The organism is Plantibacter sp. (assembly GCF_059073635.1).
In genome coordinates this window covers 1-57,414 of the sequence record NZ_JCACOF010000012.1, presented here as the reverse complement: position 1 = coordinate 57,414, position 57,414 = coordinate 1, and the positions used below count along the sequence as shown (strand labels likewise).

Here is a 57,414-nt window from a genome sequence, read left to right as displayed (position 1 = left end):
GTCGTCGGCAGCCTCGGTGCGCTGCGCCGTCGTCGCCGCAGGCGACGAGGTGGCGGCGGACGGCGGGGTCGCCGCGGGACGACCGACAGGACGCTTGGGGGCTGCCGCCGGAGCGACGACCTCCTCCTGCGGAGGCGCCACCGACACGGACTCCGACGGTGCCGGCGTCGTCTGCGGAGCCGTGTCGTCCGCAGCCTGCTCGGCGGTGGATGAAGCGCTCGCCGGGGTCGCGGTCTGCGTGTCGTCGGGCCGAGGCTCGTCGACGGCGATCCGGTCGGCGACCTCGGGGGACGGCTGCTCGGACGGCGCCGACGTCGTCGCCCGGTCGACCGATCCCGGTGCGCTGACCTCGTCGAGGACGCCGGCGACCGCGGCTGCCGTCTGTTCGGTCTGCTTCGCGGCGCTGGTGCGCGCCGGTGTGCGCTTGGCCGGCGTCCGGGCCGTCGTGGACTTCGTCGTCGAGGTCCGGGCGGTGGTCGTCTTGGCGCCTGCGGCCTTGGTCGCCGGCTTCGCGGCTGCGGGGCGCGCCGTCGTCGACCTGGGCGCCTTCGGGGCGGTGGTCGTCTCGGCCGACTCAGTGCCCTCCGCACCACCGGCTGCAGCAGCCGACTTCGCGGGCGTGCGCTTCGCGGCGGTGGTGCGCGCCGTCGTCGACTTGGTGCCCGTGGTCTTCGCCGTCGAGGTCCGAGCGGTCGTCGAGCGTGCCGTGGTCGCCTTCGGTGCTGGTGTGGTCGCGTCCCCGGACTCGCCCGAGGTCTCGCTCGCCGACGTGGTGCGGGTGCGGGGCGTGCTCGGCCGCTTCGCCGGGGCCTTCGCCGTTCCGGAAGCCCGAGGCGTCGTCGAGCGGGGTGCGCGCTTCGGTGCCGTCGGCGTCGCAGCGCCCTGATCGTCGGAAGCGGTCGTCGGCGCAGGTGCACCAGCGGCGTCGGCGGGGTTCGGCGTGCCCGGACTCGTCGACGTGCCGTCGGCAGGCGCGGGCTGCTGAGCGGGATCTGGCGGAGTCGTGGAAGTCACCAAGCAAACCTACCAACAGCGGCGGCCGCAGCGGACAGCGGAGTCTCAGGATGAACGGTTGACACATCTCCCCCAAGCTGTGTAAACGCCGGGTGGTCGATCACAAAACGACAACGGACCCTGGGAACCCCTGACAGACGGAGTTCACCGCGGCTAGCCTGTATTTTGGCATAACGGAGTGTCTTTCAATGCACGTCTTGGTTAATCCTCGGTGAATCGTCCACAGCATCGTGGCACCGCGTGATTCCATACCCACACTGAGGAGAACAACGTGACCACCCAGGTAGTGATCCTTGCCGCAGGGATGGGCAGCCGTCTCGGCCGCTCGCTCCCCAAGCCCCTGACCGAGCTCAGCGACGGCCGCACCATCATGCAGCAGCAGTTCGACAACATCCACCACGCGTTCGGAGCGAGCGCCAAGGTGACGATCGTCGTCGGCTACAAGCTCGAGCACATCATCGAGGCCTTCCCCGACGCCTCCTTCGTCTACAACGAGCAGTACGACCAGACCAACACCTCGAAGAGCCTCATGCGCGCCCTCGCGGCGTCTCAGGCCGGCGGCGTGCTCTGGATGAACGGCGACGTCGTCTTCGACCCGGCCGTCCTCGACCGCGCTGCCGCGATGATCGCCAAGGACCGTTCGTTCGTGACCGTCAACACCTCCAAGGTGTCCGACGAAGAGGTCAAGTACACGACGAGCGCCGAGGGCTACATCAAGGAGCTCTCGAAGACCGTCGTCGGCGGGCTCGGAGAGGCCGTGGGCATCAACTACATCTCGTCGCAGGACAAGACGATGCTGCACCGCTACCTGACCAAGGTCGGCGACCAGGACTACTTCGAGCGCGGCATCGAGCTCGCCATCGAGCGCGAAGGCATGCTCGTCGAGCCGGTCGACATCTCCGACCTCTACGCGGTCGAGGTCGACTTCGCCGAGGACCTCGAGCGCGCGAACCTCTTCGTCTGAGGGCCCCGTCCACATCGCACACGAACGCCGTCCCGACGCTGAGCGTCGCGGGCGGCGTTCCTGCGTCGCCTCGATAAGGTTGGTCCCGTGAGTTCTTCTGCTGAAACGCGGCCAAGGATGTCGCGTTCGGCGAGGTATCGCCACGCGCTCTGGATCCTGACCGTCCGAGACCTGCGTGTGCGCTACTCGACGAGCGCGCTCGGCTACGTGTGGTCCATCCTCGACCCCCTCGTCATGAGCGGGATCTACTGGTTCGTCTTCACGCAGGTGTTCCGGCGCGATGTCGGCGAGGAACCGTACATCGTGTTCCTCCTCGCCGCCCTGCTGCCATGGATGTGGTTCACCGGATCGGTGTCCGACAGCACGCGCGCCTTCCTGCGCGAGGCGAAGCTCGTGCGTTCGACGACGATCCCCCGGACCATCTGGGTGAACCGGATCGTGCTGTCGAAGGGCATCGAGTTCCTCGCGGCGCTCCCGGTCCTCGCAGCCTTCGCGATCTTCAGCGGCGCGCAGGTGAACCTCGACATCGTGCTGTTCCCGCTCGCCATCGTCATCCAAGCCGTCCTGACCATCGGGCTCTGCCTGATCGTCGCTCCGCTCGTCGTGTTCTTCCGCGATCTCGAGCGAGCCGTCAAGCTCATCCTGCGGTTCATGTTCTACGCGACGCCGATCATCTACAGCACGACGGCGCTGCCCGACAAGATCGAGCCCTTCGCGGCGTTCAACCCGCTCAGCGGCATCTTCGCGCTGTACCGTTCCGCGTTCTTCCCACAGGAGCTCAACTGGCACCTCGTGGGCGTGTCCGCCGCCATGTCGGCGGTCATCCTCGCGGTCGGTCTCCTCGTCTTCAAGCGCTGCGAGCGCTCCGTGCTGAAGGAGATCTGATGCCCACAGGTAACGCAACCGCCGGTCGGCCGGCGATCTCGGTCGCCGACGCAGGCATCCGGTTCCGGCGCAACCGTGGCGGTCGGCGGAGTTTCAAGGACCTCTTCGCCGGTCGCGACCGTCGCTCGAAGCCGGGCGAGTTCTGGCCCCTGCGCCACGTCTCCTTCGATGTCGCCCCCGGCGAGGCGATCGGCGTCGTCGGTCGGAACGGTCAAGGCAAGTCGACGCTGCTCAAGCTCGTCGCGGGCGTCGTCCTGCCCGACGAGGGCACCGTCGGTGTGCGCGAGGGCGTCGCGCCGCTCATCGAGATCACCGGCGGCTTCGTCAACGACCTGACGGTCCGCGACAACGTGTACCTGACGGCCGGCCTCCACGGCATGTCGCGCCGCGAGATCGACGGACGGTTCGACGACATCATCGCGTTCGCCGAGATCGCCGACTTCATCGACACCCCGTACAAGCACCTCTCGAGCGGGATGAAGGTCCGCATCGCCTTCGCGGTGATCGCGCAGCTCGAAGAGCCGATCATCCTCGTCGACGAGGTCCTCGCCGTCGGCGACCGGGCGTTCCGCGAGAAGTGCTACCGGCGCATCGAGGAACTCCTCGAGGGCGGGCGGACCCTGTTCTTCGTCTCGCACAACGAGAAGGACCTCAGGCGGTTCTGCACGAGGGGGCTCTACCTCGACAAGGGGGCGCTCGTACTCGACGCCCCGATCGACGACGTGCTCGACCGCTACAACGCCGACTACAACAGCTGAAGCCCGCCAGCAAGCGTCAGTCGACCCGCAGCGGGTCGACGTAGACTGGCCGCCCCGCCCACGAGGAGGTCGTCATGACCGGACCGCAGCAGGGACCCGTTCCGGGTCCCGCCCAGTTCCCCACCGCCGCAGCACAGCAGCCCATGCTGCCCGAGCCGGGATGGGTGCGGGCGCTCGACCGACTGCTCTGGGTCCAGCGACCGGTGGTCGTGGCGCACATCCGGTCGATCCGGCGGATGTACCCGAACGCGACGGCCGACCAGCTCATCCGCGTCCTGGAGCGCCGGTACCTCACGACGGTGACGACGACGGGAGCCGCCGTCGGCGCGACCGCTGTGGTCCCGGCGATCGGGACGGCGACGACCCTTGCGCTCTCCGGTGTCGAGACGGCGGGGTTCCTCGAGGCGACCGCCCTGTTCGCCCAGTCGGTCACCGAGGTCCACGGCATCGCCCTGGCGGATCCGATGCGATCCCGCGCGCTCGTCATGACCATGATGCTCGGCAAGGCCGGAACCGACCTCCTGCGCAACTTCGGATCCCAGGCGGCCGGCAAGGGAGTCCCGCGGCAGGCGTTCTGGGGCCAGACGATCACCCAGGGTCTGCCGTCGATGATCGTGGGTCCCGTCGCCGACCAGCTGCGGGTGCGCTTCGTGAAGCACTTCGCGGCGAGCGGCAGCGCCGGTGTCATCGGCAAGGCGCTCCCCTTCGGCGTCGGAGCGGCCGTCGGCGGTATCGGCAACCACATGCTCGGCCGACAGGTCGTCCGTGCCGCGCGCCAGGCGTTCGGACCGGCGCCGTTCGTCGTCCCACTCGACCTCGAGCCGCGGATGCGGGCCGTCTCCGGCCGGTCGGGCCTCGGGAAGATCCGCGACCAGGTGTTCCGACGCCGGAAGCACCTGGCCATCGAGTCAGGCGGCGATGCGGCCGTCGGCGACGGGTCCGAGCAGCGCCCCTGACCACCCGAGGCGAGCTCCGGATCACTCCCGACCGGGCCGCCCGGGATGCGGCATCCCTCCAGGTCCATCGCGTACCGTCGGAGGGTGAGACTTCCCTTCCTGCGCCGCCCCCAGAAGCCGTTCCCGGAAGGTCGCCACTTCGCGGTGACCTGGGGCCTGTCGGACGACTTCGGCGGCATGACCGAGGCGATGCTCCAGCGCTCCCGCGCGTTCATCAGACTGGCCGACACCCCGGTCGACGTCCTCACCTTCGACCACCGACCGGACTACCCCGAGTTGGCGTCACGGCTGCGCACGCGCGGAGACCTGATCGACGGACTCCGGGTCGTCAACCTCTGGGACTGGCTGCGTGACAACCCTCTGCCGGGTGGGTCCCTCGACCTGGCGCGCCACGGGTTCACCCCGCTCCCCCTGGACGACGTCGGCACGGAACGACGCCGCGGTGACGCCGTCCTCAGCCGCGAGCGACACGACGACGCGGGTCAGATCCTGCAGGTGGACGTCTACCGACCGGACGGCACCCTGCTCCTGTCCGACCGCCGCGACACGCGTGAACGGGGCGTGAAGGGCGGCCGCTCGGTCGTCCTCTGCGACGAGCAGGGTCGTCCCGTCCGCTCCTGGGGACGCATCTGGTCCCTGTACCGCGCCTGGTTCGACGCGCTCACCGCGGGCGGGCCGGCCTGGATGATCGTCGACAGCAAGACCATCGCCCCGTTCGTCCTGAGCTACCGGAAGCGCAATGTCGTCACCGCGCACGTCGTGCACGCCTCGCACCTCCAGGGCACGGAACGGCCACACGGTCGGCTGCGGGAGTCGCGGCGAGCGGTGTTCGAGGCGCTCGACGACTTCGACCTCGTCGCGCTCCTCAGTGATCGGCAGCTCGCGGACGTGACGACCATGCTCGGCGAGCACGCCTCGCTCAGTGTCATCCCGAACTCGCGCGAACTCGTCGCCCCGGAGGTCGCACGCGCTCCTCGGCCTCGCAGCCGCGGGATGTTCCTCGGCTCGCTCACGGCCCGGAAGCGGCCGGCGCACGCGATCCGCGCCGTCCTCGCCGCCACGTCCACGGACGGGCCTCCCCCGACGCTCGACGTCTACGGCGGCGGCGAGCTGCTCGACGAACTGCAGTCGCTCCTCATCGCCGAAGACCCGGAGCACCGCGTCGTCCTCCACGGCTACGACCGCTCCGCCCGGCAGCAGCTCGGCTCGGGTTCGTTCCTCGTCATGACCTCGACCTCGGAGGGCTTCCCGCTCGTGCTCATCGAGGCGATGGCAGCCGGGTGTCTTCCCATCGTGGTCGACGTCCCCTACGGACCGGCCGACATCGTCCGCGACGGTTGGAACGGGTTCCTCGTGCCGTCCGCGGAACCGGCCGTCGTGTCGGCCGCCATCGAGCGCCTGCTCGCCCTTCCTGAAACCGAGGTCGACGCGATGCGTCGCAACGCCAGAACGACCGCGGAGCAGTACGACGACGAAGCCGTCACCCGTCGGTGGGCTCAGGAGTTGCACGCGGCCGCTCGTCGGAAGAAGCGGAACGCGCTCGTCCCTCGCGTCGGCTGAGCATCCGGGAGCGCACCGCCGCGACCCCCGTCTGCACCCCTCGGCCGACGCGGCGCGCCAGGCCGTGGGACGGACGCTCGACGAGCTGGAAGAACCCGGCGGCGATCAGCAGGCTGAGTGGCACGCCCACGATGCCGACCAGCCACCAGCGCTCATCGCCGAACATGAAGGCGAGCGTGGCCAGGATCGGGGCGTGCACGAGGTACAGGCTGAACGACACCTTGCCGAGCCAGAGGACGGGCGGGGTCTCGAGGAGCCGCCGGGCGAACGGGCTTCCGATGGCGACGACGATGAGACCGGCCGCTCCCACGCCCGACAGACCCCAGAGCGCCTGACCCAGCGTGGAGGAGGACTCGACGAACGGTCGGGAGAGCCAGCTCGCGACGAGCAGGAGTGCGGAGCCGCCCGTGAGCATCGCCCACTGCAGGGGGCTGGACCGATCCGCCGCCCAGGCGCGGAGGTCGTCGAGCCGGACGGCGATCAGCGTACCGATGAAGAACGCCGGCAGGTACACGGCGGCGTCCAGTCCCGCGACCCGTCCGAGCACCATGATCACGGACATCAACGCAGCGACCGGCCACGCCCAGCGGCGCAGCAACCGAGCGAGCAGGACGGCGATCGGAAGGAGGAGCGTGAAGATCAGCTCCCAGCGCAGCGACCACAGGGTGTTCACCAGGGTGTAGCTCGCCGGTGTCAGGGTGGCCTCCGTCAGGAGGTGCAGCGGGTCGACGCTCGTCGCGTTCGCGTTCGCGATCCACTCACCGGTGGTCACCGAGGCGGGATCCCTCGGGATGAGCAGGATGAGTGCGGCGGCGAACAGCAGCGATCCCCACACGGGGAGGTAGAGCCGCACGAACCGCGCGGCGAAGAACCCCGGCCAGCTCGCGCCGCCTCGCAACAGCGGGAGCGCGACGACGAGACCACTCAGGACGAAGAACACCTGCACCGCCTCGGTGCCGGCGAAGAGCAGCTTCAATGGTGTCTCGGTCGCGATGTCCCAGGCGGGCTCCGAGATCCGGCCCGTCGCGAAGGGTCGTGCGAGCAACGACACGTGGTAGAGCACCACGACGACGCTGGCGACACCACGGACTCCGTCGAGGGAGGCCAGTCGCCCGGAGGACGGATTCACCTGCCCGACCCTACGCGGTTCTCCTGGGCGCGGACTCAACGGCTCAGGGCGCCTCAGGCGCGTCCTTCGTCGTCGTCATCCTCGTCTTCGTCCTCATCGTCCTCATGCTCGTCGAGCTCCGGCCGGCCATCGGCGTGCGCGAGGGCGAACCGTTCCCATTCCGACATCAGATGCTCGATGGCGCTGTGGAACCTCGCCGTCGTCACCCCGGGCGTCGTGTCGCCGAAGTAGTACTCGACCCAGTGCTGCAGTCGCGCGACCGTCTCGGGATCACCGAGGAGTCGGTCGACTCCGTCGACGATGTCCGCTGCGTCCGAGGCATCGAGCCATTCACACGACGAGAGGTACCCTCCGGTGTCGATCTCCGCCTCCGGGTTCACGGGACGGGTGATCATGAGCGGCTTCCCGCTCGCGAGGCGGTCGTAGACCATCGCGGAGATGTCGACGATCGCCGCGTCCGCTGCCGCCAGCTGCCAACCGAGGTCGGCACCCGTGTCGACGACGTGTTGGGCCGAGGCGTCCGCTCGGTTCGCCTCCTGGAGCGCGGCCATGATCTCGCGGTTCGCGCTCGCGTACGCCGGATCGACGACACCGCTCCTCGGGTGCGGGCGGTACACGACGCGGTGCCGCCCGGTCGCGATGAGCGCTCGGACGAGGGCCACGCCGTGGCTCGCGATCGAGCCGTATGCCGCGGCCGCGCGGTCGCCCTCCCAGGTGGGCGCGTACAGGACCACGGTCCGCTCGTCGGGCGTGTACGGCAGTTCGCCCGAGTAGTGGTCCGCCTGCGGGCGGCCGATCATGATCGCGCGCTTGTCGAAGTCGTAGTCCCAGAGCACCCGCTCCAGCCGGTTCCTCGCCGCTTGGCCGGCGATGAGGCTGTAGTCGTAGGCCTTGAACTGGTTCGTGGTCATGTACATCTTGTCGCTCTCGCCATGGTTGACGAAGACGTGCCAGCGGGAGCCGTACCGGAACATCTGGAAGTTCTTGGCGTTCTGGTTGACGTACAGCACGACGCGGATGTCCTGTTCGGCCAGCGTGCGCTCGAGGGCGACGACCGTCCGGACGTAGGCCGTCGGGATCGGCGACTCCTCGAACAGCTTCGCCGCAGCCGTCGCACCGCGACTGAGGATGAGGACGGGCCACTGCTTCGACAGTTCGGCGAGCGGCCGGTACCACTGTCGGATCTGGTACATGTTGACGGCACCGTCCGCGAAGTACACGGCCACCTTGTAGCGCCCCGGCTCGATCACGGGAGCCGCCTGCATCTGCGCCGCGAGGACGGCTCTGGCCCGGCGGTTGGCGAGCAGGTCCTTGGCGAGCGTGATGGCACGACGACCGTCTCTGATCAGTCCCATGTCAGCTCCAGCATCCGTCAAGCGTAACGACGCCAGGTCACGGTGGGATCACGACGGGCCCCCGCCACTCAGATGACCGGAGGTCGCCCTGCGCGCGTCATCCGCCAGACCGTCCGCCAGCGCAGTGGACGACGTTCGCCGGGGTCCGTCCGCCACCCCTCGCGCCAGCCACCGAACCAGGGACGGAGGGCCTCCGGCTTCCGCCACCACCGGATCACCTGGATCGCGGTCCAGGAGCCCACGTACAGCGGGATGAGCGGCACCGGGAGGTTCCGCCGCGCGAGCCAGACCCGGTTCCGCGCGTTGAGCCGGTAGTAGGCGGTGTGCCTCGTCGGTTCGGTCACGGGGTGGTTCGCTTCGAGGGACGCCTCGTACCAGGCTCGCCTCCCCTGGTCCCAGACCCGCCAGGCGAGCTCGATGCCCTCATGCGCGTAGAAGAACGGATCTGCCCATCCACCGACGGCGTCGAACACCGACCGCGGCAACAGGACGGCCGCTTCGAGGCAGGAGAACACGGCGCTCGAATGCCCGGGGTCCTTGTCGCGGGTGCGCGGCACCCAGCGGGACGGCGTCGCTGCACCGTCCGCGTCGGCGAGCCGGGGCTGGATGAGGCCGATGGAGCGGTCCGCGTCGAGCATCGCGATGGCGTCGCGGAGGAACGTGGTGGACGGGATGGTCGCGTCGTCGTCGAGGAAGAAGACGAACTCCCCCTGCACGGCGTCGGCACCACGGTTGCGGCCGGCCGGGATCCCGAGGTTCTCCGACAGGGCCAGGCCTCGAGCGCCGTCCGGAAGTCCGGTCGGCTGCCAGCCGTTGCCGACCACGACCACGTCGAGCTCCACCGCTTGCTGGGCGAGCACGCTCTCCACGGCTGCGGTGAGTTCGACCGGGCGGGTCCCCTGCGTCAAGACCACGACGCCGACGGAGCGCGTGACCGGGATCGGGCCGGACATCACGCGTGGAGCCGCTTCGACGAGACGATCGCGATGAAATGCCCGACGAGCGTCAGGAACGCGAGCGGAACGAGGATCGCGAGCACCCAGCGCATCGCCTCGACGTCGCCGACGAACAGGCCGACCACGGAAGCGGCGAAGATCACCATGGTGAGCTCGACCGAGTGGAACAGCCGGTGGAACGGGAGGAACCGCGCCACCGTCCGCGCCGTAGCGAGCAGTCCCCCGCGCGGCGCCGACTCCTCGGTCGAGTAGGTGAGTTTCGGCGCCCCGAACCCGGCGCGGGCGACCCGCACCATGTCGTTCAGCGCCTTGTTGAGGACGACGAACAGCGCGAGTGCGAATCCGAGGGTGATCCAGACGAGGTCTTCGGGCGCATCGACCGGCCACGCGGCGGCACGGATGCCGAGGGCGATCGCGATGAGCGACTCGGTGGAGTAGTGGCCGACGGAGTCCAGGAACGCACCGGCCGGACTCGACGTCCGCCGCCAGCGCGCGACCTCACCGTCGCAGCAGTCGACGAGCATCTGCGTCTGGCCGAGCACGAGCGCGAGGGCCGCGCCCCCGAATCCGGGGATGAGGAGCGCGGCGGCCGTGGCCCAGCCGGTCAGGATCATCAGACCCGTCACGCCGTTCGCGCTGATGCTCGTGCGCAGCAGCAACCACGTGACGTACGGCGACAGGTCTCGCAGGTAGAGGTCGGCCGTCCAGTGCTCGGCGTTCTTCCGCGCGCGGACCTCCGGCGGTTGCGCCACGGCACGGAGCTCGGCGATCGTCCGCGGGGGCGTGAGCCTCGGACCGGTTCCGGCCGTGCTGGGATCCGACATCTAGACCGCCTTCGGTGGATTGCGCAGCGCGGAGATGCCCTTCGCGAGCGAGCCGTAGCCGAGCACGAACCCCGTGCCCCAGCAGAAGTGGATGCACGGCAGGACGGCGAGCATCCAGAGGCTCGTGCGTACCCCGTCCCGCCCGGTGACGACGATGCTCGCGAGCAGCACGATGGCCGCATAGGCGATGGGGGCCGCGAACCCGAGGAGCAGCCACGGCGTCGCCCCCGCACCCAGCTGGACCAGGCCTCCGAGCCCGAGCAGCGTGCCGAGCACGATACCGAGCACCAGGACCGGCGGCGCGAAGTAACGGAGCGTGCCGCGGGTGGGGAAGCTCCGGCTGAGCTCGCCGCGCCAGAGTCCGGTGGAGAAGAACTGCCGCGCCAGGGCGCGCATGCTCGCACGCGGGCGGTAGACGACGCGCAACGCGGGCGTGAACCAGACGAGGCCGCCGGCCTGCTTGATCCGGCGGTTGAGCTCCCAGTCCTGTCCGCGTTTGATGCGCTCGTCGAACATGCCCACCCGCATGAGCATCTCGCGGTCGAAGACCCCGAGGTAGACCGTGTCTGCCGGCCCCTCTCGACCGCCGACGTGGTGGGGCGTGCCACCGAGCCCGACGCGCGAGCCGTACGCCCGCGCCACCGCCGTCTCGAAGCTCGTGCGCCCCTGGGCGTCCATGATGCCGCCCACGTTCTGCGCCCCCGTGCGGAGCATGGTCTCGACCGCGAGTCGCGCGTAGTCGTCGGGCAGCTCCGAGTGGGCGTCGACCCGGATGACGATCGGATGCGTCGACGCGGCGATCGCCAGGTTGAGTCCGGCCGGGGTCGACCCGACGCGGTTCTCCAGCACGTGGATGCGCGGGTCGGCCGCCTGGAGCTCTCGGACGAGCTCGGTCGTGCCGTCGATGCTCGGCCCGACGGCGATCGTGATCTCCACGTCGCCGGCGTAGTCCTGCGCCAGGAGGCTGTCGACGGCTGCCCGGACGTGGCGGACGTCGTTCAACACCGGCATCACGTAGGAGACTCCGGGCGACGACGGTGCGTCGGCCTGGCCTGTGTCGTTCGACATGGGGGTTCACTCCGTGTTTCGTTCGATCGAGCCTAGCAGCCGGTCGTCGGGGTGGCCCGGACGCGGAGGACGCCCGCACGGTGGCCGTGCGGGCGTCCTCCGGGGCCTGACGCCCCGGGTGTCAGAGCGCGAGCTCGCCGAGCGTGACCTCGGCGGTCTGCGAGTCGTTGCCGCGGGTGAAGGTGAGCTTCGCCGTCGCCCCCGCCGCGAGCGCTCGCACCTGCGCGGTGAGGTCGTTCGCACCCGTGACCGGGACGCCGTTGAACTCGGTGACGATGTCCCCGGACTTCAGACCCGCGGCCTGCGCGGCGCCGTTGTCGGTGACCTTGTCGATGAGCGCGCCGGCGACCGTGCTCTTGGCGTCGCTCGAGGCGTCCTTCACGGTCGCGCCGAGCAGGCCGTGGGTCGCCTTGCCCGTCTTGATGATCTCGTCAGAGACGCGCTTGGCGATGTTCGCCGGGATGGCGAAGCCGACACCGATGCTGCCGCTCTGCGACGACGAGTCGGTGCTTCCGGCGCTCGCGATCGCGACGTTGACCCCGATGAGCTTGCCGGTGCCGTCGACGAGCGCGCCACCCGAGTTGCCGGGGTTGATCGCCGCGTCGGTCTGGATGACCGCGATGGAGATCGAGGAGGTCGGCGCGGTCGGGGTGGTCTGCCCCGGCACGTCGAAGTTCCACGGGCTCTGGTTGTCGCCGTTCGAGTCGCCGGACCCGCCGTCGTCGCTCGATCCGGAGTCCGGAACGGCGGAGGAGGCGACGGTGATGCTCCGGTTGAGGGCGCTGACGATGCCGTCGGTGACGGTCCCCGCCAGTCCGAGCGGCGCACCGATCGCGACGGCCGTCTCGCCGACGTTGAGCTTGTCGGAGTTCGCGAACTCCATCGGGCTGAGACCCGAGGCGTCCTCGAGCTTGATGACCGCGAGGTCGTAGATCGGGTCCGTGCCGACGATCTTGGCGTTGTACAGCTTGCCGTTCGCATCGGTGACCCGGATGGTCGGGTCGGCGACCTGGCCGTCCAGGGTGACCACGTGCGTGTTCGTCAGGACGTAACCGTCCTTGCTGAGGATGATCCCCGAACCGGTACCGGCGCTCTGCCCGCCCTGGACCGAGAGGGTCACGACGCTCGGCCCGGCCGTCGCGGCGATGGCCGTGGTCAGGCTCACGTCGGCGTCGTCGTTGATGGTGAACGCCTTCGAGCCAGCCTCGTTGCTCGAGACACTCGACTTCGTCGCGTTCGTGACCCAGAGCGTCGCCCCGGCGCCGGACGCTCCTCCGATGAGGGCGCCGACGGCGAGCATCGCGACCATGCCCGCGAGCGGGCGGTTGGTCTTCTTCGTCCGCGCTGCCGGTGGCGTCGGGACGCCGGGGTGCTGCCCGGTCGGCTGCTGGGCGTACGGGGACGCACCGTAGGGACCGTGCTGCTGACCGGGCTGCGGCTGGGCCGTGGGCTGCTGGCCGGTGGGCTGCTGGTACGCGGCGTACGGGTTCGGCTGCTGCTGACGGGAGAAGGCTGCGGACGGGTGCTGCGGCGCCTGCTGGTACGGCGAGCCCTGCTGGGCCGCGCCGTACGGCTGCTGCGTCGGCTGACCAGCGGGCGGTGCGGACCGGTGGCATCGCGGTCGGGGGCGGGAAGTACGCTCCTGAGGTCGACGGCCGTGCCTCGCCCGCGGGAGGCACTGTGCCGCCCGCCTGCTCAGCGGGTGCGGACTGCGGCGCGGTCTCACCGTTCGGGGTGGACTGGGGGTGTTCGGCGGGCTGCTGTCCGTCTGCGGTGTCGGTCATGGCGATTCTGCTCCTTCCAAGCGCAGTCAGCTTCCCGTGCTGAGCTGAGTGTTTCATTCGCGCCCGCTGTGCGCCGGCTAGGGCTTCGCCGCAAGGACCTGCGCACGGTGTCCTAGATTGGGAGCGGCCCGCGCCCGCGGCCACGGAGGGAGATCGACATGGTGGTTGACGGACCCTGGCGGCGCACCGCCGAAGGCGCCGGCCTCGTCGACGAGGACGGACACGTCTCGTCGACGATCTTCGCGGAGATGAGCGCGCTCGCGATGCAGACCGGAGCCGTCAACCTCGGCCAGGGGTTCCCCGACGAGGACGGACCCGAAGCGGTCCTGGCCGAAGCGGTCGCGGCCATCGAGCGCGGCGAGAACCAATACCCACCCGGCCCGGGCACCCTCGACCTCCGCACCGCGATCAGCGAGCACCAGCGACGGTTCTACGGACTCCAGCCCGACCCGCAGGGAGAGGTGCTCGTCACCGCCGGAGCGACCGAGGCGCTCGCCGCGACCCTGCTCGCCCTCGTCGAGCACGGCGACGAGGTCGTGACCTTCGAGCCGTTCTACGACGCGTACGGCGGACTCATCGCCCTCGCCGGCGGCCGGCACCGGACGGTCAAGCTGCGCGCACCCGACTTCCAGCCGGACCCGGACGAGCTCCGCGCCGCCGTCACCGACCGGACCAGGATCATCCTGGTCAACACGCCGCACAACCCGACCGGCACCGTCCTCGACCGCGCGACGCTCGACCTGGTCGCCGAGTTGGCGGAGCGCCACGATGCGATCATCGTGACGGACGAGGTCTACGAGCACCTGACCTTCGACGTCCGACACGTCCCCATCGCGACCCTGCCGGGTGCCGCCGGACGCACACTCACGATCTCGTCCGGTGGCAAGACCTTCAGCACGACCGGGTGGAAGATCGGCTGGTTGAGCGGACCCCGCGAACTCGTCTCGGCCGTCTCGACGGTCAAGCAGTACCTCAGTTACGTCAACGGCGCACCGTTCCAGCCGGCGATGGCGACCGGACTCCGACTGCCCGACGCCGCGTTCACGGCCATCGCCGACGGCCTGCGCGGCAAGCGGGACCTCCTGAGCGCTGGCCTCTCCGCCGCCGGTTTCGACACCTTCCGACCGGACGGCACCTACTTCATCGTGGCCGATGCGGCACCGTTGGGCTTCGACGATGCTGCGGCGTTCTGCCGGGCACTGCCCGAGCTCGCCGGCGTCGTGGCGGTGCCGCTGTCGGCGTTCTGTCTCGACCGGCACGACCCGGACTACGCGTCGCTGGTCCGGTTCGCGTTCTGCAAACGCGTCGAGGTGCTGGAGCGGGCCGTCGACGGCCTCGCCCGACTCCGCAGCTGACGCTCCGATGCACACGACGACGGGCACCGGATCGCTCCGGTGCCCGTCGTCTCATCGATCCGCTACTTGGTGAGCGAGTCCACGTACTCCTGGTTGTCGCTGATCCACTGCTTGACGACCGGCGCGTAGTCCTTCGAGTCACCCTCGTTGAACATCGCGTTCTCGAGCGAGAACAGTCGCTCCGAGTCGAAGTCGAAGTCCTTCAGCCACCCGGCGAGCGTCGGGTACTCGTCCGCGAAGTCGGCCTTGCCGAAGCTGTGGATGCCTTCGGCATCCCCGAGGGCGCCCTTCGGGTCCTCGAGGTCCTTGATCGGGAACGCGTCATAGGCCCAGTGCGGACGCCACAGCGTGACGGCGATGTTCTCACCGGCGTCGGTCGCGGCCTTCAGCTCCGAGAGCATCGCCGGGGTGCCCGAGGTCAGGAACTCCCAGTCGTCGAGGCCGTACTCGGGGATGACCTTGTCCTGGGTGGCCTCGGTCAGTCCGGCACCGGGGTCGATGCCGACGAGGCGGCTGTCGAAGAGGTCCGCGTTGGCCGCGAGGTCCTCGAGCGAGTCGACAGGGGCGTCCTCGTTGACGGCGATCGTGAGCTTGGCGTCGGTGTTCCAGGCGCCGAGGTCGACGACGTCGTCACCGAACTTCTCGATGTAGCTCGCGTGCGTGGTCGGCAGCCAGACGTCGAGCGTCAGGTCGTAGTCACCGGTGCTGAGGCCGGAGAACACCGGGGCGGGCTCCGCCTCCTCGAGGGTGACGTCGTAGCCCTGCTCCTCGAGCACGGCCTTCCACAGCTCGGAGGCCGCGATGCCCTCGTCCCAGCCGCTGAACACGGCGATGGTCACCGCCTGCTTGTCGCCGTTCTCGAGCGTCTCATCCGAGGCGCCCGCGGAGCAGCCGGAGATGGCGAGCGTCGCCGCCGCCCCCGCTGCGATGGTGGTTGCGATCTTGGTGCGGTACTGCATGTTCGATGATTCCTTTCGTCCCGCGTGACGCGGGGATCGGTGTCGTCGGATGGAAAGCTGTGTGCCGGTGGGTCACCGCACGGTGGTCGGCGACTCGGCGGGAGTGCGCTGCTCCTCACCTGAGGCGGTGCTGTCGGTCGTCGTGGTGCTCGAGGCAGGCGCCGGTCGGATCCCGCCGGGCGAGGACGGGGCAGCCTTCATGCGCTTCCCGCGCTGTTTGCGACCGCCGCCGAGGGAAGCCGTGAGACGGTCCAGGAAGATCGCCAGGATGACGACCGACAGGCCCGCTTCGGAGCCGAGCTGGATGTCGATCCGGGAGAGGCTCTTGACGACGTCGCCACCCAGACCGCCGGCGCCGACCATGCCGGCGATGACGACCATGGAGAGCGAGAGCATGATGACCTGGTTGACTCCGGCCATGATGTTCGGCATCGCGAGCGGCAGCTGGATCTGGCGGAGGATCCGCCACGAGGAAGCACCGAACGCGTTGCCGGCCTCGACGACCTCGCGGTCGACGTTGCGGATCCCGAGTTCCGTGAGACGGACGGCCGGGGCCAGCGCGAAGACGATCGTCGCGACGATGCCCGGGACGACGCCGATGCGGAACAGGATGAGCGCGGGGATGAGGTAGACGAACGCCGGAGTCGTCTGCATGAAGTCGAGCAACGGCCGGATGATCGACGACGCGACCTTCGAGCGGGCCGCCAGGATGCCGAGCGGGATCCCGATCACGATGGCGATGAGTCCGGCCACGAGCACGAGCGAGAGCGAGTCCATCGCGTTGTCCCACTGCTCGACGCCGACGATGATCAACAGCCCGACCGCGGAGCCGACGGCGAACACCGGGCCTCGTGCGACGAAGGCCAGCAGGGCGGCGACGATGATGATCACCCAGAACGGCGGACCGCTGAGCACGAGGTCGACGCCGTCGTACAGCCCCTGGAAGACGCTCCGGATGACGTCGAAGACGGGCTGGAAGACGTCGGTGATGAAGTCGACGAAGGCTTCGACCCACGCACCGATCTCGGGGCGGGTGATGGCGTCCAGGAACCCGGACGACTGGAGACGGATGCCGTTCATCGGACACTCCCTTCCGGCAGGATCGCTGCCGGTTCGGCGGCGCTGGTCTCGATCGACGAGGTCACGTCGTCGGGGTGCTGCGGGTCCTCCGCGGTCGACCGCAGGGTCGCCGTGATGAGCTCGACGGGCACCGTCGCCGGCGGCCCGACGAGGCTGATCTCGTCCGTGTTGGTCGGGACGTTGCCGACGGCGGCGAGCAGGGTCACCCGCGGGACGACGCCGAGCAGGCGCGTCCGCTCGTCCACGACCGCGACGGGCAGGGCACTCTCGACGGCGGACTCGAAGAGGTCGACGAGCGCCGCCTCCGGCGAGACCGTGGCGAGGTCGGCGGTGATGACGCTGCCGAGCTCGTGGTCGCCCGCACGGACGAGACGCAGCACGTCCTTGTCGCGGACGACGCCGAGGAGCTGCCGGCCCGGACCGACCACGAAGGCGGTCGAGGTCTGCAGGTCGCGCATGATGCGCAGGGCAGCCCGGGGTCCGGCGGACGCGGAGACGACGGAGCGCGCGGGTTCCATCACGCCACCGGCGGTCAGGACGCGGGCGCGGTCGACGTCCTGGACGAACTGGGCGACGTAGTCGTTCGCCGGGTCGGTCAGGATGTCGTTCGGGGTGCCCACCTGGACGATCCGGCCGTCGCGCATGACGGCGATCCGGTCGCCGAGGAACATCGCCTCGTTGAGGTCGTGGGTGATGAACACGATGGTCTTGCCGAGCTCGGCCTGCAGCTCGACGAGCTGCTCCTGCATCTCGCGGCGGATGAGGGGATCGAGCGCGGAGAACGCCTCGTCCATGAGGAGGATGTCGGTGTCCGAGGCGAGTGCGCGGGCGAGGCCGACGCGCTGCTGCATCCCACCCGAGAGCTGGCCCGGGAGCTTGTCCTCCCAGCCTGCGAGCCCGACGCGCTCGACGACGGCCTGGGCCCGCTCGCGTCGTTCAGCGGCCGGCACACCCTTCACCTCGAGTCCGTAGGCGGCGTTCTCGAGCACCGTGCGGTGCGGCAGCAGGGCGAAGTGCTGGAAGACCATCGAGATGTTGTCCTGTCGGACCGCACGCAGCTGCTTCGAGGACACCCCCGAGATCGGCTTCCCGGCGATGGTCACGGTGCCCGCCGTCGGCTCGAGCAGGCCGTTGAGCATCCGGATCAGCGTCGACTTGCCCGAGCCGGAGAGGCCCATCACGACGAAGATCTCGCCCTGCTTCACCTCGAACGAGGCGTCGATGACGGCTGCGGTGGTCCCGCCGGAGGCGAGTTCGTCACGCGAGGCACCGGCCTGCAGGCGTTTCACGGCTTCCTTCGGCTTCCTGCCGAAGACCTTGTACAGTCCCGTCGCGGAGACGGCAATCGTTTCGGTCATGTGTTCTCCTGGAAGCGCACGCGGAACCGCGGTGCGCTCTTCCTGTCGATCGTCAGGCCGGGTCGAACGGCTCTCGATCCGCCCCATCGGCGCACTGATGGACAGCGCGCGGGCTCGGATCACGTGGGGCGACAACGGCTACCGCGTGGCGTTCGACCGTACGTCCAGCACGCCGTCACGGGGCGACAGGGGGCGGGACGCGGTTACGTAGGTCAGCCCTTGCGGGCCGTCGACAACGCTAACGAAACTCACAGCTGCTGGCTAATCGACGATCCCCCAAAAGGCGGACATCGCGCACGGCCTCCATGGCAAAACCGAACATGGTCAGGGTTTTCCGCCCGAGTCCTTCGTTATGCGTTCGTGACCTTCGCCCGGCCGGTACAGCCGCGGATCGCCCTCACTCCCCCACCGCGACGCCGATGAACGAGTGATCGAACACCAGGCTCGTGCGGGTCGAGGCGACCGTCGGATCGGCCGACAGGTGCTCGACGACGAAGTCGCGGATGTGGGCGCTGTCCCGCGCCGCGAGATGGATGACGAAGTCCTCGGAGCCGCCGAGGAAGAACACCTGCACGACCTCCGGGAGCTGTCGGATGCCGGCGCTGAACTCGGCGATACGGGCGCGAGCCCCCGCCCTGATGTTGACGCTGATGAGCGCCTCGAGACCGAGCCCGACCGCGACCGGATCGATACGCGCCGAGAACCCCGTGATCACGCCGCGGTCGACGAGCGACCGCACTCGGGCGACACACGTCGAGGGGGCGATGCCGACGAGCTCCGCCATGCGGGCGTTCGTCATGCGTGCGTTCTCCTGCAGGAGCCGCAGGAGTGCGTGGTCGACGTCGTCGAGGTCCGCGCGTCCGTGCAGATTGTTCGTCATCCTGCGCCCACTCTCCTTTTCAGCCGAATCATCATCGAGTTCAGACACGAATTCCGCAAAAACTGCGGTGTTCATTTGGCTGAAACGCAGCAACCTCAGAATAGTCCCACACCGTCCACCGACGAGCGGGAGAGCCGAGCCTTGGCCCAGCCTGCGAGAGGAACCAGCCATGCGAATCGGCATCCCCACGGAGATCAAGAACAACGAGAACCGGGTCGCGGCGACGCCCGGCGGCGTCCACGAACTCGTCCGACACGGCCATGAGGTCGTCGTCCAGGCGGGCGCCGGCCTCGGGTCCGGCAATCTCGACGAGGCGTATCGTGCCGCCGGCGCGACCATCGCCACCGACGCGGCCTCCGTCTGGGCGGCGGGCGACCTCCTACTCAAGGTGAAGGAGCCCGTCGCCGCCGAGTACGACTTCCTGCGGGCCGACCAGACGCTCTTCACCTACCTCCACCTCGCGGCGGACCGTCCGCTCACCGACGCCCTGATCGCCTCTGGGACCACCGCGATCGCCTATGAGACCGTGCAGCTCCCCAACCGCTCCCTTCCGCTCCTGCAGCCCATGAGCGAGGTCGCAGGACGACTGTCCACGCAAGTCGGCGCCTACCACCTCATGCGCGCCACCGGTGGACGAGGGATCCTGCTGGGCGGCGTGCCCGGAACCCCCAAGGCGAAGGTCGTCGTCATCGGCGGCGGGGTCGCCGGCGAGCACGCCGCGGCCAACGCGCTCGGCATGCAGGCGGACGTCACGATCATCGACATCTCCATCCCTCGCCTGCGCGAGCTGGAGAACCGCTTCAGCGGGCAGATCCAGACCAGGCCGTCATCGGCGTACGAGATCGCGGAGCAGCTCCGCGACGCCGACCTCGTCATCGGCTCGGTGCTCATCCCCGGGGCCCAGGCCCCGAAGCTCGTCACCGACGCCATGGTGGCGGACATGAAGCCCGGCTCGGTGCTCGTCGACATCGCCATCGACCAGGGCGGCTGCTTCGAGGGCTCACGGCCGACGACGCACGACGACCCCACGTTCCGTGTCCACGACAGCCTCTACTACTGCGTGGCCAACATGCCCGGCGCCGTCCCGGAGACCTCGACGCGCGCGCTGACCAACGCCACCCTCCGGTACGCACTCGCCATCGCCGACCAGGGCACGGGACGACAGCGGTGGCGGCCGACGCAGCGCTCCGCGCGGGCGTCAACATCCACGCGGGTGCGGTCACCAACGCCGGCGTGGCCGCGGCGTTCGGCCTCCCCGTCGCGACGATGGGCTGACCCACCGCCCGCCGACGGCGGGCGATCATCCCCGGAAACGACGAAATCCCGGTCTCGAGGAGACCGGGATTTCATCTTTTCTGTTGCAGGGGCAGGATTTGAACCTACGACCTCTGGGTTATGAGCCCAGCGAGCTACCGAACTGCTCCACCCTGCGGCACAAGAGATAAACCTAGCATGCATTCTGAGGGCGTGCAAATCGCGTGCCGCTGAGCACTCCGATTCCGGCCGAATCCCTCCTCCTGGAACGCCGAACGGCGCCGCCCGTCAGGGCGACGCCGTTCGGATTGCAGGCTCGGAATCAGCCGTTCAGCAGTGCCAGCGCCTGCGCCAGTGCGTCGGAGATCTTCTTGTCCGCCACCCCGTAGGCAGCCCAGTCACCGCTCGCCATGGCCGCGTCCTTCTCGACCATCGCGGCCTTCGCCTGGTCGAGCAGCGTCTTGATCTGCGCGTCCACCGTCGGGTCACCCGTGCTCGGGGTCGAGCCCGTGTCGGTTCCGCCGCCGGTGTCCGTGCCGTCCGTCGGGGGCGTCGTGCTGTCGCCCGGGACGTTCGTGTCACCCGCATCCGCACCCGAGTCGCCGCCGAACAGGACGTCGAGCGCCTCGTCCAGCGTGTCCTCGAAGGCGATCTGGTCGCCGAAGGCGACGAGCACCTTCTGCAGGAGCGGGAAGCTCGTGTCGCCGGTGGACTTCACGTAGACCGGCTGCACGTAGAGCAGACCGCCACCGACCGGCACGGTCAGCAGGTTGCCGTTCAGCACCTCGGTCTGACCCTGCTTCAGGATGTTGATCTGGCTCGACACGCTCGGATCGGAGTCGAAGGTGTTCTGCACCTGGCCGGGGCCCGGTACGGTGTCGTCCTTCGGCAGGGTCAACAGCCTGATCTTGCCGTAGTCGGAGCTCCGCTTGCCGTCCTCGGCGCCGGCGTTCGCATCGACCGCGAGGTAGCCCGTCAGCACGTTCCGCGACTGCTCACCGCCCTGACGCGGGATGAACGTGGAGTACAGGGAGAAGGACGGCGCGTCCTGCTCGGGCAGCTGCATCGTCAGGTAGTACGGCGGCTGGTACTTCTTCTCGGTGTCGGTCGACTGCGGGTCGTTGGGGGTGACCCACGCGTCCTCGCTCGAGTAGAACGATCCGGCGTTGGTGACGTGGTACTGGCCGAGCACCGAACGCTGGACCTTGAAGAGGTCGGCCGGGTACCGGACGTGGCTCATGAGATCGCCGGACATGTCCGACATCGGCTTGACCGTCGACGGGAACACCTTCTGCCAGGTCTTGAGGATCGGATCCTGGTCGTCCCAGCTGTAGAGCGTCACCTTGCCGTCGTACGCGTTGACGGTCGCCTTCACCGAGTTCCGGATGTAGTTGACGTCGTCGAGCGCGTAGTTCTGCGCCGGCGTGACCGAGTCGGAGATCGTGTCGGACAGGCTCACGGTCTTCGAGTAGGGGTAGCTGGCGCTCGTCGTGTAGCCGTCGACGATCCAGACGATCTGACCGTCCACCACGGACGGGTAGGGGTCGGAGTCGAGCGTCAGGTAGGGAGCGACCTTCTGGACCCGGGTGAGCGGGTCGCGGTCGTAGAGGATCTGCGACTGGCTGTTCACGGAGTCGGAGAGGAAGATCTGCTCCGACTGGAACTTGAGCGCGTAGACGAGCTTCTTGAAGACGTTGTCGAGCTTGGGCCCGCCATCGCCGTCGAAGGTCGTGTAGGTCTGCGACTCACCCTGGGTGCCCGACGGGTAGTCGAGCTCCACCGGGTCCGCGCCCTTGGGAGCGCCGACGATGGAGTAGTCGGGCGACTGCTCACCGAAGTACACGCGCGGTTCGAAGTCGCCGAGCGCGCCGGTGGTGGGGATGCCCGACTCGAGGAAGACCGGCTCACCGGAGGCCGAGCGCTGGTTGCCGTAGGCGGCGACCAGACCGTACCCGTGGGTGTACACGACCGTGTTGTTGATCCACGACTGCGAGTTGTCGAGGCCGGCGACGTTCAGCTCGCGGACCGCGACGACGGCGTCCTGCGTCTTGCCGTCGATGTTGTAGCGGTCGACGTCGAGCTGCTTGTCGAAGGAGTAGAACTGCTTGAACTGCTCGAGCTGCGCGACCGAGGCGCTCACGAGCGACGGGTCGATGATCCGGATGTTCGCCGTGGTCTCGGCGTCCTGACGGAGTGCTCCGGGGGTCGCGTCGGTGGTGGCCGCGTACTCCTCCTCCTCGACGTCGGCGATCCCGTAGGCGTCGCGGGTCATGTCGATGTTCCGCTTGATGTACGGCGTCTCGAGGCTCTTCGCGTTCGGCTCCACCTGGAAACGCTGGACGATCCACGGGTAGAGGCTGCCGACGATGAGGGACGCGACGATGAGCAGCGCGGTACCGACGAGCGGCAGACGCCAGCGGCCGGTGAACGCGGTGACGACGAACAGGACGGCGACCATGAGCGCGATCCCGGCGAGGATGACCCGACCGGGGATGGTCGCGGCGACGTCGGTGTACGAGGCACCGGTGATGAGCGTGCCGGTGTCGTTCAGCGTCGTGTACTGGTCGAGCCAGAGGCTGACGGCCTGCAGGATCAGGTACAGCGCGGCGAGCACCGAGATCTGCACGCGGGCCGCCATGGAGATCCAGACCTCACGGCTGACCACCCGGATGCCTCCGTAGAGGTAGGTGACGACGGCGGTTGCGATGAGGGCGATCAGGACGACCGCCGAGGAGAAGGCGACCACGGCTTGGAAGAACGGCAGGTCGAAGAGGTAGAACGACACGTCGAGGTTGAACTGCGGGTCCTTGGTACCGGACGGGGTGCCGTTCATCCACAGCAGCACCAGCTGCCAGCGCGAGGCCGCGGCGACACCGCCGAAGAGCCCGAAGAGCGCCGGGATGCCGTAGGTCGCGAGTCGGCGGAGCGGCTCGACCACCTGCTGGTAGCGGTCGACCTGCGAGCTGAGCTTCGCGTAGACCGGACGGGTCCGGTAGGCGATCTCGATGGCCAGCCAGACGGGGAGGGCCATCCCCACGAACCCGACGAGGAACATGGCGATCGCCGCGATCCACTGCGTGGTCAGGACCTCGGTGAAGCCGAGCTGTTGGAACCACAGCAGGTCGGCGTAGAACCCCGAGAACACGAAGAACCCGATGAGGAGCGCGGCGATGATCGCCACCGTGATCGCGATCGGGGCGCGTCGGCGCTGAGTGGACAGGGGCTTCTCTGCTGCTGCGGATGTCACGTGTGGCCTCTTCAGATAGGGGTCGTCCCACCCATCCTAAAGCGGCCGGGCTGGGAGAGCGCCCGAAGTGGTCAACCGGCCGAGCAGGTGGGCAGCTTGCTCGTGTCGGCTCCGTCCGCGATGGCCTTGAGCGCTGTGAGCGAATCGTCGAGGGTCTTCACGGCGAAGACCGTCAAGCCGTCGGGGACGTGTCCGGCGACCTCGTCGCAGTTGCTCTCCGGTGCCAGGAACCACTCGGCCCCGGCGTCCTTCGCGCCGAACAGCTTCTGCCGGATGCCGCCGATCGCGCCGACGTTCCCGTCGGCGTCGATCGTCCCGGTACCGGCGACGTCCTTCCCGCCGTTGAGCTCACCCGGGGTGAGCAGGTCGATCATGCCGAGCGCGAACATCATGCCGGCGCTCGGGCCGCCGACGTTGTCGAGCTGGATGGTGATGTCGACGGGGAGGTCGTAGGTGGTCTTGGTACCGATGCCGATCACGGTCGAGGTCGTCCCGTCGGACGCGGTCGCGGTCGTCGGCGTGATCTCGACGGTGCTCGCCACTCCCCCACGCACGATGTCGAGCGTGACCGGCTTGTCCGTACCGTTGGCGTTGATCGCGTCCCGCAGGCCGGCCAGGCCGGTCACGGGCGTGCCGTCGACCGCGACGATCTCGTCGTCGAGCCGCAGCACCCCCTGCGCGGGCGCACCCTCAGCGATCTGTGCCACCACGATGTGCTCGGGAACCTCGTACCCGAGCTCGCGCAACGCCGCCGCGACCGAGTCCTGCTGCGAGTCGACCATGAGGGTCGCGTTCTGCTCGTCGCGCTGCTCGGTCGTGACGCCGGGCGGGAAGTAGAGGTCCATCGGCACGACGGCGCGGCTCGGGTCGAACCAGGCCGAGACGATGTCGAGCCAGCCCGGGCTCCGTTGCGGATTCCCGACCAGCTGGACCGTCAACATGTCGAGCGTGCCGCCGGTGTCGTAGGTCTGCTCGTCGTGGACCTCGATGAGCGGGACGTCGCCGTCGTCACCCTCGGTCGTACCCAGCACGTTGAACACGGGACCCGGCTGTTCGATGACGTACGGCGCGGGAACCGCCGACAGCACGCCGAGGAGGACGAGCGAGAGGCTGAGCACGATCCAACCGAACCGAGCGCGACGATTGCGACCCTGACCGGTCGGCGCCGAAGCGGTGGGAGCCTCATCGGCGAAGAGCGACATGCAAGCCTTCCGGAGTGTTCGCGGTGGGCGGAAACCCGACCAACCATACCCCGGCGATTCTTCAGCGAGGTGCGACTAGCGTAGAAGGCCCAGCACCGAGCTATCTGAGAGGCGGCTGACGTGCCAGAGGATTCCGACAAGAGTCCGGAGGACGAGTTCCGCGACATGCTCCGCGAGCTCCTCTCCGGCAACGGTTCGTTCGACCCGAGCCAGCTCGCCGGCGCCGCCGGCCTTCCCAGCGATCCGGCCAGTCTCGCTGCGCTCATGTCGCAGCTCCAGGGCGCACTCCGCTCCGGTGGCGACGGCATCAACTGGGACACCTCGCTCCAGCAGGCGAAGACCATCGCCGGGGACGGCTCCCAGGACACGACGCCCGAGCAGCGTGCGGCGTTCGAGCAGGCGTTCCACATCGCCTCCCTGTGGCTCGCCGACGTCACCGACGTGGCCGAGCTGTCGAGCGAACCGGCCCTGTACACGAGGACGCGCTGGGCCACGAAGACGATGCCGTTCTGGACGCAGCTCGCCGAGCCGGTGGCCACGAACATCGCGAACGCCCTGACCGGCGTGCTCACGGAACGCGCGCCCGAGGAGCTGTCGAGCATGATCGCGAACGCCGGACAGCTCGTCCGCGGCATCGGCGGCACGCTCTTCGCGATGCAGCTCGGACAGGTCGTCGGTCAGCTCTCCAAGGAGGTCGTCTCCGGCGGCGACATCGGCATCCCGCTGCTCGACGACAACGAGGCCGCCCTGGTGCCCCAGAACGTCGCCGACTTCGGCGAGGGTCTCGACATCCCGGCGGATCAGGTCCAGATCTACCTCGCGGTCCGTGAACTCGCGCACGCACGACTCTTCCGCCACGCCCGCTGGCTCCGCCTGCACCTCATCTCCTCGATCACCGACTTCGCGCGCGGCATCCGGATCGACACCGAGCGACTCGAGGAGCTCGCCGAGAGCTTCGACCCGTCGAACCCCGAGGAACTCCGAGAGGCCATGACGAGCGGTGCGCTCATCCCCGCCCGAACCGAGGCGCAGGACGCGAGCCTCGCCCGACTCGAGACGACGCTCGCCCTCATCGAGGGCTGGGTCGACGTGGTCACCGCGGCAGCCACCGAGCGTCTCCCCCGCTCCGCGGCCATCGCGGAGACCGTCCGCCGACGCCGCGCCGCCGGTGGGCCGGCCGAACAGGCCTTGGGCGCGCTCGTGGGACTCGAGCTGCGACCCCGCCGGCTGCGCGAGGCTGCGCAGATGTGGCAGCAGGTCACCGACGCCGTCGGTACCGCGCAGCGCGACGCCCTGTGGTCGCACCCCGACCTCGTGCCGACCGCAGCCGACATCGACGCCCCGGAGGCGCTCATCGCGCGCCTCGAAGCTGAGGCCAGGGGTGAGCGTCCCGAGCAGGACGAGATGGATCTCGCGCTCGAAGACCTCCTCCGTGGCGAGGAACGCGGCGACCAGCACGACGACGAGCCCGGTTCGGAGCCCTCCGGCCCGAACGGTGCCGGCGGCCCCCCGGTCTGATCCACGGCGACGCTCCACAGCTCGTCCTTCCGGGCGGGCTGTGGAGAGTGCCGACGCGACCGGTCGTCGACCCGCCATCATCGATGGATGACGACGCGCCTCGATCCCAGGAGACCGCTGCTCTGGCGAACCCCGCACAGCCTGCAGGTGGGAGTCGATGAAGCGGTCGTGCTCGACAGCGTCCGGACCGAGACCGAGCAGGTCGTCGCGGCACTGCGTGCCGGCTTCCCGGCTCTGGTCGAACGACGACTCGCGGACGCCTTCGACATCCCAGCCCACGAGATCGATCGCGTCCTCTCGACGCTCGACCCGGTGATCGAGCACGGCGGCCCCACCTCCGGCCCCGCCGTGACGCACCGGGTCGTCGTGGACGGCGCGAGCCTGGCGGCCGAGCTCCTCCGACGCCTCCTCTCCGAGCAGGAGGCGGTCGCACTCCTGCCACCGGAGTCCGGGTCGACCGGAGCCGGGTCGCACCCTGGCCGGGTCGACGTCGCCGTCCTCGTCGCCGACTTCGTCATCCCGCCGAGTCGGTACACGCGGTGGCTGCGCGACGACGTCCCGCACCTGCCGGTCGTGTTCAGCGATCGTGTCGTCCGGATCGGGCCGTTCGTGACACCCGGCTCAGGGCCGTGCCTGCACTGCGTCGAGCTGCACCGCACCGACGACGATCCGGCCTGGCCGGCCGTCGCCTCCCAGCTTCTCGGGCACCGCTCGCCACTCGACACCCAGCTCCTCGGTGCGGAGGTCGCGACCCGCGTGACCCGTCTGGTGCTCCGACACCTCGACGCGTCCCAGCCCATCCTCGCGAGCACCCAGCTGGTGGTCGACGCCGCGACCGGTGGGGTCAGGCGCCGCGTCGTCCGGGAGCACTCGAGGTGCGCATGCCGAGCTCTGCCAGGAATCGCGACGGCTCGCGACGACCACCGCGTTGCTGCGTCTCGGACCAGGACAGGTTGAGCAGCCGCTTGGCGCGCGTGATGCCGACGTAGAGGAGCCTCCGTTCCTCGTCCGCCTGCTCGAACTGTTTCGCGTAGGAGATCGGCAGATAGCCCTCGGAGAGCCCGATGAGGTGCACGGCCTCCCACTCGAGGCCCTTCGCCGAGTGCAGGGTCGCCAGCGTGACCGCCTCGACCGTCGGCTCGTGCTGCGCGGCCTGCCGCAGTTGCAGCTCATCCGTGAAGGCGCGGAACGAGGTCCCCTCCGGCGCCTGGTCGACGAGCCCCATGATCGCGTTGAGCGACTCCCAGCGGTCGCGCACCGCGCCGCCGCCGTCGGGCGGGTCCTGGCTCCAGCCGAGCGACCGGAGCACGTCGCTCACGGACTTGAACAGGGGCTCACCGCTGATCGAGACGGAGGCAGCGCGGAGCTGGAGCAGGGCCTGCCGTACCTCGGGCAGCTCGAAGAAGCGCTTGGAGCCGTGCATGACGTAGGGGATGCCGGCTTCGCCGAGGGCCGTCTCCAACGCCGCCGCCTGGACGTTGATCCGGTAGAGCACGGCGATCTCCGAGGCCGGGACGCCCGCCTGCAGCTGCACGAGGATCTCCGAGGCGACGCCTCTCGCCTCGGACAGCTCGTTCGGGTACTGCCGCAGGCCGACCGCCGGCGTCTCAGGGCGTGCGGTCTGGGTGCCCTCGTCGTCGCGTGCGGTGGCCGCTGAGAGGTGCAACGCCCCCGGGCGCCCCCGCATGAGCGTGTTCGCCGCGGCCACGACCGGCGGGGCGGAGCGGTAGTTGCGCTCGAGCCGGACGACCGTGGCGTCGTGGTACCTGGTCGGGAAGTCGAGCAGGTAGTCGGAACGGGCACCGGCGAAGGAGTAGATGGTCTGGCTCGCGTCGCCGACGACGCACACGTCCCGTCGACCGCCCAGCCAGAGTTCGAGGAGTCGGTGCTGCAGCGGCGAGACGTCCTGGTACTCGTCCACGACGAAGAAGCGGTACTGCTCGTGCACCTGCATGGCGACGGCGGGCTCGGTCTCGATCATGCCGGCGCAGGCGAGCAGGACGTCCTCGAAGTCGATGCGTCGGCGCTCGTCCTTCAACTGCTCGTAGGTCTCCTGGAGCGAGACGACCTGCTCGAGGGACAGCTTGGCCGGCAGCGGCCGGTTCGACGCCGCATACTGCTCGAGGGTCAGGCCGGACACCTTGCGCCATTCGATCTCGCCCGCCACGTCGCGCAGGGTCGCGGTGTCGACCCGCAACCGGAGCCGTTCGGCCGCGTGCCCGAGCACCCGGCCCTTGCTCTCGACGAGCGCGGGCACCTGACCGCCGACGACCTGGGGCCAGAAGAAGTTCAGCTGCGAGAGCGCGGAGGCGTGGAAGGTCCTGGCCGAGACGCCCTCGGCTCCGAGCGCCCGGAGCCGACCACGCAGTTCAGCAGCGGCGCGGCTGGTGAAGGTGAGCGCCATGACGCGCGACGCCGTGTAGGTCCCGGTCGCGACCCCGTAGGCGATGCGATGGGTGATCGCGCGGGTCTTGCCGGTGCCTGCGCCGGCGAGCATGCACACGGGTCCGCGGAGCGCCTCCGCTGCGACGGCCTGGTCGGGGTCGAGTCCGGCCAGCAGTTCGGCCGGACTGCTCATCGGGGCCCCTCGGTGGTGCCGCGCCTCATCGAGACCAGGATCCGCGAAGCCACTCGTCGATCACGGCTCGTGCGATCGACGACGGTCCGGGGAGGATGACGTCGGTGGCCGGGTCCTCGAGTTCCTCCCGCGTGAACCACCGGAGGTCGAGGATCTCCTGGCCGTCCGGGACGAGCGCCTCCGGATCCTGATCCTCCGCGAGCGGGGCGACGAAGCCGAGCATGAGCGAGCGCGGGAACGGCCACGGCTGCGAACCGAGGTAGACGGGAGTGCCGAGACGCATCCCCGACTCCTCGAAGATCTCGCGGGCGACGGCTTGCTCGAGAGACTCGCCGGCATCGACGTAGCCGGCCAGCAGTGAATACCGGTTGTGCTCCCACATCGCGTTCGACCCGAGCAATATCCGTCCCTGAGGATCGACGACCGCGACGATGACCGCGGGATCCATGCGCGGGAAGAGTTCGTTGCCGTCGACCGGGCAGTGCCGTGCCCAACCGGCGTTGCGGACGGTGGTCGGCGAGCCGCAGTGCGCACAGAACGGCTCGGCTCGGTGCCAGCCGGCGATCGCCAGCGACGTCGCCAGGATCCCGACGTCGCGGTCGGACAGCCGGTGTCCGCTCCGGCGGAGGTCGAACCAGCGGTCCTCATCCTCGGTGATCGCGTCGGCATCGGCGTCGGCGAGGACCCACAGCAGGATGTCGGTGCCCGGTGGGGTTTCCGGGGTGTCCTCGACGGTGCTTCCGAGGTAGACCATGAGCTCCGGCTCGGGCAGGTCCGAGGGATCCAGGAGGTCGAGCGCGTCGCCGGTCACGAGTGCGCGCCGGCCGCGGAGGACGACGGCTCGGGCGTTCGGATCGACCCGCAGTCCGTCGAGCACGTCCGGTCGTGAACGGAGCTCGCCGTGACGGTCGAGTCCGCCTCTCGCAAGCGGTAGACCGGCGAGTGCGCGAACCTGAATCGTCATGGACAACCTCTCTGAGGGCGTGGCGAGCGCGGCTCACCGGGACGGCCCCGTACCCTGGATGTCATGGCCAGATCCCATCTCACTCTAGCCGCGTTGGCCACCTCGGCCGTCGCCGACCTCCAGGTCCGCGGGTCCGGCGCGCACACCGCCGGCGGCGAGGGGAACTACGACGCGGCCCGTCTCGTGACGGCTGACGGGCGCGAGCTCATCGTGCGCATCCCGACCTCACAGCAGGCCGAGACGGAGCAGTCCGCGGACCTCATCGCCCTTCGCGCACTCACGCCCGGTATCCGCAGCAGGTTGCCCTTCGACGCCCCGACCGTCGTGGGCCAACTGCCCGTCGACGGCACTCGCGCCGTGGTGCTCGACTTCGTGGCCGGCAGTCACCTCGACCCGACCGCGCTCGGCCGCGACGAGGTCCTCTCGGACTCGCTCGGTGCCGCGGTCGCCGCGATCCACTCCCTCCCGACGGCCTTCATCGCGGAAGCGGGCCTCCCGCTGCTGTCCACCGAGCTCATCCGGGCGGACGCACACCGCATCGTGTCCCGCGCCGCCGAGACGAGGCTTCTCCCGACCGCCGTCCGGGAGCGCTGGCAGGCGGCCGTCGAGGACCACTCACTCTGGCAGTTCCAGCCCACCGTCATCCACGGATCCCTCGCCGCCGACCGGGTGCTCGTCATCCGTCAGGACGGCCACGGCCTGGTCAACGGCGTCATCGAGTGGGGCTCGCTGCGGGTCGGCGACCCGGCCCTCGACCTCCACTGGATCGCGACGCTCGGCGCGACCGGCGAGCAGGCGCTGTCCGCCTACGCGGCCTCGTGCTCCCGCGGACCCGACCGCTTCGTCACGCTCCGCGCCCGCCTGTACGCGGAACTCGAGATCGCCCGCTGGCTCCTGCACGGTCGCGACAGCCACGACGAGACCATCGTCGAGGACGCCGTCGCGATGCTCGACGGGCTCGTCGACCGCGTGCTCGGCGACGTGACGGACCCCCTCGGCACCACGACCGGACCCGTCCTCGACGTCGACGAGGTCGAGGACATGCTCGACCGCACGCCGATCGGCTCGTCCTCCCCCGGCATCGCCATGCAGACCGACACCTATGACCGGTCAGAGCTCGAGCGCGCCCTCGGCCGCGATCCCGGCGGCTCGGGCGATGACGACACCGACGACGGTGAGGCCGACGACGATCGCGACCACGCTGGAACCGACGCGGACGCGAACGCCACGGATCAGATCGACACCTCGTCGTTCGAGCTCTGGGACTCGGCGGCCTCCCCGAAGGACCGCTCCCACTCCGACAGGAGCTCCTCCTCCGAGTAGAGGCGTTCCGGCCGGAGCTGCACGTCGTGGCTCACGTAGTAGAGCACGGCGTCGATGCGCTCGGGGTCGACCTCCCGGTGGTGCGCGTACGCCAGACGGTAGAGCGCGAGCTGGAACGAGGCGTTCCGCACGTCCTCCGGCGTCGTGGGTACCGCGCCGGTCTTCCAGTCGACGATCTCGAACCGGTCCCCGCGCTCGAACACCGCGTCGAGCTTGCAGACCACCACCCGTCCGGTGTCGCCGAGCGGCACGTGGATCTCGGTCTCGACCTCGATCGGTCGGACGTCCGCCCATTCCGAGGCGAGGAACCGCTCGGTGAGCTCGTCGAACCCGATCCCCTCCGACGCGTCCGGCCCCGGGCGTTCGACGTCGAGCTCCTCGGGGAGCGCGTCGACCAGCTCCTGCAATCCGAAGCGTCCGTAGTGCGCCTCGACCCACGAATGGAACCGGGTGCCGAGACGGGTCTGCCGGTAGGGCCGCTGCGGGACGGGGCGACGCAGACGTTCGAGTGCGGCCTCCGGTTCCGTGACGAACTCCTTGAACTTGGACGCGGGGATGCGCACGGGGAGTTCACCGCGCGCGGTCGTCGTCGCGGCACGGCGTCGTTCCTCGAGGAGCAGCGTCAGCTCGTTCTCGAGGGGACCGAGGGTCGCCAGCAGCTCGGCCTCGGGCCGTCCGCGCCGCTGGTCGACCTCGGCCGCCGCCCGCTCGACGACGCTCCGACGCGCGCCGAGCGGATCGAGTGGCCAGTCGAGGACCGCAGCACCGGAGTCGACCGGGTTCTCCTCGAAGGCGGAGGCTGCGGGGAGCGGTGCGATGACGCCCGCCGCGGCCAGCTCCAGGAGGTAGGTGCTCGCAGCACGGGGCCGCTTGCGATCGCCCGACCAGAACGAGCCGGTGAGCAGGAGGTCGTGCTTGGCGCGGGTCACCGCCACATACGCGAGCCGGCGTTCCTCGTCGAGCGCGCGTTCGCCGAGCGCCTCCGAGAAGGCGAGCTGAGCGTCGACGACCTCCTTCCGCGTCTCGGCCGTCCGCCAGGCGAACTCCGGCAGCTCCGCCGCGTCGCCTCGGAAGTCGTACGGCAGTGTCCCGAGACGCACCCAGCCTTTGCCGTCCTTCGGCTTGGCTGGCAGTTCGTCGACCACGAGCCGCGGGATCGCGACATGATCCCACTCGAGGCCCTTCGAACCGTGGATGGTGAGCAGTTGGACCGCACCCTGGTCGGGTGCGTCGCTCGCCGGTCCGAGGTCGTCTCGGGCGAGCGATCGGTCGATCCACGCCAGCAGGCTGCCGAGCGTCACCTGCTCCTCCGCCTGGATGAACGAGATGACCTCGTCGTGGAAGGCCTGCAGTCTGGCCGGAGCGCGCGCCGCGGAGCCGGTCGACTCGTTCGCGACGACCTCGATGTCGAGCCGCAACTCGCGCTCGACCGCTCTGACGAGATCGGGGAGGCCGCTGCCCGCACGACGCCGCAGGGAGGCGAACACCAGTCCGGCCTCCCGGAGACGCGAACGCGCCTCGTCGGTGAACCCTGCGGCGAGGCCCGCCGGCACGCGGTCCGCGGCGATGAAGTCGAGCGCGTCGATGATCGACCGCCCGTCGTCGTCGGCGACCGACTCACGGAGCCGGGCGGCCAGTTCGGCGTCGTACCGCTTCGTCTTCCAGTCGATGGCCTGCAGGTACCGGGCCACCTCCACGAGGTGTCCGAGGTCGTGGACGCCGATCCGCCAGCGAGGCCCGCTCAAGAGTCTGATGAGCGAGGACCCGGCACCGGGATCGTGGATGACCCGCAGTGCCGCCGTCACGTCGACGATCTCCGGCGAGGAGAGCAGACCGCCGAGGCCGAGGATGTGGTGGGGGACGCCGAGCGCCGCGAGGCCGTCGGCGAACTCCTGCATCGGTCGACGCGCCCGGAACAGGATCGCGGCCGAACCGGCCGGATCTCCCCCGCGTTCGGCGAGCAAGCGGTCCGCGCACCACTCGGCGACCACCCGGATCTCCTCGGCACCGGTCTCGGGGAACTCGACGGCGAGGGAGCCGGCCCCGGCGCCGGGCTTCGGCTCGAGGTCGAGGACTCGCAGCTTCCCCGCCGTCTGCGCCTGCTGCTGCAACGGGCGGACGAGGACGTTCGCGGCTTCGAGGACCGTGCGGTCGTTCCGCCAACTCGTGGACAGGTTGAACTGGGTGGCGGCGACCTCCCGACCGAAGTCGCGTGAGAACCGTGCGAGGTTCGCCGCGCTCGCGCCGCGCCAGCCGTAGATGGACTGGTGCGGGTCGCCGACCGCCATGACGGGGTGGTCGGCGAACAGGGTCGACAGCAGTCTGGTCTGCACGACCGAGGTGTCCTGGTACTCGTCGAGCAGGACGACGCCCGCGCGATCGCGTGCGACGGCGGCGACCTTCGGCGAACGTTCGCAGGCGGCGAGCGCGAGGGCGACCTGGTCGGAGAACTCGACGAGTCCCTGCCGGCGCTTCTCGTCGGCGTACCGGTGCGCGAGGTCGAGCAGGACCGGCAGGGCACCCACGACCTCGACGGCCTGGTCGATCTGCGCGTACGCCCCGCGACCGCCGTCGGGGAGCTCGCCGATGCCGACGAACCGTTCCACGAAGCCGAGCAGCTCCTCGGTGGTGCCGTCGATCTCGGCGAGCTCGTGACTCAGCGAGAGGACGAGCTCGGCCACCTGGTCGACGGACTTGCCGAGGGTGGCGAGCCGTTCGTCTCCGTGTCGGACCACGACGCGCCTCGCGAGTCGCCAGGCGGACGCCTCGGACAGCAGGACCGACTCGGGCTCACGGCCCACCAGGAGGGCGTTGTCGCGGAACAGGGCGTTCGCATAGGCGTTGTAGGTGGACACCTCGGGACGGTCGAAGAGCGCGTCGGCCGCGGGATCCAGGATCCCGATGTCCTGCAGGGCGGCGATCCGCTTGCCGATCCGTGCCGCCAGCTCACCCGCGGCCTTCCTGGTGAAGGTGAGCCCCAGGATCCCGTCGACGTTCACGTGCCGGTTGGCGAGCAGCCACACGACGCGTGAAGCCATGGTCTCGGTCTTCCCGCTCCCGGCACCGGCGACGACGAGTACGGGCGCCATGGGGGCCTCGATGACCTCGACCTGCTGCGCCGTCGGTTGCGGGAGGCCGAGCAGGCCGGCGAGCATCTCGGCCGAGTAGGTCTCCTCCGTGCTCACGAGCTCACCGCCGGGACGACGTGGATGGCGCACTCGCCGAACGCGAACGGGTCGTGGCAGTGGGTCCCGACGCGGGCCTCGAACACCGCGCCGGCCATGCCGACCGCGTCCGCCAGAACACGCTCGCGGAAGCGCTCGAGGGCTTCGTCGTCGAAGGCGGGCTGGGCCGGGTCGTAGTACTCCTTGCGCTTCGTGCCGGCCGACACGACGATGAGCTTCGCGCCACCGCTCAGCAGCCCCTCCGTACCGGTGATCGCACCGGACGCCAGCGCGAGCTGGTAGGCACCGAGCTGCGCCATGTCGGCGACCTCCCGGTCCTGTCTGGGCGCCGAGCCGCCGGTCTTGAGGTCGGCGATCACGACGCGCCGCGTCCCGTCGGCGTCGGGCACGAGTTCGACGCGGTCGATCGAGCCGCCGAGCACGGCCGCGCCGCCCAACTCACCGATGGGGATGCGGAGGCTGAACCGGCTCTCGTTGCCGATCGAGGTCACTCCTGCGCGCTCCGCGTCGTGGAGGTACGCGGACAGCCGGTGGACGAGTTCCGCCGCACGCCGTTTCGTCGCCGCGCCCTCCCAGTCCGCTTCGAAGTGGAGTTCGTCCCAGCGGTCCTCCACCGCCGCCCAGAGCGCGGCCTCGTCGGAGGACTCGGCGTGTTCGAGCGCGGCGTGCACGATCGTGCCGAGCCCGGAGGCGAACCCGGAGGCACCGCCGCCCAGTCGGGCGATCGCCCAGTGCAGCGGGCACTCCTCGAAGGCCTCCATGCGGGACGGGGAGACCGGCAGCTCCTCGACGGCGGGGTCGTGCAGCGGTGCCGTCGAGCTCGGTGCGGCCACGCCGTACCACTCCTCGGTCGGAGCGCCGGGGACTCCCGCTGTCGCGAGGATGGCCAGGGCCGAGGCGGACGCGGCACGCTCGGCCGGGTCCGCGGGGCGGATCCGGCGGGTGAGCGAGCGACGCAGGGTGCCGACGAGCCCCCGGAGCGACAGGGGCGACAGGGACGCCCGGTGCGGATCGGGTTCCGGGAGCAGCGTGAGGAACGGGCTCGCCTGGTGGTCGTCGTCGACGACCGCGACCACCATGAGCGACCGGTGCGCACGGGAGGTCGCCTGGGCGAAGAGTCGGAGCTCGTCGTGGAGGACCGCGCGTCGTGCGTCCGCCGTCGCCGTGGCCGTGCCCTCCAGCAGCTCCACGAGCTCCGAAGCGCCGAGCAGTGAGTCGCGGACCCGCAGGTTGGGCCACACGCCGTCCTGCATGCCGGCGACGACGACCGTGTCGAACGCGGTCCCGACCAGGGCGGCGGGCGTCGCGATCGTGACCGCCTCCCGGCGGCCCGTCGGCGCGAGGGAGTCGTCGCCGACCGTCTGTTCGAGCAGGCGGTCGAGGAAGACGGAGGCCGGGGTGTCGGGCTCCGCCTCGACGAAGGTACGTGCCGCATCGGCCAGCTGGGTGATCGCGTCGAGGTCGCGGTTCGCCTCCTCGGCGGCCTGACCGCTGCCCTTCGACAGCGAGACCCAGGGGCGCTCGAGCCTGCTCCGCGACCAGAGGCCGTAGACGAGCTCCTCGGCCGAAGCGCCCGCCGCCGCCTGCGCGCTCGCCTCGGCAAGGCTGTCGGCGAGTGAGCGGGCGCGGGCGGCGGAGGGCGTCTCGAGTCCGATGAGTGCACCGGGGACGGCGAACGCCTCCTCCAGCAGGCGGTCCGCGCTGCGGTCGAGGCCCTCAGCGAGATCGGCGTGGCGGAGCGCGGCCCGGAGTCGCCTGACCCCGATCGAGTCCAGTCCGCCGAGCGCACTGTGGAGGAGTTCGGTCACGACCTCGGCGTCGAGCGGCGTCCGTCCGAGCGCCACCGACATGGCGAGGAGGACCGACCTGACGAACGGGTGGTCGCGCAGCGGTGCTCCGCCGGTGCTCGCCCGGGTGGGCACCTCGAGGGAGGACAAGCCCCGTTCGATCGCCGGGATCAGCCCGCCGCTGCGGACGACCACCGCCATGTCGGCCCACGCGACGCCGTCGAGGACGTGGCGCTCGCGGAGGAAGCGCGCGATGACCGCGATCTGCTCGGCCGGGGAACCGGCCGCCACGGTGACGACGGAGTGTTCGGGCGTCTCCGCGTCATCGACCGGTGATGCGGCCGTGCGATGGAGGCCGGCGCCGGCCGTGCCGATGCGCTCGGCGACGCCGCGGACCGTCGCCCGGATGTCCGGTGTCCCGCGGTGGACCTGCCCGAGGACGAGCGTGTCCACCGGGCGACCGAGCACCTCGGCGAACCGCCCGAGGGCGTCGGCTCGGGCACCGTGGAAGGCACCCGTCGTGAGGTCGGGGTCGCCGAACGCGACGATCGTGACCCCGTGTCGGGCGAGCGCGGCGAACAGCTGCAGGACGCCGTGGGTCGCCTCCTGGGCGTCGTCCACGAAGACCACCCGCAGGCTGCCGAGCACGCCCGTTCCCGGTTCCTGTTCGTCGAGGAGCCGGACGGCGCGGGCGAGGGCCGCCGCGGGCGTGAGGTGTCCGCGCCAGTCGTCGGCGAGGAACCCCTCGATGAAGCCCGCGGACGCGACCCACTCCGGACGCCCGTGCTCCGTACCGAGCCGACGCAGCTCGGCAGGCGCGACGTCGTGTTCGACGCTGCGTTCCATGAGGTTCCGGAGCTCGGTGCGGAACCCCTGCAGGCGCCTGACCTCGGGACCGAGCTCCGCGGGCCACAGCGGACCGGTCGCGTCCTGTTCGTCGCCGAGGAGTCGCTCGGCGATGGTCTGGTCCTGCTCGCCGCCCGTCAGCAACCGCGGTCGTCCTGAACCGGCGAACGCCCCGGAGCCCGCGATGACCTCGAGCGCGAGGGAGATGGCGGTGCGCGCCAGGGATCCGGGTGTGGCGCGCGCGACCCGTGCCTCGAGGCGGTCGCGGAGGACCTGCGCCGACGACCGGGAGGAGGCGATGACGAGCACCTCGTCGGTGCGCAGACCGCGCGAGTGCACGCGTTCCGCGACCGCTTCGATGAGCGTCGTGGTCTTGCCCGTGCCGGGAGCCCCGAGCACGACGGCGGACCGGTCGTCCGCGAGCCGCAGCACGGCCTCCTGCGAGTCGTCGAGCCGGACGCCCGTGCCGACAGCCGGGTTGCCGACGGGCGCGCGGTCCGCGTCACGGACCGCACCCGTCGGATCGTCGGAGGCGTCGGGAACCGTCATGGTCCGCACGTTACCGGAGCCTCCCGACATCGCCGCGACGGCCGACCGGCGTTCCGCTGTTCGCTGACAGCAGCCGACCCGCGCCGGTCGGAGGACCACGACTCCCGTAGTCTTGCCCTACGCAACCGAAAGGCACTCAAGGTGGAAATTCGCATCGGAATCCTCAACAGCCCTCGCGAGATCGGCTTCGAGACCTCGCAGCCGGCGTCGGAGATCGAGCAGGCGGTCAAGACCGCGCTCGAGACGGACGCCAAGCTGCTCGCGCTCAAGGACGACAAGGGCACCAGCTACCTCATCCCGACCGCGGGCATCGGCTACGTCGAGCTCGGAACCGAGGAATCCCGCCGCATCGGATTCGTCGGCTGACCATGGAACTCCTCTTCGTCGTGCTCGGCGGTGCCATCCTCGGTCTCGCCGTCCGCTACCTCCTGCCCGGCCGCGACCAGCACGGGGCCGCGCTCATCCCGGCGGTCGCGACGCTCGTCGCCGCCGTCGTCTGGGTCGCGGCGACGTGGGCAGGCATGGCGTGGGACGGCGGCTGGATCTGGGTGCTCGCCTTCGGCGCGTCCGTCGTCGTGAGTGTGGTGGTCGACCTCGTGCTCGTCCGCGTCCGCACCTCGTCGGACGAGGCGATGCTGACCCGCTTGCAGCAGGGCGTCGCCGCCTGACCCGAGGCGCTCGATCGATCGACGCCGTCGCTCCACCCGGAGCGGCGGCGTCGTCGTGTCGGAGGGGACGACCGGTCAGGCCGTGAGCCCGAGCGCGTCCATCCGTCTGGTGTGGTTCGCGATGAGCTCCGTGTAGACCGGTTCGACCCGGGCGTCGTCCGGCAGCGCCTTGCTCTCGGTCACGAGGGCGGACCTGGCGACGAGCATGGTGTCGCCGAGCAACCGACGGCCCCACATCGCGAGCGTCGAAGCGCGCTCGGGGTGCGTTGCGATCACCCGGTGCAGGATCCCGACGAGCGGGTCCTCCTCCGGACCGGGGGCGACGATCGCGGCCAGGTCGCGTGCGTCCGCCCCGTCCAGGCCGCGCGCGAGCTGCGCGAAGAACTCGTCGAGGAAGCCCCGCGCCACGAGGACGCCCAGCAGGAGTTCGTCCCAGGTGCCGGTGCGCAGGATCGCCTGGAACTCGTCCCGCGTGCGTGCATAGGGTTCGAGCACGGCGCCCGGGTCGTCGCTCGTCCGGCGGAGCCAGGCGAGTAGCGCCTGGTGCTTGCGCAGCGCCGTGGCAGCGGCCTCGGCGACGGTCTCCCGGTCGGCGTCGTTCGGAGCGTGCTCGACCGCGAACGACAGCGTCATGAAGAACCCGAGCTGCAGCTGCGCCACCTGACCGAGGTAGTCCGCGGTGCTGGGCGCGAGCTCGTGGAGGTCGACGCGGGTCGCCTGGACGGCGTCCTCCCGCGAGCGCAGACGAGGCGTCTGGGTGCCGGGACGCCGACGTCGTGCAAACCAACGAGCCATGCGACCACCCTATCCGCAGCGCGCCGATCGCCGTGTTCCGCGCGCCCAGCGGCCTCTCGGGACGTCCCGGGTAGAATAGCCGTGCCCCGGCGTCGGATCGGGGCCCTACACCTGTGTGCAATCGAAGGTGTAGACCATGACTGCACTGACAGGTATCTCCGTGACTTTCTCTGATCTCGGTGTCGACCAGGACATCGTCGACGCCCTCACGACCAAGGGCATCATCGAACCATTCCCCATCCAGGAGCAGACGATCCCCCTCGGGCTCGCCGGCCAGGACATCATCGGCCAGGCCAAGACGGGCACGGGCAAGACCTTCGGGTTCGGCATCCCGATCGTCCAGCGCCTCGGCCTCGACCCGGCTCCCGGCGTCAAGACCCTCGTGGTCGTCCCGACCCGTGAGCTCGCCGTCCAGGTGTCCGAGGACATCGAGATCCTCATCTCGAACCGGTCGACGACGCTCGTCTCCATCTACGGCGGCAAGGCCTACGAGGGTCAGATCGAGCAGCTGAAGGCCGGCGCCCAGATCGTCGTCGGCACGCCCGGCCGTCTCATCGACCTCAACAACCAGCGCCTCCTCGACCTCTCGGGCATCACCGAGATGGTGCTCGACGAGGCCGACAAGATGCTCGACCTCGGCTTCCTCGCCGACATCGAGAAGCTCTTCTCCAAGACTCCCGCCGCGCGTCACACGATGCTGTTCTCAGCGACCATGCCCGGTCCGATCGTGGCCCTGGCCCGCCGCTTCATGAGCAAGCCGATCCACATCCGCGCGAGCGACCCCGACGAGGGGCTCACGCAGGCCAACATCAAGCACCTCATCTACCGCGCGCACTCGCTCGACAAGGACGAGGTGATCTCGCGCATCCTGCAGGCCGAGGGTCGCGGCAAGACCGTGATCTTCACGCGGACCAAGCGTGCCGCCGCGAAGCTCGTCGAGGAACTGACCGACCGCGGGTTCAACGCCGCGGCGGTGCACGGCGACCTGAACCAGGAGCAGCGCGAGCGGGCGATGGCGTCGTTCAAGGCCGGCAAGCGCGACGTCCTGATCGCCACCGATGTCGCCGCTCGTGGCATCGACGTCGACGACGTCACCCACGTCATCAACCACACGATCCCCGAGGACGAGAAGACGTACCTCCACCGCGTCGGCCGTACCGGTCGCGCCGGGAAGACGGGTATCGCCGTCACGTTCGTCGACTGGGACGACCTCCACAAGTGGGCGCTCATCAACCGCGCCCTCGAGTTCGGTCAGCCGGAACCGACGGAGACCTACTCCTCGAGCCCGCACCTGTTCACCGACCTCGGGATCGCGGAGGGCACGAAGGGCCGGCTGAAGCCCGCCAAGGCCGTCGAGCCCGCCCCGCGGCGCGAGGGTTCGCGGAGCGCAGGCGGACGCGACGGTTCGCGGACCGGCGGCGGACGCGACGGTTCACGGACCAGCGGCGGTCGCGGTGGTGAGCGCGGCGGACGCGGAGGCGACCGCACGCAGCCGACCAGCACCCGGCTCGAGTCCCAGCCGAGCACCCGCGCCCACTCGCGGACGCACGACGCCGCCTCGACCGACACCGTCGACCGCAGCGCGCCCGCAGCAGGCACCCACGACGGCCACGGTCCGGAGCACCGCGACGGCAACAGCGCTCCCCGCCGTCGGAGCCGGACGCGCCGCACCGCTCCCCCGGCTCCCACGGCGTAGGTCCGCCACGCAGAACGCCCGCACCCTTCCGGATGCGGGCGTTCTGCATGTCGCGAGCGCTGCGCTCGACACGGTTGGTGACCGAAGGATACCGGTCCCTGAGCCTGTCGAAGGGTGCTCCGACCGGCGGCCCCTCACATCCGCTGCGCCCCCGTGGGCACTTCGACAAGCTCAGTGACCGGGAGAAGTACACCCGGTCCCTGAGCGCGTCGAAGGGCACTCCGGACGCGCCGCAGATCAGTCAGGCAGGACGGGTGCCGAGCCGGTGGCCTCGGCCACGATGCGCCGGACCACGTCGATGTCCGTGGTGTTCTCGCCGAGGCGGTTCGGCTTACCGGTCCCGTGATAGTCGCTCGAACCGGTCGCGACGAGGCCCAGCTCGGAGGCGATACGCCGCACGACGACCTTCCCCTCCTCGGTGTTCTCGCGGTGCTCGATCTCGAGCCCGAACAGGCCCGCGTCAGCGAGTTCGCGGAAGTACGGCTCGGGCAGCATCCGGTCGCGGCCGGCCGGGACCGGGTGGGCGATCACGGGGACGCCACCGGCGGCGCGGACGAGCTTGACCGCGGTGAGCGGGTCGGGCGCGTAGTGCGGCGCGTAATACCCGGTGCGCGGATGCAGGATGCCGTCGAAGGCTTCGCCACGGTCGGCCACGATCCCGAGGGCGATGAGGGCGTCGGCGATGTGAGGCCGTCCGACGGTCGCACCTTCGCGGGTCTGCGCGAGGACGTCCGCCCAGGACAGCGGGTAGTCGCCACCGATGCGTGCCACGATGCCTTCGGCCCGCCGGAGCCGGGACTCCCGGATCTTCGCGGTCTCCTGGAGCAGGTCGCCGTTCAACGGATCGATGAGGTACGCGAGCAGGTGCACGCTCCGCCATTCGTAGCGGGTGCTCAGTTCCATTCCGGGGAGCAGGGTGATGCCCTGGCGGCGCGACTCGACGGCCGCCTCGGCCCAACCGGCGGTGGAGTCGTGGTCGGTGAGGGCGATCGTGCCGAGCCCCGCGGCACCGGCAGCGCGCATCAGCTGCGTCGGCGTCTCCGTGCCGTCCGAGACGCTCGAGTGCGTGTGCAGATCGGCGGGGCCGTGCATGTCTCGAGCGCTCACCACGCTTCCACCCTAGTCGCAGGTCCTGCCCCGAGGACTCCCAGACCGCTCGCCTACGCTGACGCGGGTGCTGAAGACCGTCGGTGGCGTCATCGCGGCCGTGCTCGCGATCGCGACCACGGCCCTGCTCGTCGTCGCCGTCCTCCCCGGGCTGTTCGGTCTCGAGCAGGCCCAGGTCGTCGTCCAACTGAGCGCGTTCCGCCTCCTCGTGGCGATCGCCGCCGCGGGCGGCGCACTGCTCTGCCTCGTGACGGCGATCCTCGTCCGGGGGTCCCGCCGCGTGCTCCCCGCCATCCTGGCGGTCGTCCTCGCCGCGGTCTCGGTCACCGGCGCCGTCGTCACGGCCAACCGCGGAATCGACGACCAGATGGTCGCCGGAGAGGCGACCGACCTCGCGGATCAGGTCACGGTCCTCGCCTGGAACACCCTCGGCGATGCCGTCGACCCCGGAACGATCGCGGCGATCGCGGTGCGTGAGGGCGCCGACGTCGTCTCCCTGCCGGAGACCTCGTCCGACACCGCGGCGGTCGTCGCCGCCGCGATGACCGCCGCCGGACGGCCGATGGTTGCGCATTCGACCGACGCCGACGCAGGAGGGACGAGCCTCCTCATCAGCACCGGACTCGGCGAGTACGCGGTCCGTGCACCGACGGTGACCGGCCCGACCGCCATCGAGCGCTCGGAGACCCTCATCGCCGATCCGGTCCTCGGTCGCGGACCGACCCTCGTCGCGGTCCACACCACGGCCCCACTGCCGAGTCGGCTCGACGACTGGCGTGCGGAGCTCGCCGATCTCGCCGGCCGCTGCACCGACGACGCGGACGTGATCATGGCCGGTGACTTCAACGCGACGCTCGACCACCTCGCCGGGTTGCGCGGCGTCGGCGACCTCGGCGCGTGCCACGACGCCGCGGCGGCCGACGCGGCAGCCGGGCTCGGTACCTGGCCGACCGAGCTCCCGGCTGTCCTCGGCGCACCGATCGACCACGTCATGGCGACACCGGGATGGGTCACGGTGTCTGCTCACGTCCTGACCGACGTCGACGGCACGGGCAGTGATCACCGGCCCGTGGTCGCGACGCTGCTCCCCCGCACGGGGAGCTGAGGGTCGGGCGCCTGTCGCGACCGCAGTGCGACAATGGAGGTATGGCGACTTCCGCAGACACATCCAGTTCGAACACCGTCCAGACCGAGGCGACCTCCAACCGGGCGGCCGCCTGGTCCGAGGGCTTCCGCGCCTTCATCGGCACCGGGTGGGCAGACCGCCCCGAGGTCCTGCCGGAGCCGCGGGAGACCGCCGGCCTCGCAGCGGCTCGTCGTGAACGCCTGTCGGCCCAGTTCCCCGGTCACCGTCTCGTCCTCCCCGCGGGCGGGATGAAGCAGCGGTCGAACGACACCGACTACCTGTACCGGGCGCACTCCGCCTTCTCCTACTACACCGGCTGGGCGGCCGACACCGAGCCCGACAGCGTCCTCGTGCTCGATCCCGAGGAGTCCGGCCACACCGCGACCCTGTACTTCCGCGAGCGAGCGGGCCGCGACACCGACGAGTTCTACACGAACGCCGCGATCGGCGAGTTCTGGATCGGTGCGCGTCCGTCGCTCGCCCAGGTGGCCGCCGACCTCGCGATCGCGACCGCCGACCTCTCGGCGTTCACCGCCGACGCCGCCGATCTCACGGTCGACGTCGACGACGACCCTGACGCGCGCCGTGTCCGAGATGCGCCTCGTGAAGGACGCCTACGAGATCGCGCAGATGCGTCTCGCCGTCGACGCGACCGCGCGCGGCTTCGACGACGTCGTCGCCGAACTCCCGAAGGTCCTCGCGCACGAGCGCGGCGAGCGCATCGTCGAGGGCGTCTTCGCCGGGCGGGCTCGCGCCGACGGGAACGGCGTCGGGTACGAGACCATCGCCGCCGCTGGACCGCACGCCTGCATCCTCCACTGGACGCGCAACGACGGACGGGTCGTCCCGGGCGACCTCATCCTCATCGACGCCGGCGTCGAGCTCGACAGCTACTACACCGCCGACATCACCCGCACGATCCCGGTGTCCGGCACGTTCACCGAGGTCCAGCGACGGGTCTACGAGGCCGTCCGTGAGGCGGCCGACGAGGCCTTCGCCATCGTCCGCCCCGGCATCCGGTTCCGCGAGGTGCACGCGGCCGCGATGGCGGTCATCGCACGCAAGACCGCCGAATGGGGCCTGCTCCCCGTCACCGCCGAGGAAGCGCTCCTGAAGGAGAACGAGCAGCACCGGCGGTACATGGTGCACGGGACGAGCCACCACCTCGGCACCGACGTGCACGACTGCGCCCAGGCCCGCCGCGAGATGTACGCCGACGCCGTGATCGAGCCCGGCATGGTCTTCACCATCGAACCCGGCCTCTACTTCCAGGTCGACGACCTCACGGTCCCCGAGGAGTACCGCGGCATCGGCGTCCGGATCGAGGACGACATCCTCGTCACCGAGGACGGCGCGGAGAACCTGTCGGCCGGCATCCCGCGCACCGCGGACGAGGTCGAGGCCTGGCTCGCGCGCTGAGCCCGTCCGCCGGGCGACGGCTCGGAGCCTGACGCGGCTGGATCAGCCCGCGTCGGTCTCCGGGCCGCGCTCCAGGAGGTTGCGTGCGCGGTTCGCGAGCTCACCGCCGACGATGAGGTCGTAGCGCGTCGCCACGACGAGCGTGGCCGAGGTGTACTCCTGCCGCTTGCGGGTCACCGAGTACGACACGATGCCGAACAGCATGCCGAACGCGGCACCCATGAGCACCGCGGCTCCGAGCAGCATGAGGTTCGTCTCGGGATTGAAGATGACGAGGACGAGCCCGAGGAACAGTCCGAGCCAGGCACCGCTGACCGCACCGGCTCCCGCAGCACGGCCGTAGCTGAGGCGACCGGTGACGCGTTCGACGCTCTTGAGATCACTGCCGACGATCGAGATCTCCTTGACCGGGAAATCGGTGTGGGCGAGCGACGAGATCGCGGCCTGCGCGGACTCGTAACTCTCGTAGCTGGCCACCGTCTCGCCTCGCGGGATGACGCCGAGCGCCGGGGCGCCCTTCCGGCCGAACTGTCGCGGATCACTCATGCCTCCATCCTCTCACCCCGCCCCGAGCGGGCACTCCAGGCCGACCACCGGCGGGTAGGTTAGTAGTCGTGAGTGCAACCAGAGTGTTCGTCGCCAGGCTCGCCGGGTGCACCGTCTTCGACCCCGCGGGCGATCGTGTCGGCAAGGTCAGGGACGTGCTCGTCGTCTACCGCACCGGCAAACCCCCGCGGGTCGTCGGCCTCATCGTCGAGATCCCCGGGAAACGCCGTGTGTTCGTGTCGATCGGCCGCGTGACGAGCATCGGCGCCGGGCAGATCATCACCACGGGACTCATCAACGTCCGCCGGTTCGAGCAGCGCGGTGGCGAGGTGCGCGTGATCGCCGAACTCTTCGGCCGACGCGTCGTCTTCCGCGCCACCGGTGAGGAGGCGACGATCGAGGACGTCGCCATCGAGGAGCAGGGCCCCGGCGAGTGGCAGGTGTCGCAGCTGTTCGTCCGCCGCCCGAAGACCACCGCCTCCCCCTTCGTGAAGGGCCCGACGACCTTCGCCACCTGGAACGAGCTGCGCGAGGAGCAGGAGCTCGGCGAGGCCCAGTCCGCCGAGCAGCTCATCGCGACCTACGCCGACCTGAAACCGGCCGACCTCGCGAACACGCTCCTCGACCTCCCGCGCGACCGGATGATCGAGGTCGCGGAGGAGCTGTCTGACGACCGCCTCGCGGACGTGCTCGAGGAGATGCCCGAGACGGACCAGGTGCAGATCCTCGCCCAGCTCGACGACGACCGCGCAGCCGACGTCCTCGATCAGATGCAGCCGGACGACGCGGCCGACCTCATCGCCCAGCTCCCCGAGGACCGCGGTGAGCACCTCCTCGAGCTCATGGAGCCGGAGGAGGCGGAGGACGTCCGCATGCTGCTCCGGTTCGACCCGGAGACCGCGGGTGGCCTCATGACGACCGAGCCGATCATCCTCTCCGCCGACGCCACCGTCGCGGAGGCCCTCGCGTCGATCCGACGCTCCGAGCTGGCACCGGCGCTGGCGGCCGGCGTCTGCATCACCCTGCCGCCGTACGAGTCGCCGACGGGACGCTTCCTCGGGATGGTGCACTTCCAGCGCATGCTCCGCTACCCGCCGCACGAGCGCCTCGGGACCCTGCTCGATCAGAGCCTCGATCCGGTGGGCGTGCGGACCTCCGCCGCCGAGGTCTCGCGGATCCTCGCGAGCTACAACCTCGTCCAGGTACCCGTCGTCGACGAACAGCACCGGCTCCTGGGGGTCGTGACGATCGACGACGTCCTCGACTACCTGCTCCCGGACGACTGGCGCAGCATCGACGAGAACGATGAACTCCCGGCGTCGGAACAGCGGCTCGGATCGAACGGAAGGAGGGCAGGTCGTGGCACGAGCTCCCCGCAATGAGGTCCGGCTCGACGCTCCGAAGGGGCTTCGGAGTTCCGTCCGTTCCATCCGCCGCGCCCCGGCCTCGCGCGACCGCTTCGGCCGGTTCACCGAGTGGATCGCCCGGGCGATGGGCACGCCGTGGTTCCTCCTCGGCCTCACCCTCTTCGTCATCCTGTGGATCGCCTGGAACACCTACGGTCCACTCGCCCTCCGGTTCGACTCCGTCGACATCGGCTTCGTCGCCCTGACCCTCGTGCTGTCGCTCCAGGCCTCGTACGCCGCTCCGCTCATCCTGCTCGCCCAGAACCGCCAGGACGACCGCGACCGCGTGCAGATCGAGCAGGACCGTCAGCGGTCCGAACGCAACCTCGCCGACACCGAGTACCTCGCCCGTGAGGTCGTCGCGCTGCGACTGGCCCTCAAGGACATGGCGTCGAAGGACTTCATCCGCGCCGAACTGCGCTCCCTCCTCGAGGAACTCGATCGGGATCGCACCGACCAGCCCGAACACGACGGGCCCGAGCGCCGGCGTGGCTGACGCCGGCGCGGCTGACACCGGCCTCGCCGAGCGGATCAGGACCGCGCTCGCCCGAGTCATCGACCCGGAGATCCGCAAACCGATCACCGAACTCGACATGGTCGGCCCGATCACGGTGGACGACACCGGTGCCGCCGACGTCACCATCAAGCTCACGATCGTCGGCTGCCCGGCAGCGGCGAGCATCGAGCGCGACGTGCGTGAGGCCACCGCGGCGACCCCCGGGGTGACGAGCGTCGCGGTCGACGTCCAGGTGATGACGACGGCGGAGCGTCAGGCACTCACGGAGCGCCTGCGTGGCGGCCGCAGCGCCCGCGGCATCCCGTTCGGCCCGGACTCACTGACCCGCGTGTACGCCGTCACAAGCGGCAAGGGCGGTGTCGGGAAGTCGACGGTGACCGCGAACCTGGCCGTCGCACTCGCCGCCAGCGGCCTGCGGGTCGGCCTGGTCGACGCGGACGTCCACGGGTTCTCCATCCCGGGGCTCCTCGGACTGGTCGAGAACGGCTTGGCCGTCAAACCGACGCAGGTCGGCGACATGATCCTGCCGCCCGTCGCCCACGGTGTGAAGGTCGTCTCGATCGGCATGTTCATCGACGCACCGACGGACGGCACCACCGCCGTCGCCGTCGCCTGGCGCGGACCGATGCTCCACCGCACCATCCAGCAGTTCCTGACCGACGTGTTCTTCGGCGACCTCGACGTGCTGCTCCTCGACCTCCCGCCCGGCACCGGGGACGTCGCCATCTCCATCGGCCAGCTGCTCCCCCACGCCGAGGTGCTCGTCGTCACGACACCGCAGCCGGCCGCCGCCGAGGTGGCCGAGCGCAGCGGCGTGGTGGCGCGCCAGACCGGGCAGCGCGTCCACGGCGTCATCGAGAACATGGCGGGTCTCCCCCAGCCCGACGGCAGCGTCCTGCAGCTGTTCGGCTCAGGGGGTGGCGAGGCGCTCGCGGCGCGGCTGTCGATCGGCCAGGACGCCCCGGTACCGCTCCTCGCCTCGGTCCCGCTCAGCGTTCCGCTTCGGGAGGGCGGGGACGCCGGGCTGCCGATCGTCCTCTCGGATCCGACGGATCCCGCGGCTGCCGAGATCCTCCGGCTGGCCGGTCAGCTCGCTGCGAGACCTCGTGGCCTCGCCGGTCGTCGTCTCGGCGTCAGCACGAGCTGAGCCGTCCGGGTCGGACGTGTGCGACCGAAGCGGACTCAGGTGGCTTCGAGGTCGAACGGGGGCGCGGCGGTCTCTCCGGCGGCGAGTCGGCGCAGGCGCTCGTCGGTCGCCGCCTGGATCGACTTCGGCTTCTCGAGCGATGGGACGGCTGCAGCGGCGGCCGCGGCAGCGGGAGCCGCGTCGAGCGGAGCGGTCGTCGCGACCGTCGGCGTCACCGGAGGCTCGTCGTCGAGGAGCGCCTCGCGGATGATGCGTCTCGGATCGTACTGACGCGGGTCGAGCTTCTTCCAGTCGACCTCGTCGAACTCCGGTCCCATCTCCTCGCGCATCCGGTCCTTGGCGCCGGAGGCGAGGTCGCGGAGGGTGCGGACGAGTCGCGCCAGTTGCGAGGCGTAGTACGGCAGCCGTTCCGGACCCAGCAGGAACACGGCGATGACCCCGATGATGAGGAGTTTGTCGAAGGTCAGACCGAACACGACATCAGACTACCGCGCGAGCCTCAGCTGTCGGAGCAGTTGCAGGCCATACGCTGGGATCCGGAGGCAAGGTGTCAGAACACAATCTCAACTGGAAGTACGCGGGCGACGTCGTCGTCGAGAGCGCGGCGATGCTCACGGCGCGCGCTCACGCGCACGAACTGGGCGTCGAACCGATCTCCCCGGCGATCGGCGCGCAGATCGCGGTGGTGGCCGCGGCCACCCGCGCGGAGTCCATCGTCGAGGTGGGCACCGGCACCGGCGTCTCCGGGCTCTGGCTGCTCCGCGGTGCCACGAGCGCGGTGCTGACGTCCATCGACACCGAGATCGTGCACCAGCAGCAGGCACGCGCGGCGTTCACGGAGGCCGGCATCACGACCAACCGCATCCGCCTCATCACCGGCAGCGCGCTCGACGTCCTGCCGCGGATGAACGAGAACTCCTACGACCTCGTCCTCGTCGACGGCGACCCGGGATCGGTCATCGAGTACGTCGAGCACGGACTCCGTCTGGTGCGTCCCGGTGGCACCGTGCTCGTCCCGCACGCGCTTTGGCGGGGCCGCGTGGCCGATCCGGCTCAGCGGGACGAGACCACAGGCCTCTTCCGCTCGCTCGTCCAGGAGATCTCCGCGTCGGACGCGGTCGTCAGCGCCCTGTCCCCGGCCGGCGACGGCCTCCTGCAGATCACCAAACCGAACCTCTGAGCCCTCCCCGCACGACGACGAACCGGCCGCCATCCTGACTCTGTGAGCAGTGATGGCGGCCGGTTCTCGGCTCATGCGGCGTCGGTGACGGGGATCAGCCCGCGCTCACCACACCCGCGAGTGCATCATGCAGTTCTTGAGCCTCTGCGTCGTTGACCGACACGACGAGACGCCCTCCCCCTTCAAGAGGCACTCGCACGATGATGAGCCGACCCTCCTTCACGGCCTCCATTGGCCCGTCTCCGGTGCGTGGCTTCATTGCGGCCATGCGAGTCCCCTCTCGTTATTCGACTGACCCCCATTATCTCGTATCACGGGGGCTCGTGATAATCCTGAGCGCGGCGAGGCGCAGGATGACGCCCGATCCGCGCTCAGGGAATGGTCCAATACGCGTTCGCGAGGCCGTACATGACGAAGATCCAACACCATTGCAACGCCAGCGAGACGATGACGACGCCACCGCGGTACCAGCGGTTCCGTGGGACGGCGACCGCACCGAGGAGCGGGAAGACCGGTACGAGCAGCCGGAAGACACTCGTCTGCGGGAAGAACACCGCGAAGAGGTACAGGAGGTAGGACCCCACCCACAACCGGAGGTCGGCACCGAGCCGGCGCACCGGTGGGAGGAACAGGAGCACGACGGAGCCGACGAAGATCGCGGCGACGACGGCGATGCCCGGACCATCCCCGAACCAGAACTGGCCGCCCTGGATCCAGGCCGAGAACGGGACGAGGGGCTGCTCCCCGATGAAGGCGGCCCGCCACGCCAGCTCCGTCTCGAGGTACGCCTCCGGCGTCCCGGTGACGAGACCGGCGATGACCATCCACGCGAATCCGGCGAGGGCGGCGAGGGCCCCGCCCGCGAGGATGAGGACGACCTCCCGGCGCGCGAGCGGGTCGCGGTGTCGCGTGACGATCCGCACGATGAGATGGAGGCCCAGCAGGAGCGAGAAGGCCAGGACTCCGGGGCGGGTGAACGCCATGACCGGGATGACGGCGAGGAGCCAGCCGTACCGGCGCGTCACGAGCAGGAGCAGCGCGAGCGTCAGCAGCAGCAGGAACATCGATTCCGCGTAGGCGACCTGGAACAGGGCGCTGAGCGGGGCGATGCAGAACAGCACGACGGCGAACATCGCCCGTTCATCGCCGAGGCGGATGCGCAGGAGCCGGTGGAACAGCAGGGCCGCCCCCAAGCCGCAGCACAGCGAGACGATCACGGCCATGACCGGCCACGGCAGGAAGGTGACGACCGAGAGCGCCTTCACGACCCCCGGATAGACCGGCATGAACGCCCACGCGTTCTCCGCGACCCGGCCGGCGTCGTCGAGCGGCAGCTGGGTCGGGTAGCCGTACGTCGCGATCCACCAGTACCACTGTCCGTCCCAGCCGGCGGCGAGCGTGCCGAGCGAGGGGAACGCGCCGAACCGGGAGTCCGGCGCCTGCAGCAGACTCGCGACCGCGAACATCGCGGTCGTCACCAGGCGGGACAGCACGTACACGATGGTGATCCGCCCCCACCAGGGCAGGCGGGCCCAGCGCCGGAGCATCGACGGCCGCTCCTCGACCTCGGTCGAGTGGGCCGCGTCAGCGACCATCGGGCCCGGTCAGCCAGGCGCGGAGCCCGCGCTCGCAGTCCTCGATGTGCGCGAGCGGGACGCGCTCGTCGTCGGCATGGGCGAGGAGCGGGTCACCCGGTCCGTAGTTGACGGCGGGGACGCCGAGTGCGGAGAAGCGTGCGACGTCCGTCCAGCCGTACTTCGGGGCCGGTGTGCCGCCGACCGCGGCCAGGAAGTCCTGGGCGATCGGCGCGTCGAGCCCGGGACGAGCGCCCTCCGCGACGTCCGTCTGCACGACCTCGAAGCCGGAGAAGAGCTCCTCGAGGTGGGCGAGCGCCTCGGCACCCGTCCGGCTCGGAGCGAAGCGGTAGTTCACCTCGACGGTGACCAAGTCCGGGATCACGTTCCCGGCGACGCCGCCGGTGATCCCGACCGCGTTGACGCCCTCCCGGTAGACGAGCCCGTCGACCTCGACCTCCCGTGGCGTGTACGAGGCGAGCGTCGCGAGGACCGGTGAGATCGCGTGGATCGCGTTGACGCCGACCCAGCTCCTGGCCGCATGCGAGCGCTTGCCGTGGGCGCTCACGTGGACGCGGAGCGTTCCGTTGCAGCCACCCTCGACGCCGGCGTTGCTCGGCTCGCCGAGGATCGCGAAGTCACCGACGAAGAGGTCGGGACGGTTCCGCGCGAGACGCCCGAGGCCGTTGAGGTCGGATGCGACCTCCTCGTTGTCGTACCACATCCAGGTGATGTCGACGATGGGATCGGTGAGCTCAGCCGCGAGCTTCAGCTGGACCGCGACGCCGCCCTTCATGTCGACCGTCCCTCGACCCCAGAGCACCGCCTCGCCGTCGCGCTCCTCGAACCGGGTCGGGACGTTTCCGTTGATCGGGACGGTGTCGATGTGGCCGGCGATGATGACCCGCTGTGCACGTCCGAGCGAAGTGGAAGCGACCACCGTGTCGCCGTCGCGCACGATCGTCAGGTGCTCGAGACCCTCGAGCGACGCCTCGATCGCGTCGGCGATGCGGGCTTCATCCCCCGAGACGGAGGCGATGTCGCACAGCTGCTGGGTGAGTTCCACCGAGGAGACGGACAGGTCGAGTACGGGGACTTCGGCTGGCATGGCACCAGTGTATTGGCCGTCGACCTGAGTGTTGGCCGGTACCCTGGAGCCATGACCGCTGCGCCTGCCGAGACCCCTGTTCCGACTCACGCCTGGGGCTCCGGCCTCGCGACCATCGCCGCCGACGGCACCGTGCTCGACACCTGGTTCCCCGAGCCCTCGCTCGGACGGATCCCCGAGGGCCGCGACCGCTGGATCGCCCCCGCAGACCTCGAGGCCCTCGCGACCGACGACGAGCGCCGGGCCGTCCGCATCGACATCGTCACGGTCGAGATCGAGCTGCAGGCCGCTCCGCAGAGCACCCCGGACGCCTACCTGCGGCTGCACCTGCTCAGCCACCTGCTCGTCCAGCCGAACACGATCTCGCTCGACGGCGTCTTCGCGCACCTCCCCATCGTCGTCTGGACCAACGCCGGCCCCGTCCACCCCGCGGACTTCGACCGCCTCCGACCGTCGCTCCTCCGCGCCGGCATCCACGCGACCGGCATCGACAAGTTCCCGAGACTCCTCGACTACGTGACGCCCGACAAGGTCCGGATCGCCGACGCCTCGCGCGTCCGGCTCGGCGCCCACCTGGCACCGGGCACCACCGTCATGCACGAGGGCTTCGTCAACTTCAACGCCGGGACCCTCGGCGCGTCGATGGTCGAAGGACGCATCTCGCAGGGCGTCGTCGTCGGTGACGGCAGCGACATCGGGGGTGGTGCGTCGATCATGGGGACGCTCTCCGGCGGCGGGACGCAGCGGGTGGCGATCGGTCAGCGCGCCCTCCTCGGCGCCAACTCCGGCATCGGCATCTCGATCGGCGACGACTCGGTGGTCGAGGCGGGTCTCTACGTGACCGCGGGCACCAAGGTCGTCCTCGCGGGTGCTGCGGCCACGGCCGAAGGCGCGCCGCGTACGGTCAAGGCGGTCGAGCTGTCGGGTGTCCCGAACCTCCTGTTCCGTCGGAACTCACTCACCGGTGCCGTCGAGGTGCTCCCCCGCTCGGGCTCGGGCGTCGAGCTGAACGCGGCACTGCACGCCTGACCCGGCCTCCCGGGACGCAGAACGGCCCCGCATCCGAGGTGGATGCGGGGCCGTTCTTCGACAGGCTCAGGAACCGCCCTTCGACAGGCTCAGGAACCGACGGGACTAGCGCGTCGGGAAGGGACGCTCGGGCGAACCCGTGTACAGCTGCTGCGGGCGCCCGATCTTGGTCTGCGGGTCGAGGTTCATCTCACGCCAGTGGGCGATCCACCCGGGCAGGCGTCCGATGGCGAAGAGCACCGTGAACATCCGCGTCGGGAAGCCCATCGCCTTGTAGATGACGCCGGTGTAGAAGTCGACGTTCGGGTAGAGCTTGCGCTCCTTGAAGTAGTCGTCCTCCAGGGCGATCTGCTCGAGCTCCTGAGCCAGGTCGAGCAGCGGGTCGTTGATGCCGAGCGCCCGGAGCACCTCGCCGGCGCTCTCCTTGACGAGCTTGGCGCGCGGGTCGTAGTTCTTGTAGACGCGGTGCCCGAAGCCCATGAGCTTCACGCCGTCTTCCTTGTTCTTCACGCGGTCGACGAAGCGCTGCACGCCCTCGCCGGACTCCTGGATCCGGCCGAGCATCTGCAGGACAGCCTCGTTCGCGCCACCGTGCAGCGGACCCGACAGGGCGTTGATACCGGCGGACACGGAGGCGTAGAGGTTCGCTCCGGTGGAGCCGACGAGGCGGACCGTGGAGGTCGAGGCGTTCTGCTCGTGGTCCTCGTGCAGGATGAGCAGGAGGTCGAGCGCCTTCGACAGGACGGGATCGATCTCGTACGGCTCGGCGAGGTTGCCGAAGTTCAGCTTGAGGAAGTTGTCGACGAAGCTCAGCGAGTTGTCGGGGTAGAGGAACGCCTGCCCGACCGACTTCTTGTGCGCGTAGGCGGCGATCACCGGGAGCTTCGCGAGCATGCGGACCGTCGTGAGCTCGACGTGGTCGGGATCGTGCGGATTGGCGTCCGACTCGTAGTAGGTCGACATGGCCTGCAGGGCGCTCGACAGGACGGCCATCGGGTGCGCCGTGTGCGGGAGCGCCGAGAAGAACCGCTTGAGGTCCTCGTGGAGGAGCGTGTGGCGCCGGATCTTCTCGTCGAATCCGCCGAGTTCGTCCGCAGTCGGGAGTTCACCGTGGATGAGCAGCCAGGCGACCTCGAGGAAGGTCGACTGCTTGGCGAGCTGCTCGATCGGGTAGCCGCGGTAGCGCAGGATGCCCTGGTCGCCGTCGATGTACGTGATCGCCGACTTGGTCGCCGCGGTGTTGACGAACCCGTAGTCGAGCGTGGTCAGGCCGGTCTGCCGCGTGAGCGAGGAGATGTCGATACTCGACGCGCCCTGGGCTGACTGGTGGATCGGGAATTCGGCCGTTCCGCCGGGGTAGTTCAGGGTGACCTGCTGCGTCTCGGTGGAAGCCTGTTTCTCGACGTCGCCCACGGCGCCTCCTCATATCTTTGTGCGATAGGGACTCGACATCGCCCTCCGATACGACGGCGTGTCACATACAGCCTAATCGGCTTCGGACCCTACTGCTGTTTCCCACAGTGATCCGGCGACTTCCTTGGAGTTCACCCCGAAATCGGGCGGAGTCCCCGAAGTCGGGCCGCGGCGGCCGCGATGCGCTCGTCGGTGGCGGTCAGGGAGAGCCGCACGTGTTGCGGTCCGGCCTCGCCGTAGAACACCCCTGGACCCGCCAGGACACCGATCGACGCCAGGCGGTCGATACTCACCCAGGCGTCCTGGCCTTCGGTGATCCACAGGTACAGTCCCGCCTCGCTGCGGTCGACCCGGAACCCGGCCTCACGGACGGCCGGGAGCAGCACCTCGCGTCGGGCGCGGTAGCGGGCCTTCTGCTCCGCCACGTGGGCGTCGTCGCCGAGCGCCGCGACCATGGCGGCCTGCAGCGGGGCCGGCAGCATGAGACCCGCGTGCTTCCGGACGGTGACCAGCCGACGCACCAGGCGCTCGTCGCCCGCGAGGAACGCGGCACGGTATCCGGCCAGGTTGGACTGCTTGCTCAGGGAGTAGATCGCGAGGACACCCTCGGTGTCGCCGTCGGTCACGCGTGGATCGAGCACGGACGGGGTCGGGGTGTCGGACCACTCCCCCTCCCAGCCGAGTTCCGCGTAGCATTCATCGCCCACGAGGACGGCGCCGAGTTCGCGGGCTCTGGCTCGGGCTGCGCGCAGCTCGTCGACCGACAGGACACGACCGTCGGGGTTGCCGGGGGAATTCAGCCAGACCAGCCGGGTGCTCTCCGGCCATTCGGACGGATCGTCGGAGGCGAACGCCTCGGCTCCCGCGATCGCCGCGCCGACCGCGTACGTCGGATAGGCGGCCACCGGGTGGACCACGGTGTCGCCGGCGCCCAGGCCGAGGAGGAAGGCGAGCAGCGCGACGAGTTCCTTCGAGCCGATCGTCGGGAGGACGGCGTCGAGGCTGAGCCCCTCGACACCACGACGGCGCGCGAACCAGTCGACGATCGCCTGCCGGAGTTCGGGCGTCCCGACCGTGGTCGGGTACGCGTGTGCGTCCGTGGCCGCCCGGAGCGCATCCCGGATGAGGCCGGGAGTCGGATCGACCGGCGAACCGATCGAGAGGTCGACGATGCCGTCGGGGTGGCGACGGGCCTGCTCCGCATACGGGACCATGAGGTCCCAGGGGTAGTCGGGCAGCGGCTGCAGTGCCACGCGACTACTCGTGGGCTTGTGGCGGCAGCGCGGCGATGAGCGGGTGGTCCGAGGGGATCACGCCGACCTTCGCGGCCCCACCCGGGGAACCGATCTCGTCGAAGAACTCGACATTGGCCTTGTAGTAGTCCGCCCACTCCTCGGGAAGGTCGTCCTCGTAGTAGATGGCCTCCACCGGGCAGACCGGCTCGCACGCACCGCAGTCGACGCATTCGTCGGGGTGGATGTAGAGCGACCGTTCACCCTCGTAGATGCAGTCGACGGGGCATTCGTCGATGCAGGCGCGGTCCTTCACATCGACGCACGGCAGGGCGATCACGTAGGTCACGGGCGGGTGGCTCCCTTCACGAGCACTGAGTTGTCCAGTCTACGCCTGCGGCGAGACGGGGAACGGTTCGGGCGCCGGTCCCGCGGGACGGTCGTCGCGCGTGCGGGCGCGCTCCGGGAGCTTCGGCCACGCGACGACGAGGACGGCGATGAGACCGGGCGCGATGGTCCAGACGAGGCCCGAGACGCTCTGCGGGATGAGGACGGAGCCGCCGGTGCTCTCGAGCAGCAGGATCCCGATCATGAGGATGACCCCGAGCGCCGCTGCCGACGCTGCGAGCCGGTCCCCCAGGACGATGCGGAGTCCGACCAGGAGCATGGCCACGCCGAGGATCCCGAGCACCAGTCCGACCGGGAGGGCGACACCGAGGACGGAGGGCGCCCAGGCGTGCGCGACCGTGCCGATGGCGCCGTACGCCAGACCGACGAGGAACGCGAGGACGATCCCGATCACCCGCGACGCCGTGGACTGCTCGTGCGGTGCGTCCTGCTGCGGCGGTGTCGGCGGGAACCAGCGGTCGTCGCCGACCGTGCGGCCGTCTGGGAGGCTGGGGTCGGGGGCCGGATCGGTCATCCGCCGATTGTATCTGGACAGCCTCAGCATCAGGCGCTATGGTCGACGTCGGATAAGGTTAGCCTTACCCAACCGCGTTCCGAAGTCGCAGCGCCCCGCCCGGACCACGGTCCCCGCCCGGCGCGCCCTCGGATGCATCCCCACCCCGCAGACGACGGCCTCCCCTGGGCGACCGCCTGCTCGACGCCCGAAAGTCCGGTCACGTGCTCGCGAACTACCTCATCGGCCTCCGCGAAGGCCTCGAAGCAGGCCTCATCGTCGGCATCCTCGTCGCCTACCTGAACAAGCTCGGCCGCCGCGACGTCCTCCCCCGGTTGTGGCTCGGCGTCGCCGTCGCGATCGTCGTCTCGCTCGGTGTCGGTGCCATCCTCACCTGGGGACCGTACGGGCTGAGCTTCCAGGCGCAGGAGATCCTCGGCGGCGGACTCTCCATCCTGGCCGTCGGGCTCGTCACCTGGATGATCTTCTGGATGGGGCGCAACGCCCGAGAGCTCAAGCACGACCTCGAGTCACGACTCGACGCCGCCGTCGCCGGATCGGCGATCGGCATCGTCGTCCTCGGCTTCATCAGCGTCGGCCGCGAGGGCATCGAGACCGCCCTCTTCATCTGGGCGAGCGTCAACTCCGGTGAGAGCGCCGTCGTCGGCTCGATCGGCGCGCTCCTCGGCATCCTCACCTCCGTCGTCATCGCGTATCTCATCTACCGCGGATTCGTCCGGATCAACCTCGGCACCTTCTTCACGTGGACGGGGCTCTTCCTCGTCGTCGTGGCTGCCGGCGTCCTCGCCTACGGCGTCGGCGACCTCCAGGAAGCGGGCGTCATCCCCGGCTGGGGGCAGGCCGCGTTCAACCTGAGCGCGATCATCCCTCCGACGAGCTGGTACGGCACCGTCCTCGGCGGACTCTTCAACTTCACCCCTGCCCCGACCTGGGCGCAGTTCGGTGCGTGGCTGCTGTACCTGATCGTCACGCTCGTCTGCTTCATCCGGGTCTCGGGTCTCGGCCGTCGGCGCCCGACCTCGGTCACGAAACCGGTCACGACGAACGCCTGACCGGTCCCCGCCCCACCACGAACCAAGCACCAGCACCTTCCGACAGGAGTCTCCATGCAGCACCGCATCATCGCCGGCCTCGCCGGCGCGGGCGTCCTCGCCCTCGCCCTCACGGGATGCGTCCCGAACAAGACGGGAA

At 70.0% G+C, this 57,414-nt stretch carries 47 protein-coding genes, 1 tRNA gene and 2 pseudogenes (1 of these 50 only partly in view); 21 read left to right on the top strand and 29 right to left on the bottom strand.

What is annotated here, in order from left to right; all coding sequences use genetic code 11:
- Positions 1-1,014, bottom strand: the 5' portion of a protein-coding gene (locus tag AC5JOC_RS17520) for an ABC transporter ATP-binding protein (protein WP_494246925.1). Its footprint begins 768 nt before the window's first position; 1,014 of the gene's 1,782 nt are visible here — the first part of the coding sequence; its start codon is at positions 1,012-1,014; its stop codon lies off the left edge, out of view.
- 271 nt (positions 1,015-1,285) lie between these two features.
- Here AC5JOC_RS17520 and AC5JOC_RS17515 point away from each other — a divergent pair, with 271 nt between their 5' ends.
- The 5 genes from AC5JOC_RS17515 (at position 1,286) to AC5JOC_RS17495 (ending at position 6,137) form a co-directional block, all read left to right on the top strand.
- Positions 1,286-1,978 (top strand): phosphocholine cytidylyltransferase family protein, encoded by a 693-nt coding sequence (locus tag AC5JOC_RS17515; RefSeq protein ID WP_064296200.1) that lies wholly within the window; start codon positions 1,286-1,288, stop codon positions 1,976-1,978.
- 117 nt (positions 1,979-2,095) lie between these two features.
- Positions 2,096-2,863: an ABC transporter permease gene (locus tag AC5JOC_RS17510; RefSeq protein ID WP_079705574.1), complete on the top strand. Its 768-nt coding sequence runs from the start codon at positions 2,096-2,098 to the stop codon at positions 2,861-2,863.
- The gene (locus AC5JOC_RS17505; protein ID WP_079705573.1) at positions 2,863-3,621 is read left to right on the top strand and encodes an ABC transporter ATP-binding protein; all 759 of its coding nucleotides are present in this window, start codon (positions 2,863-2,865) and stop codon (positions 3,619-3,621) included. Before AC5JOC_RS17510 ends, AC5JOC_RS17505 begins: the two co-directional genes overlap by 1 nt.
- 74 nt (positions 3,622-3,695) lie before the next feature.
- The gene (locus AC5JOC_RS17500) at positions 3,696-4,577 is read left to right on the top strand and encodes a hypothetical protein (RefSeq protein ID WP_124769034.1); all 882 of its coding nucleotides are present in this window, start codon (positions 3,696-3,698) and stop codon (positions 4,575-4,577) included.
- 84 nt (positions 4,578-4,661) lie between these two features.
- Positions 4,662-6,137: a glycosyltransferase gene (locus AC5JOC_RS17495; protein WP_494246924.1), complete on the top strand. Its 1,476-nt coding sequence runs from the start codon at positions 4,662-4,664 to the stop codon at positions 6,135-6,137.
- On the opposite strand, the gene AC5JOC_RS17490 is transcribed toward AC5JOC_RS17495, so the two are convergent.
- The 6 genes from AC5JOC_RS17490 to AC5JOC_RS17465 all read right to left on the bottom strand — a co-directional run bounded on the left by AC5JOC_RS17490 (position 6,058) and on the right by AC5JOC_RS17465 (position 13,195).
- Complete coding sequence (locus AC5JOC_RS17490) at positions 6,058-7,266, bottom strand: acyltransferase family protein (RefSeq protein WP_124769032.1); 1,209 nt, start codon at positions 7,264-7,266, stop codon at positions 6,058-6,060. The two genes, AC5JOC_RS17495 and AC5JOC_RS17490, sit on opposite strands and share 80 nt — an antisense overlap.
- A 53-nt stretch (positions 7,267-7,319) precedes the next feature.
- The gene (locus AC5JOC_RS17485; RefSeq protein WP_079705569.1) at positions 7,320-8,621 is read right to left on the bottom strand and encodes a CDP-glycerol glycerophosphotransferase family protein; all 1,302 of its coding nucleotides are present in this window, start codon (positions 8,619-8,621) and stop codon (positions 7,320-7,322) included.
- Positions 8,622-8,689: 68 nt separating this feature from the next.
- Positions 8,690-9,574, bottom strand: a complete 885-nt coding sequence (locus tag AC5JOC_RS17480; RefSeq protein WP_494246923.1) for a glycosyltransferase family 2 protein — start codon at positions 9,572-9,574, stop codon at positions 8,690-8,692.
- Positions 9,574-10,401, bottom strand: coding sequence for a CDP-alcohol phosphatidyltransferase family protein (locus tag AC5JOC_RS17475; protein ID WP_079705567.1), 828 nt, complete (start codon positions 10,399-10,401; stop codon positions 9,574-9,576). The genes AC5JOC_RS17480 and AC5JOC_RS17475 overlap by 1 nt, the downstream gene beginning before the upstream one ends.
- On the bottom strand, positions 10,402-11,469 hold the full coding sequence (locus tag AC5JOC_RS17470) for a glycosyltransferase family 2 protein (protein WP_079705566.1): 1,068 nt from the start codon (positions 11,467-11,469) through the stop codon (positions 10,402-10,404).
- 121 nt (positions 11,470-11,590) lie between these two features.
- A complete protein-coding gene (locus AC5JOC_RS17465; protein WP_494246922.1) occupies positions 11,591-13,195 on the bottom strand; it encodes a S1C family serine protease in 1,605 nt (534 codons plus the stop codon).
- Positions 13,196-13,411: 216 nt separating this feature from the next.
- Here AC5JOC_RS17465 and AC5JOC_RS17460 point away from each other — a divergent pair, with 216 nt between their 5' ends.
- Complete coding sequence (locus tag AC5JOC_RS17460; protein WP_494246921.1) at positions 13,412-14,608, top strand: aminotransferase class I/II-fold pyridoxal phosphate-dependent enzyme; 1,197 nt, start codon at positions 13,412-13,414, stop codon at positions 14,606-14,608.
- A 62-nt stretch (positions 14,609-14,670) separates the two neighbouring features.
- Here the strand turns inward: AC5JOC_RS17460 and AC5JOC_RS17455 are convergent, their stop codons facing one another.
- From AC5JOC_RS17455 to AC5JOC_RS17440, 4 genes are all read right to left on the bottom strand, one after another.
- On the bottom strand, positions 14,671-15,567 hold the full coding sequence (locus AC5JOC_RS17455) for a glycine betaine ABC transporter substrate-binding protein (protein ID WP_079705563.1): 897 nt from the start codon (positions 15,565-15,567) through the stop codon (positions 14,671-14,673).
- Positions 15,568-15,639: 72 nt separating this feature from the next.
- Positions 15,640-16,647, bottom strand: coding sequence for an ABC transporter permease (locus tag AC5JOC_RS17450; protein ID WP_079705562.1), 1,008 nt, complete (start codon positions 16,645-16,647; stop codon positions 15,640-15,642).
- Positions 16,644-18,005 carry a quaternary amine ABC transporter ATP-binding protein gene (locus AC5JOC_RS17445; RefSeq protein WP_079705561.1) on the bottom strand — a complete coding sequence of 454 codons (1,362 nt, stop codon included), beginning with the start codon at positions 18,003-18,005 and terminating at the stop codon, positions 16,644-16,646. Before AC5JOC_RS17445 ends, AC5JOC_RS17450 begins: the two co-directional genes overlap by 4 nt.
- A 397-nt stretch (positions 18,006-18,402) precedes the next feature.
- Positions 18,403-18,885 (bottom strand): Lrp/AsnC family transcriptional regulator, encoded by a 483-nt coding sequence (locus AC5JOC_RS17440; protein WP_079705560.1) that lies wholly within the window; start codon positions 18,883-18,885, stop codon positions 18,403-18,405.
- Between the two features lie 169 nt (positions 18,886-19,054).
- On the opposite strand from AC5JOC_RS17440, the pseudogene ald reads away from it, so the two are divergent.
- A pseudogene (gene ald, locus AC5JOC_RS17435) lies at positions 19,055-20,160 on the top strand (alanine dehydrogenase).
- An 83-nt stretch (positions 20,161-20,243) separates the two neighbouring features.
- On the opposite strand, the gene AC5JOC_RS17430 reads toward ald, so the two are convergent.
- From AC5JOC_RS17430 to AC5JOC_RS17420, 3 genes are all read right to left on the bottom strand, one after another.
- Positions 20,244-20,317, bottom strand: a tRNA-Met gene (locus AC5JOC_RS17430).
- Positions 20,318-20,461: 144 nt separating this feature from the next.
- Entirely contained in the window at positions 20,462-23,386 is a 2,925-nt protein-coding gene (locus AC5JOC_RS17425) for a UPF0182 family membrane protein (protein WP_124769026.1), read from the bottom strand.
- A 71-nt stretch (positions 23,387-23,457) separates the two neighbouring features.
- Positions 23,458-24,588 carry a YlbL family protein gene (locus AC5JOC_RS17420; RefSeq protein ID WP_159878268.1) on the bottom strand — a complete coding sequence of 377 codons (1,131 nt, stop codon included), beginning with the start codon at positions 24,586-24,588 and terminating at the stop codon, positions 23,458-23,460.
- 165 nt (positions 24,589-24,753) lie between these two features.
- Here AC5JOC_RS17420 and AC5JOC_RS17415 point away from each other — a divergent pair, with 165 nt between their 5' ends.
- A complete protein-coding gene (locus AC5JOC_RS17415) occupies positions 24,754-26,106 on the top strand; it encodes a zinc-dependent metalloprotease (RefSeq protein WP_082916189.1) in 1,353 nt (450 codons plus the stop codon).
- An 87-nt stretch (positions 26,107-26,193) separates the two neighbouring features.
- The gene (locus tag AC5JOC_RS17410) at positions 26,194-27,063 is read left to right on the top strand and encodes a TOMM precursor leader peptide-binding protein (protein ID WP_137241948.1); all 870 of its coding nucleotides are present in this window, start codon (positions 26,194-26,196) and stop codon (positions 27,061-27,063) included.
- Here AC5JOC_RS17410 and AC5JOC_RS17405 read toward each other — a convergent pair.
- Both AC5JOC_RS17405 and nudC read right to left on the bottom strand, forming a co-directional pair.
- Positions 26,951-28,684: an ATP-dependent helicase gene (locus AC5JOC_RS17405; RefSeq protein ID WP_192005220.1), complete on the bottom strand. Its 1,734-nt coding sequence runs from the start codon at positions 28,682-28,684 to the stop codon at positions 26,951-26,953. The genes AC5JOC_RS17410 and AC5JOC_RS17405 overlap by 113 nt on opposite strands.
- Positions 28,685-28,709: 25 nt before the next feature.
- Complete coding sequence (gene nudC / locus AC5JOC_RS17400; protein WP_079705555.1) at positions 28,710-29,648, bottom strand: NAD(+) diphosphatase; 939 nt, start codon at positions 29,646-29,648, stop codon at positions 28,710-28,712.
- A gap of 63 nt (positions 29,649-29,711) precedes the next feature.
- On the opposite strand from nudC, the gene AC5JOC_RS17395 reads away from it, so the two are divergent.
- Positions 29,712-30,971: a phosphotransferase gene (locus AC5JOC_RS17395; RefSeq protein WP_079705554.1), complete on the top strand. Its 1,260-nt coding sequence runs from the start codon at positions 29,712-29,714 to the stop codon at positions 30,969-30,971.
- Here AC5JOC_RS17395 and AC5JOC_RS17390 read toward each other — a convergent pair.
- Positions 30,881-34,156, bottom strand: a complete 3,276-nt coding sequence (locus AC5JOC_RS17390; protein WP_494246920.1) for an ATP-dependent helicase — start codon at positions 34,154-34,156, stop codon at positions 30,881-30,883. The two genes, AC5JOC_RS17395 and AC5JOC_RS17390, sit on opposite strands and share 91 nt — an antisense overlap.
- The gene (locus AC5JOC_RS17385) at positions 34,153-37,338 is read right to left on the bottom strand and encodes a PD-(D/E)XK nuclease family protein (RefSeq protein ID WP_494246919.1); all 3,186 of its coding nucleotides are present in this window, start codon (positions 37,336-37,338) and stop codon (positions 34,153-34,155) included. Before AC5JOC_RS17385 ends, AC5JOC_RS17390 begins: the two co-directional genes overlap by 4 nt.
- Positions 37,339-37,479: 141 nt before the next feature.
- Between AC5JOC_RS17385 and AC5JOC_RS17380 the strand changes: the two genes are divergently transcribed.
- Together AC5JOC_RS17380 and AC5JOC_RS17375 are read left to right on the top strand one after the other, a co-directional pair.
- Entirely contained in the window at positions 37,480-37,704 is a 225-nt protein-coding gene (locus tag AC5JOC_RS17380; RefSeq protein WP_064296179.1) for a DUF3107 domain-containing protein, read from the top strand.
- Positions 37,705-37,706: 2 nt separating this feature from the next.
- Positions 37,707-38,006 (top strand): hypothetical protein, encoded by a 300-nt coding sequence (locus AC5JOC_RS17375; RefSeq protein WP_079705552.1) that lies wholly within the window; start codon positions 37,707-37,709, stop codon positions 38,004-38,006.
- A 75-nt stretch (positions 38,007-38,081) separates the two neighbouring features.
- Here the strand turns inward: AC5JOC_RS17375 and AC5JOC_RS17370 are convergent, their stop codons facing one another.
- Positions 38,082-38,801, bottom strand: a complete 720-nt coding sequence (locus AC5JOC_RS17370; protein WP_079705551.1) for a ferritin-like fold-containing protein — start codon at positions 38,799-38,801, stop codon at positions 38,082-38,084.
- Positions 38,802-38,937: 136 nt separating this feature from the next.
- Between AC5JOC_RS17370 and AC5JOC_RS17365 the strand changes: the two genes are divergently transcribed.
- Positions 38,938-40,497 (top strand): DEAD/DEAH box helicase, encoded by a 1,560-nt coding sequence (locus tag AC5JOC_RS17365; RefSeq protein WP_192005224.1) that lies wholly within the window; start codon positions 38,938-38,940, stop codon positions 40,495-40,497.
- Between the two features lie 237 nt (positions 40,498-40,734).
- Here AC5JOC_RS17365 and AC5JOC_RS17360 read toward each other — a convergent pair whose 3' ends face one another.
- A complete protein-coding gene (locus AC5JOC_RS17360; RefSeq protein ID WP_079705549.1) occupies positions 40,735-41,589 on the bottom strand; it encodes a PHP domain-containing protein in 855 nt (284 codons plus the stop codon).
- Between the two features lie 82 nt (positions 41,590-41,671).
- On the opposite strand from AC5JOC_RS17360, the gene AC5JOC_RS17355 reads away from it, so the two are divergent.
- Entirely contained in the window at positions 41,672-42,709 is a 1,038-nt protein-coding gene (locus tag AC5JOC_RS17355) for an endonuclease/exonuclease/phosphatase family protein (RefSeq protein WP_079705548.1), read from the top strand.
- Positions 42,710-42,750: 41 nt separating this feature from the next.
- Positions 42,751-44,149, top strand: a pseudogene (locus tag AC5JOC_RS17350) (aminopeptidase P family protein).
- Between the two features lie 42 nt (positions 44,150-44,191).
- On the opposite strand, the gene AC5JOC_RS17345 reads toward AC5JOC_RS17350, so the two are convergent.
- Positions 44,192-44,695, bottom strand: coding sequence for a YflT domain-containing protein (locus AC5JOC_RS17345; RefSeq protein WP_079705546.1), 504 nt, complete (start codon positions 44,693-44,695; stop codon positions 44,192-44,194).
- A 68-nt stretch (positions 44,696-44,763) separates the two neighbouring features.
- Here AC5JOC_RS17345 and AC5JOC_RS17340 point away from each other — a divergent pair, with 68 nt between their 5' ends.
- The 3 genes from AC5JOC_RS17340 to AC5JOC_RS17330 are packed head-to-tail and all read left to right on the top strand — an operon-like array spanning position 44,764 to position 47,765.
- Complete coding sequence (locus AC5JOC_RS17340; RefSeq protein ID WP_079705545.1) at positions 44,764-46,077, top strand: magnesium transporter MgtE N-terminal domain-containing protein; 1,314 nt, start codon at positions 44,764-44,766, stop codon at positions 46,075-46,077.
- Positions 46,055-46,597: a DUF1003 domain-containing protein gene (locus AC5JOC_RS17335; protein WP_071261025.1), complete on the top strand. Its 543-nt coding sequence runs from the start codon at positions 46,055-46,057 to the stop codon at positions 46,595-46,597. The genes AC5JOC_RS17340 and AC5JOC_RS17335 overlap by 23 nt, the downstream gene beginning before the upstream one ends.
- Positions 46,590-47,765, top strand: a complete 1,176-nt coding sequence (locus tag AC5JOC_RS17330) for an Mrp/NBP35 family ATP-binding protein (protein WP_079705543.1) — start codon at positions 46,590-46,592, stop codon at positions 47,763-47,765. The genes AC5JOC_RS17335 and AC5JOC_RS17330 overlap by 8 nt, the downstream gene beginning before the upstream one ends.
- Before the next feature lie 35 nt (positions 47,766-47,800).
- Here the strand turns inward: AC5JOC_RS17330 and AC5JOC_RS17325 are convergent, their stop codons facing one another.
- Complete coding sequence (locus AC5JOC_RS17325; RefSeq protein WP_079705542.1) at positions 47,801-48,241, bottom strand: twin-arginine translocase TatA/TatE family subunit; 441 nt, start codon at positions 48,239-48,241, stop codon at positions 47,801-47,803.
- 71 nt (positions 48,242-48,312) lie between these two features.
- On the opposite strand from AC5JOC_RS17325, the gene AC5JOC_RS17320 reads away from it, so the two are divergent.
- The gene (locus AC5JOC_RS17320; protein WP_064296167.1) at positions 48,313-48,945 is read left to right on the top strand and encodes an O-methyltransferase; all 633 of its coding nucleotides are present in this window, start codon (positions 48,313-48,315) and stop codon (positions 48,943-48,945) included.
- 94 nt (positions 48,946-49,039) lie between these two features.
- Here the strand turns inward: AC5JOC_RS17320 and AC5JOC_RS17315 are convergent, their stop codons facing one another.
- From AC5JOC_RS17315 to dapE, 3 genes are all read right to left on the bottom strand, one after another.
- On the bottom strand, positions 49,040-49,213 hold the full coding sequence (locus tag AC5JOC_RS17315) for a DUF3117 domain-containing protein (RefSeq protein WP_079002123.1): 174 nt from the start codon (positions 49,211-49,213) through the stop codon (positions 49,040-49,042).
- A gap of 103 nt (positions 49,214-49,316) precedes the next feature.
- Positions 49,317-50,540: a hypothetical protein gene (locus AC5JOC_RS17310; RefSeq protein WP_494246918.1), complete on the bottom strand. Its 1,224-nt coding sequence runs from the start codon at positions 50,538-50,540 to the stop codon at positions 49,317-49,319.
- The gene (gene dapE / locus AC5JOC_RS17305) at positions 50,530-51,627 is read right to left on the bottom strand and encodes a succinyl-diaminopimelate desuccinylase (RefSeq protein WP_086473657.1); all 1,098 of its coding nucleotides are present in this window, start codon (positions 51,625-51,627) and stop codon (positions 50,530-50,532) included. Before dapE ends, AC5JOC_RS17310 begins: the two co-directional genes overlap by 11 nt.
- Positions 51,628-51,678: 51 nt before the next feature.
- Here dapE and dapD point away from each other — a divergent pair, with 51 nt between their 5' ends.
- Positions 51,679-52,656 carry a 2,3,4,5-tetrahydropyridine-2,6-dicarboxylate N-succinyltransferase gene (dapD, locus tag AC5JOC_RS17300; protein ID WP_071261031.1) on the top strand — a complete coding sequence of 326 codons (978 nt, stop codon included), beginning with the start codon at positions 51,679-51,681 and terminating at the stop codon, positions 52,654-52,656.
- Between the two features lie 105 nt (positions 52,657-52,761).
- Here the strand turns inward: dapD and AC5JOC_RS17295 are convergent, their stop codons facing one another.
- The 4 genes from AC5JOC_RS17295 to AC5JOC_RS17280 all read right to left on the bottom strand — a co-directional run bounded on the left by AC5JOC_RS17295 (position 52,762) and on the right by AC5JOC_RS17280 (position 56,223).
- Positions 52,762-54,021 carry a citrate synthase gene (locus tag AC5JOC_RS17295; protein WP_064296340.1) on the bottom strand — a complete coding sequence of 420 codons (1,260 nt, stop codon included), beginning with the start codon at positions 54,019-54,021 and terminating at the stop codon, positions 52,762-52,764.
- 179 nt (positions 54,022-54,200) lie between these two features.
- A complete protein-coding gene (gene dapC / locus AC5JOC_RS17290) occupies positions 54,201-55,322 on the bottom strand; it encodes a succinyldiaminopimelate transaminase (RefSeq protein ID WP_494246917.1) in 1,122 nt (373 codons plus the stop codon).
- 4 nt (positions 55,323-55,326) lie between these two features.
- Positions 55,327-55,650, bottom strand: a complete 324-nt coding sequence (gene fdxA / locus AC5JOC_RS17285) for a ferredoxin (protein ID WP_079705538.1) — start codon at positions 55,648-55,650, stop codon at positions 55,327-55,329.
- A 39-nt stretch (positions 55,651-55,689) separates the two neighbouring features.
- Positions 55,690-56,223 (bottom strand): hypothetical protein, encoded by a 534-nt coding sequence (locus AC5JOC_RS17280; protein ID WP_159878244.1) that lies wholly within the window; start codon positions 56,221-56,223, stop codon positions 55,690-55,692.
- Between the two features lie 203 nt (positions 56,224-56,426).
- On the opposite strand from AC5JOC_RS17280, the gene efeU reads away from it, so the two are divergent.
- Positions 56,427-57,275: an iron uptake transporter permease EfeU gene (gene efeU / locus AC5JOC_RS17275; RefSeq protein ID WP_124769014.1), complete on the top strand. Its 849-nt coding sequence runs from the start codon at positions 56,427-56,429 to the stop codon at positions 57,273-57,275.
- Positions 57,276-57,414: the final 139 nt, after the last annotated feature.

What these genes read in the sequence shown, in the direction of transcription:
- AC5JOC_RS17470 (WP_079705566.1), bottom strand. Translation starts at nt 11,469, where the DNA reads ATGTCGAACGACACAGGCCAGGCCGACGCACCGTCGTCGCCCGGAGTC.
- AC5JOC_RS17310 (WP_494246918.1), bottom strand. Translation starts at nt 50,540, where the DNA reads ATGGTCGCTGACGCGGCCCACTCGACCGAGGTCGAGGAGCGGCCGTCG.
- AC5JOC_RS17360 (WP_079705549.1), bottom strand. Translation starts at nt 41,589, where the DNA reads ATGCACGGCCCCGCCGATCTGCACACGCACTCGAGCGTCTCGGACGGC.
- AC5JOC_RS17480 (WP_494246923.1), bottom strand. Translation starts at nt 9,574, where the DNA reads ATGTCCGGCCCGATCCCGGTCACGCGCTCCGTCGGCGTCGTGGTCTTG.
- AC5JOC_RS17405 (WP_192005220.1), bottom strand. Translation starts at nt 28,684, where the DNA reads ATGAGCAGTCCGGCCGAACTGCTGGCCGGACTCGACCCCGACCAGGCC.
- AC5JOC_RS17410 (WP_137241948.1), top strand. Translation starts at nt 26,194, where the DNA reads ATGACGACGCGCCTCGATCCCAGGAGACCGCTGCTCTGGCGAACCCCG.
- AC5JOC_RS17315 (WP_079002123.1), bottom strand. Translation starts at nt 49,213, where the DNA reads ATGGCCGCAATGAAGCCACGCACCGGAGACGGGCCAATGGAGGCCGTG.
- AC5JOC_RS17445 (WP_079705561.1), bottom strand. Translation starts at nt 18,005, where the DNA reads ATGACCGAAACGATTGCCGTCTCCGCGACGGGACTGTACAAGGTCTTC.
- AC5JOC_RS17345 (WP_079705546.1), bottom strand. Translation starts at nt 44,695, where the DNA reads ATGAGTGATCCGCGACAGTTCGGCCGGAAGGGCGCCCCGGCGCTCGGC.
- AC5JOC_RS17280 (WP_159878244.1), bottom strand. Translation starts at nt 56,223, where the DNA reads ATGACCGATCCGGCCCCCGACCCCAGCCTCCCAGACGGCCGCACGGTC.
- AC5JOC_RS17475 (WP_079705567.1), bottom strand. Translation starts at nt 10,401, where the DNA reads ATGTCGGATCCCAGCACGGCCGGAACCGGTCCGAGGCTCACGCCCCCG.
- AC5JOC_RS17365 (WP_192005224.1), top strand. Translation starts at nt 38,938, where the DNA reads ATGACTGCACTGACAGGTATCTCCGTGACTTTCTCTGATCTCGGTGTC.
- AC5JOC_RS17460 (WP_494246921.1), top strand. Translation starts at nt 13,412, where the DNA reads ATGGTGGTTGACGGACCCTGGCGGCGCACCGCCGAAGGCGCCGGCCTC.
- AC5JOC_RS17395 (WP_079705554.1), top strand. Translation starts at nt 29,712, where the DNA reads ATGGCCAGATCCCATCTCACTCTAGCCGCGTTGGCCACCTCGGCCGTC.
- AC5JOC_RS17485 (WP_079705569.1), bottom strand. Translation starts at nt 8,621, where the DNA reads ATGGGACTGATCAGAGACGGTCGTCGTGCCATCACGCTCGCCAAGGAC.
- dapE (WP_086473657.1), bottom strand. Translation starts at nt 51,627, where the DNA reads ATGCCAGCCGAAGTCCCCGTACTCGACCTGTCCGTCTCCTCGGTGGAA.
- AC5JOC_RS17415 (WP_082916189.1), top strand. Translation starts at nt 24,754, where the DNA reads ATGCTCCGCGAGCTCCTCTCCGGCAACGGTTCGTTCGACCCGAGCCAG.
- AC5JOC_RS17375 (WP_079705552.1), top strand. Translation starts at nt 37,707, where the DNA reads ATGGAACTCCTCTTCGTCGTGCTCGGCGGTGCCATCCTCGGTCTCGCC.
- AC5JOC_RS17440 (WP_079705560.1), bottom strand. Translation starts at nt 18,885, where the DNA reads ATGACGAACAATCTGCACGGACGCGCGGACCTCGACGACGTCGACCAC.
- nudC (WP_079705555.1), bottom strand. Translation starts at nt 29,648, where the DNA reads ATGACGATTCAGGTTCGCGCACTCGCCGGTCTACCGCTTGCGAGAGGC.
- AC5JOC_RS17455 (WP_079705563.1), bottom strand. Translation starts at nt 15,567, where the DNA reads ATGCAGTACCGCACCAAGATCGCAACCACCATCGCAGCGGGGGCGGCG.
- AC5JOC_RS17510 (WP_079705574.1), top strand. Translation starts at nt 2,096, where the DNA reads ATGTCGCGTTCGGCGAGGTATCGCCACGCGCTCTGGATCCTGACCGTC.
- AC5JOC_RS17420 (WP_159878268.1), bottom strand. Translation starts at nt 24,588, where the DNA reads ATGTCGCTCTTCGCCGATGAGGCTCCCACCGCTTCGGCGCCGACCGGT.
- dapD (WP_071261031.1), top strand. Translation starts at nt 51,679, where the DNA reads ATGACCGCTGCGCCTGCCGAGACCCCTGTTCCGACTCACGCCTGGGGC.
- AC5JOC_RS17500 (WP_124769034.1), top strand. Translation starts at nt 3,696, where the DNA reads ATGACCGGACCGCAGCAGGGACCCGTTCCGGGTCCCGCCCAGTTCCCC.
- AC5JOC_RS17505 (WP_079705573.1), top strand. Translation starts at nt 2,863, where the DNA reads ATGCCCACAGGTAACGCAACCGCCGGTCGGCCGGCGATCTCGGTCGCC.
- AC5JOC_RS17385 (WP_494246919.1), bottom strand. Translation starts at nt 37,338, where the DNA reads ATGACGGTTCCCGACGCCTCCGACGATCCGACGGGTGCGGTCCGTGAC.
- AC5JOC_RS17450 (WP_079705562.1), bottom strand. Translation starts at nt 16,647, where the DNA reads ATGAACGGCATCCGTCTCCAGTCGTCCGGGTTCCTGGACGCCATCACC.
- AC5JOC_RS17370 (WP_079705551.1), bottom strand. Translation starts at nt 38,801, where the DNA reads ATGGCTCGTTGGTTTGCACGACGTCGGCGTCCCGGCACCCAGACGCCT.